The sequence below is a fragment of the Pseudoalteromonas sp. BSi20429 genome, from assembly GCF_000238895.1.
GTDB classification, from domain to species: domain Bacteria; phylum Pseudomonadota; class Gammaproteobacteria; order Enterobacterales; family Alteromonadaceae; genus Pseudoalteromonas; species Pseudoalteromonas arctica.
This window is the reverse complement of record NZ_BADV01000024.1, coordinates 57,672-98,941: the sequence shown is the minus strand read 5'-3', so window position 1 is coordinate 98,941 and position 41,270 is coordinate 57,672. Positions and strand designations below refer to the sequence as shown.

At 36.8% G+C, this 41,270-nt stretch carries 36 protein-coding genes and 2 pseudogenes (1 of these 38 only partly in view); 21 read left to right on the top strand and 17 right to left on the bottom strand.

The features are described 5' to 3' along the window. Together P20429_RS20100 and P20429_RS13640 are read left to right on the top strand one after the other, a co-directional pair. Positions 1-1,552, top strand: a 1,552-nt coding sequence (locus P20429_RS20100) for a sigma 54-interacting transcriptional regulator (RefSeq protein WP_139047176.1), incomplete at its 5' end; no start/stop codon positions are given. Between the two features lie 458 nt (positions 1,553-2,010). Then, entirely contained in the window at positions 2,011-2,505 is a 495-nt protein-coding gene (locus P20429_RS13640) for a HEPN domain-containing protein (protein ID WP_007581854.1), read from the top strand. A 160-nt stretch (positions 2,506-2,665) separates the two neighbouring features. Here P20429_RS13640 and P20429_RS19300 read toward each other — a convergent pair. Continuing rightward, positions 2,666-3,799, bottom strand: a pseudogene (locus tag P20429_RS19300) (IS3 family transposase). A gap of 53 nt (positions 3,800-3,852) precedes the next feature. Here P20429_RS19300 and P20429_RS21040 point away from each other — a divergent pair. Further along, positions 3,853-4,107 carry a DUF1524 domain-containing protein gene (locus P20429_RS21040; protein WP_370494014.1) on the top strand — a complete coding sequence of 85 codons (255 nt, stop codon included), beginning with the start codon at positions 3,853-3,855 and terminating at the stop codon, positions 4,105-4,107. Positions 4,108-4,891: 784 nt separating this feature from the next. On the opposite strand, the gene P20429_RS13650 is transcribed toward P20429_RS21040, so the two are convergent. Continuing rightward, complete coding sequence (locus tag P20429_RS13650) at positions 4,892-5,611, bottom strand: hypothetical protein (RefSeq protein ID WP_007581851.1); 720 nt, start codon at positions 5,609-5,611, stop codon at positions 4,892-4,894. A 622-nt stretch (positions 5,612-6,233) separates the two neighbouring features. On the opposite strand from P20429_RS13650, the gene P20429_RS19295 reads away from it, so the two are divergent. Together P20429_RS19295 and P20429_RS13655 are read left to right on the top strand one after the other, a co-directional pair. Further along, the gene (locus P20429_RS19295; RefSeq protein WP_033026471.1) at positions 6,234-6,725 is read left to right on the top strand and encodes a hypothetical protein; all 492 of its coding nucleotides are present in this window, start codon (positions 6,234-6,236) and stop codon (positions 6,723-6,725) included. A gap of 120 nt (positions 6,726-6,845) precedes the next feature. After that, positions 6,846-7,235 (top strand): hypothetical protein, encoded by a 390-nt coding sequence (locus P20429_RS13655; RefSeq protein ID WP_007581849.1) that lies wholly within the window; start codon positions 6,846-6,848, stop codon positions 7,233-7,235. A gap of 494 nt (positions 7,236-7,729) precedes the next feature. Here P20429_RS13655 and P20429_RS13660 read toward each other — a convergent pair whose 3' ends face one another. After that, positions 7,730-8,053: a hypothetical protein gene (locus P20429_RS13660; RefSeq protein ID WP_007581848.1), complete on the bottom strand. Its 324-nt coding sequence runs from the start codon at positions 8,051-8,053 to the stop codon at positions 7,730-7,732. 715 nt (positions 8,054-8,768) lie between these two features. On the opposite strand from P20429_RS13660, the gene P20429_RS13665 reads away from it, so the two are divergent. From P20429_RS13665 to P20429_RS13680, 4 genes are read left to right on the top strand one after another with little or no spacing between them, the layout of a single operon-like run. Next, on the top strand, positions 8,769-9,380 hold the full coding sequence (locus P20429_RS13665; protein WP_007581847.1) for a TnsA endonuclease N-terminal domain-containing protein: 612 nt from the start codon (positions 8,769-8,771) through the stop codon (positions 9,378-9,380). After that, positions 9,377-11,401, top strand: coding sequence for a DDE-type integrase/transposase/recombinase (locus P20429_RS13670; protein ID WP_081473428.1), 2,025 nt, complete (start codon positions 9,377-9,379; stop codon positions 11,399-11,401). Before P20429_RS13665 ends, P20429_RS13670 begins: the two co-directional genes overlap by 4 nt. Then, the gene (locus P20429_RS13675; RefSeq protein ID WP_007581845.1) at positions 11,395-12,366 is read left to right on the top strand and encodes a TniB family NTP-binding protein; all 972 of its coding nucleotides are present in this window, start codon (positions 11,395-11,397) and stop codon (positions 12,364-12,366) included. The genes P20429_RS13670 and P20429_RS13675 overlap by 7 nt, the downstream gene beginning before the upstream one ends. Then, a complete protein-coding gene (locus P20429_RS13680; protein ID WP_007581844.1) occupies positions 12,366-13,697 on the top strand; it encodes a hypothetical protein in 1,332 nt (443 codons plus the stop codon). The genes P20429_RS13675 and P20429_RS13680 overlap by 1 nt, the downstream gene beginning before the upstream one ends. 912 nt (positions 13,698-14,609) lie before the next feature. Here P20429_RS13680 and P20429_RS13685 read toward each other — a convergent pair. The 4 genes from P20429_RS13685 to P20429_RS13700 all read right to left on the bottom strand — a co-directional run bounded on the left by P20429_RS13685 (position 14,610) and on the right by P20429_RS13700 (position 17,422). Then, the gene (locus tag P20429_RS13685; protein WP_007581843.1) at positions 14,610-15,053 is read right to left on the bottom strand and encodes a hypothetical protein; all 444 of its coding nucleotides are present in this window, start codon (positions 15,051-15,053) and stop codon (positions 14,610-14,612) included. Further along, positions 15,050-15,901 (bottom strand): hypothetical protein, encoded by an 852-nt coding sequence (locus P20429_RS13690; protein WP_007581842.1) that lies wholly within the window; start codon positions 15,899-15,901, stop codon positions 15,050-15,052. Before P20429_RS13690 ends, P20429_RS13685 begins: the two co-directional genes overlap by 4 nt. Positions 15,902-16,273: 372 nt before the next feature. Further along, a complete protein-coding gene (locus P20429_RS13695; RefSeq protein WP_139047174.1) occupies positions 16,274-16,867 on the bottom strand; it encodes a hypothetical protein in 594 nt (197 codons plus the stop codon). A 63-nt stretch (positions 16,868-16,930) separates the two neighbouring features. After that, positions 16,931-17,422: a hypothetical protein gene (locus P20429_RS13700; protein ID WP_007581840.1), complete on the bottom strand. Its 492-nt coding sequence runs from the start codon at positions 17,420-17,422 to the stop codon at positions 16,931-16,933. A gap of 778 nt (positions 17,423-18,200) precedes the next feature. Between P20429_RS13700 and P20429_RS13705 the strand changes: the two genes are divergently transcribed. Further along, positions 18,201-18,758, top strand: a complete 558-nt coding sequence (locus tag P20429_RS13705; RefSeq protein ID WP_007581839.1) for a TMEM165/GDT1 family protein — start codon at positions 18,201-18,203, stop codon at positions 18,756-18,758. A gap of 60 nt (positions 18,759-18,818) precedes the next feature. Here P20429_RS13705 and P20429_RS13710 read toward each other — a convergent pair whose 3' ends face one another. The 3 genes from P20429_RS13710 to P20429_RS13720 all read right to left on the bottom strand — a co-directional run bounded on the left by P20429_RS13710 (position 18,819) and on the right by P20429_RS13720 (position 21,493). After that, on the bottom strand, positions 18,819-19,343 hold the full coding sequence (locus tag P20429_RS13710) for a DUF6436 domain-containing protein (RefSeq protein WP_007581838.1): 525 nt from the start codon (positions 19,341-19,343) through the stop codon (positions 18,819-18,821). Beyond that, the gene (locus tag P20429_RS13715; RefSeq protein WP_007581837.1) at positions 19,327-20,793 is read right to left on the bottom strand and encodes a methyl-accepting chemotaxis protein; all 1,467 of its coding nucleotides are present in this window, start codon (positions 20,791-20,793) and stop codon (positions 19,327-19,329) included. The genes P20429_RS13710 and P20429_RS13715 overlap by 17 nt, the downstream gene beginning before the upstream one ends. A 148-nt stretch (positions 20,794-20,941) precedes the next feature. Beyond that, a complete protein-coding gene (locus P20429_RS13720) occupies positions 20,942-21,493 on the bottom strand; it encodes an isochorismatase family protein (RefSeq protein ID WP_007581836.1) in 552 nt (183 codons plus the stop codon). A 166-nt stretch (positions 21,494-21,659) separates the two neighbouring features. Here P20429_RS13720 and P20429_RS13725 point away from each other — a divergent pair, with 166 nt between their 5' ends. Further along, positions 21,660-26,159, top strand: a complete 4,500-nt coding sequence (locus P20429_RS13725) for an EAL domain-containing protein (RefSeq protein ID WP_007581835.1) — start codon at positions 21,660-21,662, stop codon at positions 26,157-26,159. A gap of 64 nt (positions 26,160-26,223) precedes the next feature. On the opposite strand, the gene P20429_RS13730 is transcribed toward P20429_RS13725, so the two are convergent. Further along, positions 26,224-27,117 carry a cation diffusion facilitator family transporter gene (locus P20429_RS13730; protein WP_007581834.1) on the bottom strand — a complete coding sequence of 298 codons (894 nt, stop codon included), beginning with the start codon at positions 27,115-27,117 and terminating at the stop codon, positions 26,224-26,226. A gap of 383 nt (positions 27,118-27,500) precedes the next feature. Here P20429_RS13730 and P20429_RS13735 point away from each other — a divergent pair, with 383 nt between their 5' ends. The 3 genes from P20429_RS13735 to P20429_RS13745 all read left to right on the top strand — a co-directional run bounded on the left by P20429_RS13735 (position 27,501) and on the right by P20429_RS13745 (position 30,500). Further along, the gene (locus tag P20429_RS13735; RefSeq protein ID WP_007581833.1) at positions 27,501-28,952 is read left to right on the top strand and encodes a diguanylate cyclase domain-containing protein; all 1,452 of its coding nucleotides are present in this window, start codon (positions 27,501-27,503) and stop codon (positions 28,950-28,952) included. A gap of 117 nt (positions 28,953-29,069) precedes the next feature. Then, positions 29,070-30,023: a slipin family protein gene (locus P20429_RS13740; protein WP_007581832.1), complete on the top strand. Its 954-nt coding sequence runs from the start codon at positions 29,070-29,072 to the stop codon at positions 30,021-30,023. Between the two features lie 21 nt (positions 30,024-30,044). After that, positions 30,045-30,500: an NfeD family protein gene (locus P20429_RS13745; RefSeq protein ID WP_007581831.1), complete on the top strand. Its 456-nt coding sequence runs from the start codon at positions 30,045-30,047 to the stop codon at positions 30,498-30,500. A 34-nt stretch (positions 30,501-30,534) separates the two neighbouring features. On the opposite strand, the gene P20429_RS13750 is transcribed toward P20429_RS13745, so the two are convergent. After that, positions 30,535-31,407 (bottom strand): SMP-30/gluconolactonase/LRE family protein, encoded by an 873-nt coding sequence (locus tag P20429_RS13750; protein ID WP_007581830.1) that lies wholly within the window; start codon positions 31,405-31,407, stop codon positions 30,535-30,537. Positions 31,408-31,508: 101 nt separating this feature from the next. Between P20429_RS13750 and P20429_RS20840 the strand changes: the two are divergent. After that, positions 31,509-31,643: pseudogene (locus P20429_RS20840) on the top strand (DUF6363 domain-containing protein); the annotation flags it as partial. A gap of 9 nt (positions 31,644-31,652) precedes the next feature. On the opposite strand, the gene P20429_RS13755 reads toward P20429_RS20840, so the two are convergent. The 3 genes from P20429_RS13755 to P20429_RS19290 are packed head-to-tail and all read right to left on the bottom strand — an operon-like array spanning position 31,653 to position 33,774. Continuing rightward, on the bottom strand, positions 31,653-31,898 hold the full coding sequence (locus tag P20429_RS13755; protein ID WP_007581829.1) for a hypothetical protein: 246 nt from the start codon (positions 31,896-31,898) through the stop codon (positions 31,653-31,655). Beyond that, positions 31,895-33,490, bottom strand: a complete 1,596-nt coding sequence (locus tag P20429_RS13760; protein ID WP_007581828.1) for a PepSY domain-containing protein — start codon at positions 33,488-33,490, stop codon at positions 31,895-31,897. Before P20429_RS13760 ends, P20429_RS13755 begins: the two co-directional genes overlap by 4 nt. Continuing rightward, complete coding sequence (locus tag P20429_RS19290; RefSeq protein ID WP_033026460.1) at positions 33,487-33,774, bottom strand: hypothetical protein; 288 nt, start codon at positions 33,772-33,774, stop codon at positions 33,487-33,489. The genes P20429_RS13760 and P20429_RS19290 overlap by 4 nt, the downstream gene beginning before the upstream one ends. Before the next feature lie 236 nt (positions 33,775-34,010). Between P20429_RS19290 and P20429_RS13765 the strand changes: the two genes are divergently transcribed. The 4 genes from P20429_RS13765 to P20429_RS19285 all read left to right on the top strand — a co-directional run bounded on the left by P20429_RS13765 (position 34,011) and on the right by P20429_RS19285 (position 37,945). Beyond that, the gene (locus P20429_RS13765; protein ID WP_007581826.1) at positions 34,011-34,784 is read left to right on the top strand and encodes an undecaprenyl-diphosphate phosphatase; all 774 of its coding nucleotides are present in this window, start codon (positions 34,011-34,013) and stop codon (positions 34,782-34,784) included. 206 nt (positions 34,785-34,990) lie between these two features. Beyond that, positions 34,991-35,212: a hypothetical protein gene (locus tag P20429_RS13770; RefSeq protein ID WP_007581825.1), complete on the top strand. Its 222-nt coding sequence runs from the start codon at positions 34,991-34,993 to the stop codon at positions 35,210-35,212. Positions 35,213-35,622: 410 nt separating this feature from the next. After that, positions 35,623-37,644 carry a GAF domain-containing hybrid sensor histidine kinase/response regulator gene (locus P20429_RS13775; protein ID WP_007581824.1) on the top strand — a complete coding sequence of 674 codons (2,022 nt, stop codon included), beginning with the start codon at positions 35,623-35,625 and terminating at the stop codon, positions 37,642-37,644. A gap of 40 nt (positions 37,645-37,684) precedes the next feature. Further along, the gene (locus tag P20429_RS19285) at positions 37,685-37,945 is read left to right on the top strand and encodes a hypothetical protein (protein ID WP_033026456.1); all 261 of its coding nucleotides are present in this window, start codon (positions 37,685-37,687) and stop codon (positions 37,943-37,945) included. Between the two features lie 117 nt (positions 37,946-38,062). On the opposite strand, the gene ahpF is transcribed toward P20429_RS19285, so the two are convergent. Then, a complete protein-coding gene (gene ahpF / locus P20429_RS13780) occupies positions 38,063-39,637 on the bottom strand; it encodes an alkyl hydroperoxide reductase subunit F (RefSeq protein WP_007581823.1) in 1,575 nt (524 codons plus the stop codon). Between the two features lie 156 nt (positions 39,638-39,793). Next, positions 39,794-40,363, bottom strand: coding sequence for an alkyl hydroperoxide reductase subunit C (gene ahpC, locus P20429_RS13785; RefSeq protein ID WP_007581822.1), 570 nt, complete (start codon positions 40,361-40,363; stop codon positions 39,794-39,796). A 282-nt stretch (positions 40,364-40,645) separates the two neighbouring features. On the opposite strand from ahpC, the gene P20429_RS13790 reads away from it, so the two are divergent. Then, entirely contained in the window at positions 40,646-41,065 is a 420-nt protein-coding gene (locus P20429_RS13790; protein ID WP_007581820.1) for a DUF3429 domain-containing protein, read from the top strand. Between the two features lie 67 nt (positions 41,066-41,132). After that, positions 41,133-41,270 carry the start of a hypothetical protein gene (locus tag P20429_RS13795; RefSeq protein WP_002960599.1) on the top strand. 264 nt of this gene lie beyond the right edge of the window, so the window shows 138 of its 402 coding nt (coding positions 1-138); the start codon lies at positions 41,133-41,135; the stop codon falls past the right edge of the window.

The window sequence follows — 41,270 nt, the reverse complement described above, 5'->3', positions numbered from 1 at the left end:
AGATAGATGCATAAATTGGAACTCTATTGAAATAGAAAGAAATCCTATAAAAGCATTAGTGGAAGCAGCAGATAAAATTCTATGGAGTATTGCCGTAAGTAAAGTTTTTGCTAGGGAGGAGACTGATTACCTGGAACTTGATGGTAATGAAATTTATGCCGCAGCTATACAGGAAATTGCTCCCAGTGAGTTTCTAAATATAACTATCTCAAAGTCTATGGGAAACCGAGATACTCGTCTTTTAAACGATCTCATAAACGAAGCAAAAAAAATCTGCAATCTTAAAGTGGCATTCGTATTTCCAAGCAGTTGGTCTATTAGAGCAAAACCAAAAGTTAAAACATTCATAGATAAGCTTTCGAAAGACATCAATGAGCTACTTAATCATTTGCAACCGGACGGAAAACTGAAATGGGTATTTCTTTCTTTACCTGTAGAAGATGAAAGTACCAGCCCACTCTTTTCACTTATTGGGCAATTGCATAAAAATATGATATCAACATACGGTAAAAATAAAGGTAGCTGGAAAACCAAAAGTGGTACGATATTATTATCGGGTCCGACTGGATCTGGGAAATCATATGCCGCACGCTTGTTATCCTCTCATCAAATTAATCAACCGTTTGTAGAAATTAATCTTTCATCGATAAGTGAATCTTTGCTGGAGGCACGGATGAAAGGCTATGTTAAAGGTGCTTTCACCGATGCGAACAAAGAAGGACGTGCAGGCTGGTTTGAGGACGCAAACAATGGTGTATTATTCTTAGACGAATTCCAATCAGCACCCGTAACATTTCAGGCTCAATTACTTGATTTATTAAGCGCTGTTTCAGACAACATTCAGGTTGCTCGTATTGGCGATGATAGCAACCGAAAGTCCTTCAAGGTGAAAGTTGTGTTAGCTATTAACGAAAATATAAGCGCATTACTTCAACAAAACCGTCTACGCAAAGATATCCTTTACCGAATTCGTCATATAGAGTCATTTCCTTCTCTGAGTGAAAAACTTAAAGTAGATCATGAAAATAGATATTTAAGAAATCTTTTATCCACTTACCTATGGAAAAGTTTAGAAGCTGTTACCTTTGAAGATATTCTAGAAGGAAAAATAGAAAAAATACTATCTTATTTTCCAACTCTTGAGAAAGATGCATTACTGGAACTACGTAAACATGAATGGGAAGGTAACTTTCGAGAGCTTGAAAGAGTTGCTTTTGACTTATTTGATGAACATAAAGAAAACCCTATGTCCATAATAACCTCAGAGAAGGTGAAAAATGTAATTAAATACTGGGAATCCCAAATTACAACTTCATCTTTAAACCCAAGTTTAATTAATAAAAATGATTCAGAAAAAGCAAAACTTAATGATATACAAAACGCATTAAGGTACTCGGATTTCATAATAAAAACAGCTTTAAATGGTGATTATCAATCATACTATCGCTCAAGACCACCACTTAAAAAATACTTAAATAAAAATAAGGACTTACTTGATCATGATATTTTGAACGATTCTCGAATGATTAAATTTATGAAAAACAATGTTTAATATTAATTATCTACCTGTTAATGGGAGACTAAACTTTTCAGTAAAATTAAGTTTGACAGGGTAACTCAACATTCGCTCAAGTGGATTGCAGCGTTATGGCTAGTAAGTATTACGAAAAGTTAAAAACGGATAATGATGCGCTGAGCAAAGTATTTAATTTTATGCTCTAAGGCACTAGAAATTTACGAATATCAAGTACAGAATATTAGTTGGCTTAGATGAAAATTATCGCTAAATTAAGATTAACTGAAAACATACACACAGTAATGCAGATGTAACCTTGGAAAAAACATCTTTACGCAAAGAGGACCAACTCTGACATATGAAGAACTGATGTTCGAATGTAATAAACGATTATGCATAACAAGCTTACCCCACAAAATACTAACGGGTTAAGTTACAAACTTGTAACTAAAACATATCATTATGGTAAGATATTAGAATTTATTAGGAATATAATGCAAAAACATATTGGTAGGTTTAGTTATAATGCTAACGCTTCCTTATCGTATAAGCAATTGGCTGAATCAGATGAGAAGGTTGCAATACTGTTGTTTGAAGTTGGGTCTTATAGAGAATCTTGTTACCACATACTACAAGCAATGGAAAAGTTAATTAGAGCAAAAATATTTACTTTAGTTGATGCGAATAATAAGTTTTTTAGGGACAAAAATAGAAGCCATTCAGTGGAGGATGCTGTTAGCTTTTTAATTGAAGTGGTTAGCTCGAATGAGACTATAAAATCTCAAGTTAATCAACAATTAAAGAAACATGTTTTAGGTATAACACGGTATAATCATCTGCATAATAATTTAAGATACCCAGTATTTTTTGAAAAACAAAATTCTTACTCTTTACTAGAAATAACAAAAGAAGATACAAGAGATTTACTTAACCGCCTCAATTTGCTTAAAGCCTTCATTCAAGACATTGATAGTATAGCTAACGTTTAGATACTAAATTATGCTTGAGTTTTTAGTAGAATATAAGATAAGTTATGAATGACTTAACTCTTCACAATCAACACGCTTTTCTTTTATGACTAGTATTATTTTAGTGTGCAGAGGCATTAATAAAGCGAATGTGGACTTCCCTGCTTTCGCTAGGCAGTTCTTAATTCAGAGTAGTAGCTTCCTCAAACTTAGCAGGTGAAACACCGCCTGTATGCGAGTGACGTTTTTTCGGATTGTAAAGCATTTCTATAAAATTAAATATCTCTGCTTTCGCATCATTACGTGTTGAGTAAATCTTCCTTTTAATTATCCGCTTTTTAATCGTTGCAAAAAAGCTTTCAGCAACTGCATTATCGTGACAATTCCCAGCTCGACTCATTGAGGTTTAAGGTTATGTTCTTTCATAAAGGCTAAGTAATCAGCGCTACCATACTGGCTTCCCTGATCACTATGTACCATTACGTCAGCTTTGGGTTGGCGCTGATAAACTGCCATGAGCAATGCTTTAATTACTAAGTGCTTGTCCATGTTTTTATCCATCGACCAGCCTACAATGCGCCTAGAGAATAAATCCATGACAGTTGCTACATATAAGAAGCCTTCATAGGTTCTCACATAAGTAATATCACTTACCCAAGTTTGATTCGGCGCAGGAGGATTAAACTGACGAGCTAGCAAGTTATCTGCAATGCGTGATGTTTTACCGCCTTTAATATGGCGACGTTTATAACCTATTTGCGCTTTGAGTTTATGTTGGCGCATGATCTTAGCTACGCGATTAACACTACATTGCTCACCAGCTTCACGTAAATCTGCGTGTATCCAAGGACTACCGTAAGTGCCACCACTGGCAACGTAAAACTCTTTAATAAGCTTAAGCAAACGATTATCTTCGATTGCTCTATCACTCAATGGCTTCTTTAACCACGCATAAAAGCCACTGCGGTGTAGCTTAAATAGTTTACACATCGCAACAATAGAAAACTCATTTTGATGCTCACGAATAAAAGCGTACTTTACTCGGGTTGCTGGCAAAGTACCTTGCGGCCTTTTTTAGAATGTCGCGTTCCTCCGTGACACGTTTTAGCTCGGCCTCAAGCTTGGCGATCCTTAGCAGTTCATCTGATGATTTGGTTTGTTTGGGTTTCTCTGATAACTGGCTTCGCCAGTGATATAACGTTTTGGTACAAATATCTAATCGTTCTGATACTTCAGCAACTGAATAACCACGTTCAGTTATTTGTTTAACTGCTTCTATTTTAAATTCTTGGGTATACCGTTTGCCTTTGCTCATAAAACACCTCTAATTAGAAGTTACAATGTAACTGATTGGGTGTCTAGCAAACTCTGGGAAGTCCATATTGGAGCCGAGAACAAAAAAGGACATTTGCAAATGATTTTGAAAATCTCATTGCTGTAGAAGATAATGCAAATCAGTCTAAAGTCGCGAAACCACCACAAGAATGGATGCCATCAAGTAAATTATTTCATTGCGAATACTTAAAAAGATGGGGCTATATCAAAACAAAATATGCTTTAAATGAAAGTAAAGTTGAAAAAGCTTTTATTCATAATGTAATCGAAATGAACAATTGCCATTAATTAATACCTATCAAACTTTGGAAAGTATCGCTAACGGATGACCAAAACCACTGCACTACTTCAAAACTGCTCATTTTGAAGAGATGAATGAATCTGAGATCAGATACAAAGATTCTAAAACTGTGGCCAAAATTAGTTGACCACTACAATCCAGATGATTATTCATTGCAGCAATACGTATATGAAGAACGAGTAGAGGCTAGATAATTTAGAAACTCAGACCTTTGACAGTTGGTGAGGTTTACATACTTTTTCCGCAAATCTGACTAGGTGCATGATAGCACCTCTAATTAGGTGGCCAAATTAGAGGTGCCACTACAATACCGGCTTATAATCTTAAAGTACAAACGGAAGTAAACTTCCGGTTTCTAGGCCAATATTGCTATATTTCGGAAGCAAACTTCCGTTTATAGGGTTTCAGAGGTAGTTATAGGAAATATACTTATGTTTTTTGATAGCTTTAATCTAGATAGCTATATGAGCAACCTTTCGAGGTTTTATTTTGGCTCTCTCCAGCCACTCGACAACATAAAATATTGATAATAATTGGTAAGGTATCCTACCGTGTCGGATGGCGCTTCGCTTATCTGACCTACGCAGGCATAAAAGAGTCACTAATATTGCTTTAGATTTTTGATTTTATTGGTAGCCCCTGCAACCACCAGATTTACACCTTAAGAAATTGATTTATAATAATTATTAGATCAACCAAAAAATACGGTGTAACAAAAAACCATTGTCAGCCTATTGTGCTCTTTTCACAAATTTAAGTACCCTAGACTGTTTATTTCCCCTTAGAGATAGCAAAACCAAAAATTAGTAATGTAATTATAGTGATGAAAAGACCAGTAGCCTTAATCGCATAATTATTATCAATTTGGTTATCACTTAAACTTACCATAGGTAGTTCCTTATCACTTATTAAATCAATAGTACCTTCAGTCTCATTATATTCTGATTGATAGTAAGGATTCTCAGTATGGTTATACTCATCCAAATCGTAAGTGCCATCATATACATCGCCCATATACTGGTCGCTTTCATCATTCTGATTAGCAGATGTATTAGAACTATTCTTAGTCGGCTTACTATTCAAGGCACCTTCCGCCAGTACCTCATCACCTATTGAATTAACAACATTTTCAACTTCATCAAGCTCAGATTGGTAGTAAGGATGATCCATATGGTTATTCATGCCTGAATGATAGGTATCATCATATACATCGCCATTATAGCTATTACTCTCACCTGAGTAGGATGTACTTCCTAAATCCCATTCATATTGCCTAGCCCTTGTACCGTCAGTACCTGTATGTGGGTTTACATTCCCTCTAGTTGTCCAATTATTGTTAATTGAACTATCTGGTGATGATCTGTAATGAGGTTTTACATACGTTCCATTTTTTTTATAGTAACCTTTAACTCTTACATCTTTTGCCAAAACAACAAAAGAAAAGGCAAACGAAAAAACTACTAGCAACTTAAATAATAATTTTATACTCAACTACATTCTCAACTTATTTAAATAGTGCTCAAATCAGACATAATATCTCGCGACTCAACTACAACAAGCTCTCACATGACGGGGACTTGATATTCAAAGGATCCATTGGCATCTGTGAGTGGTAAATCCAATTGTCTCTATTTTTAATTAATCTAGTATCGCAGCTATTAAAGTAGTTATATGTCGTAAATGCTTAAACTGGTTACATTCATACCACGCTTATTTAATTCGGTTATCTTTGTTATTTTCTATTACTATTAAATCCTGTGAGCCTAATGCTATACAAAAGTTTTGTGACTCGACATCATCGTCCTTACAATTTAACGTATTATTCTCAATACCATACTGTAGGAACATCCCTATCATACGCTGAACTTCGGCAAAGAGCGAAAACTAGTCATTCAGGATTAATTGGCATTAGCTAAGCGATACTAAGAGAACACTTTCCCTTTTTACAGAGTACAACAACCTCTGCTGAGCATAATATTTATGGCTGGCAATAAGTTACACTATTTGCTATTAATATAAGCCCATAAAATAAGGACGTTTCGCGCTAAAATAGGGAAAGTGTCCTCAGCTCAGATAAATCTGTTAGCTATTTCAATCAACTGTAAGGATACACATGAAGCACTTAAAAGTTTTACCTCTGATCGCTAGTGTAATTATTACCACTGGCTGTAGCACTTCAGAACATGTAGGTAACTATTTTCTTCAAACCCAATTATACGGACTATGGCATTGCAGTTTATCTTTTGAAGAAGAAGGGGGGAAAGTGGATCTTGATTATGAGGTCAATTATGTGCGTAACGGTAAATCAAATAGTTACGGCACTTTAATTTACAAAGCACATGAGTTACCGGAAATAGAATATTCAATAGCTACCAGTGCAAACTGGGAATACCAAAATGGGTATTTAATCGAAACGTCTACAGAAATAAAGTTAGTAAACTTAAGTCACCCTAAATTTGATGAGTTATTGAACTTGGAAAGTCTAATGCCACAAAATATTAGTGAATCATCAGAAGTATTAGTACTAAGTAATACTCTGCTAACGCTTAAATCAGAAAGCGATGGTATCGTTTATAGCTGTGATAGAGTTGTACACAAGAGCTAACAAGTAATTAATAGGAATAAAGACAGTGGGCTATCTCACTTCGCTTATATTTTAGCCTCTTTATTGAGGTTATAGTTTTTATCTAAACTATAGAATTATAAAACGATCTAAGGAATTTAAATGAAATATGGATTAATTATATTAGTATTATTATCGAGCAGTGCATTTGCTAACAATGAGCTATCCGTTTGTGAATCACATCAATCAAAGTATGAAAAAGAAAGTTGTTTAAATCAGCTCATCGAAGAAAAAAAACGAGACTTAAGGATTATTACGGCTGAAGTAAATGCTATTGTTGTTAGTCAAGAAGAGACTGGTATTTCTCGAGGTCTAGGTAAAGAATTCTCTCTGAATACCGAAAATTTTAAAACCTATTTAAATTCCCATTGTTCGCTTTATTTAGGTGCTATCGGTGCTAATATGGGAACCGGTTCAGTGGTTGCAAATATGGAATGTGAATATGTTATGTTAGAACAAAGAATTAAAGCTCTTAGCTTCATCAAACGATAAACTAACAAGGTTAATGTTGCAGCGTACACTATTGACACAAACAGAAGTTTGAACAAATAGCCCAATTACCTATTCATGAAACTTAATCTTCTTTGCTTATTGAGTGATTTTTCATTGTTTAGGTAATTGTTCTCTTCTATTACAAAAGTTTAGCTTTTTCAGAAAGCTATAACTATATTAATGAGGCTATAAATTTTGTAAACGGGGTAATATTTTTCTCTACACTTGCCACTTCTAATGCCGCTAAGTACTCACTTCTTTGCTTTTACTGTATTCATTCATTAGCTTTTACTGTATTCATTCATTAGCTTTTACTGTATTCATTCATTAGCTTTTACTGTATTCATTCATTAGCTTTTAGTGTAGAACTAGCAATATTTCCATCATAAAATTTCTCACCTTTGCTTACCAAAGCCCCTCAGTATCTAACGTTGTATAGAGCCTATGACCTTCAAAAGTAAAATAAATAGACAGATCAGAAGGCGCTAATCGCCTTATTTATCTTCCATAATATCTTTAAGTGCAATGCGTTTTAGCTTAGTGCCATCGCGATACCCTTTTACTAACAATTCATCTAATACGGCGCCAGTGTAGAAGGTATAGCCATTTTCTTCATCAACGGGAAGCTCATATACAGAGCCTGATATTTGGGGCCAAATCCAGTAATTCCCACAGGGTGATAAGTGAGGTAGAACCATTGAACCTGAGCTTACTCTCCATTCATCATCATTTCTCCACGAACAAAACAACACATAGCAGGGTTTGCTATCAATAGTTTGAAACGTTAAAACAACCCAGCCTTCTGGCCTATGTTTCATATGAAGCTCCATCTCTTTAACATTAAAAATAAGTTCAAAATCTCCATTAACCTTAACTTAATAAACGAGAATAACCCCCTTTATCTTAAAAAAGATACATAAGAGCAACAAGCACACATTAATACTGCGTTCACAAAAACAACAAACACAACCAATAAGCTGCATTTTCGGCGATTTTACCGTGAAAATCAAAGCAAGCTTGAAGAAGTTAGTGGAGAGGTCAGACCAGTTTATTCTTCTTTATTTTTGCATTATCTGCAATCATAGCGACTGCCTTTTAAAAAGAGTCGCCTTTGATGGATTAAGCAATGCAAATTTCAGCGGTTAAAAATCAAGCGTTCCATTGAGTATTAGTTAGCACTGGGAATTTATTTGAAAGCGCGATACTTCAAGCAAAAAATTGAAGCTTTTAGTCGCGATTAGCAAGGCAGAATAAATTAAGAAACCTTTATATTATTTCAAAGATAAAAGTTTCTTAAAAATAAGTAATTTGCTCATAGAAAAAATATTGGACTTAACTTTTTAATTTTGAAGTGAGATAAACCCTTGAAAAAAATACAAAATATTCATCGGCTCCAAGGATTGATAAGCCTAATTATGACGAAAGGAATATTATAAAAATGCTTACAAACACCAACCTAAGCACAATAAAACCTTTTAATTTAACGGTTATTATCTATAGTGTAAAGACATTTATTTTTTGGGAGGCGAAATTATGACGGTTACAAAGACGAATGCTAACGTTCACAGAGGTCGGTTTGTTATACGATTTTACTCCCAAAAAAATCAGTGCGTACTTAATCCCGAGTCATTTCAGGAGCTGATCCAGGCATTTAGATTGGAATGTGACCCTAATGTGAAGATGTTTGCCACCCAACCTGAACAAATTGAAGTCACTATAGACAAAAAAGTTCGTCGATATACACCCGACTTTTTAGTCCTATACCGTTCCGGTTTCGCTGAATATATTGAAATTCATCATGAATCACAGGTGGATGACAACTATCGCTCCAAAATTCACCTTTTTAACGAATACACTCGAAAAACGGCACAAATAGGTATACGGCTCATCATCGTCGATAAACTTAATACCATTTTTATGGCGAACCTGAATCTGATCACAATGTATTACTCAGAGCCATCATTTCCATTAACAATACTTCCTACTGGAGAACTAACCTTCGGAGAACTCATCGAAAGTTTAGAAGGTATTGCTAGTTGCCCGATATCGGAGGCGTACGGGCTCATTGCTTCAAATGTATACAACTTCGATATGCAAAAGCCATTAACCGTCTCTACCATTTTGACGCGAGTTTACTTCGGATGATGGGATATAGTGCGGGCACCGACATTACTAATAGATACGGTAACGTTGAGTCTATTAAGTTTGCTGACAGTACAGGAATAGTACTTTCAGGTGATGGCAAAGAGACAAAACAACGTCTATTACCTCGAAAAGAGTTTGAAAAGTCCCTCGATGCTCAAGTCTTTTTATTAAGAAGCTCAAAGCACCCACATATTGAATTAACTGAATATCAAAAATCAACCGTTGCTTCACGGTTGATTTACATGTCTATGCTGAAAACGCTGGTTAGTGAGGGATACCCTGCTACAACCCAGGAAACATATAATGAACTCATAAAACGAGTCGAAAGTGAACATCCTGCAACTATTGCCACAGTCCACCTTAAATGGAAAACAGTTTGTCGTCATTGGCGCTCATGGGTTCAATCTGATTTTAATGATGAGGCGCTTGCTGAGCAAAAACGCACTAGTGATGTAAGGCTAAATGCGGCCACTGAAGCCTTCCTTCAGCACTATGTCTCTACCGTTTATTCGTGTAATAACTCCACTTTTAAAGGCGCATATTACAGAAATTATAAATTAGAAGCTAAAAAGGCGAGCTTAAAAAATAATGATATTAAAATTGCATCCCAACGCACCTTTTACCGGCGGTTAGGAGAACTCACTGATGCTGAAAACGTTGACAATTATAAAGGGCTTTCACCAGCAGAAATGAACAAGCGACTGACAACACTACGCAAACGAATTAAAACCTATTACGCAATGCAGCGCGTTGAATGCGACCGTGTAGTGCTGAATATGTGTTTAATTGATGACAAAACAGGTCAACCTACACCACCTATTTCTTTGTATGTAGCAATAGACGTATACACACGAATACCTATCTCAGTTGTGCTCAGTTTTGAAGCTGAAAATGCTGCAGGTGGGCTTAACCTTTTACGTCAAATTTTTATGGCGGATAGTAATCTTACAATGAGTGGCCGTAAACCGACTGCATTAATTATGGATAATGGCCCTGGGTTTAATAATCGATTGGTAAAAAAGGCTGCGGAGCGACTTGAGTTGAATATTCATTATACGCCATCAAATCAGCCAGCTAAGAAACCATTCATTGAGTCATTTTTTAACGTATTAAGAAATCACTTTTTTTCAGGTATGAAGATTGAGACGCAAAACGGAGAGTCGAGTATTGGATTTCAAAGTTATTCTGGCAAACGTACTAACCCGAAAACACTCGACACAATTCCATTAGCTAAACGCGCGGATATAAAAGTATCTGACTTTAAAAAGCTTCTGAATATATTTATAACAGAATACATACACATAGAGCATGAAAATGCTCGGCATATTCCTATCGAAAAATGGAAGCAGTCAATTATCGATACGCCTATGCCTACATTTACATATGGTCAGCTACAACACTGCTTCCACGTGTCCCAAGACAAGGCAGCATATAAATTACAGCAACGTGGAACTGTCAGGTGTTTGGGCCAAGATTATTCCAGTTATGAGCTGAAAAAACTCTATGCTGCTACTAAAACAGACATGGAACTAGGTGAAAACCCCTCTGTTTCTGTGTTTCATGACAAGCTAGATGCGAGAAAGGTAACAGTTCAAGCAACACTGCCTGGCGAAGACAAACCAGTGGAAATAATCGCTGATAATATTGACCTTTATGATGCAGCATTACCTGTCAGTTTTTCTGAGTTAAATGGCTCTGATACCCTGAGCCAATGCGGAATTTATCAAGAGCATTTCTCTCATACTCCTATAGGCCACTATGTTGGTCAAATAACTGAATTTGTCAAGAAAAAGCCCACACGTAAACAGCGTAGAGGCCCAAAAGTAGCATCTTTTAATGAAAATACGAAAAAGAGCTTTTCCATTGAGGAGCGAATAAAAGAATCTCATAAGGTTAATGCCCTTAAATCCCAAATTTCGCACTCAGGTGAACAAGATACTTACGCTGATACGATGGTGAGCCAGACTAAAGAAATGGCTCCAACTCGCTCTAATGATGAAGGAAATGAAAAACAATGGTAGCTATGCCTAGTACAATTTTCGCATGTGACGTACAAAAAAAGATATGGCAGAGGATTGCGGAAACCCACAATATGTATTACGTCCCATCAGAGGATAAACGAGCTCAACTTATTTATGGTGCATCCGGTGCTGGCAAGACGTATATATTAAAGCAGTATCACGCTCAATTTATACCTGTTACCACGCCAGAGAAAACTACAGTGCCAGTCTTTTATGTGGCTTTTAAGGAGTTTAAAAAAAGTACTGCTGAGATAACTCGTTTTTTAATCTCAGAGCTAGACGGAACAACACAAAATGCTCGTGCCTCTGCAGCTGAATTGGACTCTCAACTTGTCACACTGCTCAAAGAGCTAGAAGTAGAGCTAATCATTTTGGACGAAATTCAGAATATTGCCTCGAGTTATGATGGGATAGAGTTTCAACGAATTATTAAATATTTTTGCTACCTTATCGATAGCAACAAAATCCGTTGTTCAATTGTTTTTGCAGGCACAAGTAGTGCTAAGCGCCTTATTACATTTGGTAGGACTGCCGGTAAATTTGACGATGACGAGCAGATGTCTCGCCGACAAATGCGCCCCATTGAAATTAACCCAATCCTTCCTAGAACGAAAAACTGGGTTGCTTGTTGTAATTGGTTCATTCAACACATTGGATTGCCAGTCTTAACAAAAGATAAGCACAGCGAGCTATTTGACCGTATTTATCTTGCTTACAGCGAGCACACTATGAGTACGATGCGCGATTTGTTTTTACGTAATAACACTCGAAAAGCAATGAACTATGAACAGCTTCTAGAAGCTTTATTTGAAAACTTTGAGAAATATGCAATTGGAGCTATCAACCCATTTGATTATGAACTCTTAACTAAAGAACAATTAGATGCATATATAAATGAGCAAGAAAAAAATCTTAGAAGTCAGCTCCATGTACGTAAACCATATGAGTCAGTGAGGTTATCCTAATGCGCTTCCCAATAACACCCTCGTACTACGAAGCAGAGTCAGCTATTGGTTATGTACTTCGCTTACTTAAAAGAAACGGTGTAAAATCAGAGTCTCGCGTACTAAATAAAGCTATGCTAACCAGTATTATCAAAGGTAGGTCAACAAAGCACGAACTCCTTGATCACCTTATTCCTACTACTCGCACTTTATCATCATTAAGGATAAAGTGCTGGACACATGCGAGATTGCTAACGCCACAGGTTTGTACAGATTGTGTTAACCAATATGGGTATTTTAGGACCCAATGGCAAAATCCGTTTTTACGCCACTGTATTATTCATGAGTGTGCCTTGTTATCCGAATGCCCTCATTGCAACGCACCACTGCAATTTACTATTAATCTTCTAAATGGCTGCTGTACATCACCTTTGTGCGGCTTACGTTTAACACACATGCCATTGAATGAGCTATTAAAATCACAAGAACAAGTCCACGATGCATACCTTATAGCGAAGGTGATAGTAGACAATAGCAATACACGAACGAGCTTCCCGCCAAAGGAGATTACCTCTACATTATTGAATAAAGCGGCTGATATTCTTAATAGTCCAGATAGTGCTAGATTGTTCTTAAATGAAAGGGCCAAACGAGTACCAACAGATGTGCCGTTGAATATTGAATTTCACAAAATTGAAATTATTGTCCAGAATTTGCTATGTGAATGGGGGTCATTATCCACACTATATGGCATGTATAATAGCGAGTATATTCGTTCAAATGATCCTATGACTCAACTTTGGTTTGAAGCTCAAACAGCCTCCACTATCATCGGCATAACATTTAAACAAGTCGTTACTTTACATGAACTTGGATTAATACGATCTGATTCTAAAAAGGCCTTGAGAACGGATACTCGCGTTGAAATATCAGGCATTTATACCTTTTTATCCGAATTCAGTCACGATAAAGATTACGCTCCCCTTACTGAGCAATATCGTTTAATGGCTCTCCACAATATCTGTATAACAGATGTACTTATAGCCGCTAAAAATAAAGATTTATCAATAGTGTATAAACCTTCCTCAGACTTGATGCATTCCATATACGTCTTGCCTGAAGCATTCGACACCTTTTGTAAGTTACATACTCAGCTTATAAGAGATAAAACGATGTCAGTTGCAAACGTAGCTGAAGTCACCGGTATACCAAAGGTTGAACTAATGAGATTGATTAATACCGGTAAGCTCAGACCCGTTTACATTCATGGCAGTGACTCAAAACGTATATATAAGAATGACACTTTGAAGTTGGCGAAAACACAAAACAAACAGCTATCACTCGGCATTTAGCATTTTATGACCACAACTTTAATTTTTTAGATCGAGACTTGTTCTCTGTCTATGTTCTATTAATAACAATACTGACAGTTGACCAAGACTAACCGACTAAATACCAATAAGTTTATTTTCCCCTCTTTTAATTAAGGTTTAGTAAATTCATCTAAAGCTAAACCTTAATCACACCACATTTAAACTAACTCAACATTGTAAATGGAGCTTTGCATACCTGCATTTTAGTTTTCACTTAAAGGGCATCATTTTTCTTTATCCTAAAAACCCATTTTCTACACGATTTACTACACTTTTACTAAGTAAATATTAGCCTATAGTGTTCGCCACTAATTCACCGAATACTGAATCTACTTAATTAAGTGTCCATTAAAATAAAGTTTGAGTTCTACAGCGGCAGAATGAGAATTTTCGAGGCGGGATGAGAACTTTTTGGCTGGATGAGAATTCGTCTTGGAGCAATTTTTAGCTGTAAATAATTCTCAATTTAAGAGGCGCAGTACCCATAAAAATACAAGCTAAGTTATTGTTTTAAAATTTTATTGCTTGGCTGAGATTCTCAAGTTAAATGGCACTGATCATTTTTGGCCAGCGCCACTTAAATTGAGAATTCGCGGCAGCTTGAGAATAGTTTGAACTTCAAGCAAGGTCTGGCGTTTAGATTGAGATTTATTAACTAGAGTCCATCTTAAATCTAAGTAAGATTAGGTTTAGGTAAATATTTGAATGATTGAAAATTAATTACATTAAGTCTGAAGAAACCTTAATGTATAAATATAGAATTAATGCGTGCGCTATTTCTGGTTTGTGCCATGAGCGGACGTTCGTAACGCCGCCTTAATCTGTGAGTGAACGTGTGCTTGTTTGAGCGGAGAGTTCGGCACGCGTTTGGAATCAGACTTAAAGGCTTTGTTAACCGTCAAAATCGATGATTATAAGAACACTCTTTGCTGTGTCGTAAAGAACCATAAGTGAATATACAAAAACACCAATAATGGCAACATTTAGAAGTAGTTCAGCATTTTCCATAGCAATAATATGTTCTGAACCTTTAATACTAAGTATGCTGATCGATATGACGACCAGTGCTATTTGTTCTTTTATTGATAGTAACATTTGGTCACGAGTACGTTTGAAACAACCAGCACTACCTTTAGAATCAACCATTTCACGAACTTTAGTCAAAACAATACCCATCGTAGTAGCGTTAATAGCTAGCAAAGCAATGAGTATCGTAAATAGGTTTTGTGCTAAAAACGTATGTAAAAACTCAGACCCAAGCCATGAGTTTGTCAGCTCAGCAATGAAGCCAACCCCTAAGGCAATGAATGTGGTTTTTACAACGTGTCCTATCATTTGAGCAACTCTTTTAATACTTGGGCAATTTGTTCCGCATTACCCGTTAATTCCATTTCACCCAACGATATTTCTTTGACTGTGCGGGAAGTCTGATGATGTTTCTTAATGCCATCAATCTTAAGTGAAATATTACCTCCCCCCTCACTACTATAGTCAACCAAACCTTTCAACGCAGAGTTATCCTCTTCAAGATGCAGTGCTGAATCAGGCTCAGATTCAATTTTCAAATTGTTTCTTGTCGAGTTTGTACACTTTGCAAACAACTTAAGATCATCAGGTAATGTCCCTGAGATATTTGCCATATTTGGAGTTATTATTTCAAAATCAACTGATTTTACTTTGCCACGATATTTTCGTAATAAAGTCCAAAATTGTTTTTTTTCAAATAATGGTTCGTATATAGCTCGAAGTTGAAAATGAGTTAACTGCGGCTTTATTTTTTCTAGTATGAGTTTTGCTACGGTTTCACACTTTGCAAATGCAGTTGTTCTTTTTTGAACAGCTATGTACTGCTTATCGGGATGGTTCCAGATCGCAACGAGAATGGACGGCCAACTATCGATTGTTTCATCTTTGAAATCACGCGTTTCTCTATGAAGAGTCTTATTGTGGGCAATTCGATACAAGTAAAAATCACCGTGATGAAGTAATTGCTTGACCACAGTCTTATGCCGTTTATTTGAAAAGTCTGATTGACCCAGCAAAGCTTGAGCAAAAAACTTGTTTTTATGCTTGATCAATTCTTCAACATTATGAACTCCGTTAAAGAAGTCACCTTGAAAGTATCGGTCTACAGGAAGAATCTGATACCTAAACAACTCAAATGTGTTCGTTTTACTACTCATAATACTCCGAGATTGTCCCTTGACGGTTAACAGCTTTATCAGAGGACACTTTCCCTATTTTAGCGTGAAAACATCCTTATTTTATTAGCTCCTATTAATAACAAAAAGCATAAGTTATTGCTAGCTATATATATTATGCTTAGGATGGGTTATTTCATCATGTAGAAGGGGGAAAGTATCCTTTAGCCTTACTTAGCGGGCGGCAAATTTCCAGAATGACAGCTGATCGCTCCAAGCCGAACTTCGGCAAAGTGCCATGAGCGGTCATTGATAGCGCTTACCTAACAGGCGCAAAATAGCTGGCTAAACTTAGCAATGAAGGAGCGCAGCCTTCTGTTTTGCGTCCCTTGGTTTAGGCACTTGTTATAAACCTTAGTGCTCTACACCTACCCGCAGTTTTGCAATTTCGAAAGAAAGTACAAAACCAAATGTGGCAAGAAGACCTAAACACTTTCCTCTGTCATCTTCACAGTCTTTAAACTTGTCATGCATGTCAGGTCGTCGTTTTTTTACGTACAATTCAGTTTGTATTAGTTCTCGATACTCAAATCTGGGTTTAGTGACATCGTGAGCCAATGAATTTCTTAACTTCTTTATCTCATTCAAAGGCTGGATTAACTTCCGATAATCTTCAAGATCCTCACCCTCTTCAGGTCTGTAGACTTTTAAAAAATCCTTAAAAACATCTATTTTAGAACCCAACATCTTATTTTCGATATCGTCATCAATGACTCTGAGGAGATTGACCAACTTATGCTCAATTAGCAGCACAATAGTAAAAAACATACCAACCAGTTCATAATCTTCTTTTTTTCGCTCTCTCGCCCATTTATTCCCTTCAACCATGAGCTCTTTTAATTTTTCACCAATATCAATTGGTTCGTCTGATTGAATATAACGAATTGGTTTGTATTCTTTTTTCTTTTTACGTTTGTAATAACCAAACATGTTTAAAAGCTTTTCCACGATTCCTCCAAAGGCAACGCAGTTGTAACAGCCAACAGTTTTTTGTCCGCGTTTACGACTTTATTATGCATTTTTTAAGCTAGAAATTGCCATCTTGATCGGTTCTAATCTTATTTGATGCATCTCAGCTATAACTTTTCTTTTATCTGTTTTAACGATAACGAAACCCTCTTTAGAATCATCAGCATATAGTTGAAAGAAATAAGGCAACTCTTTTATGAGTAAGTATGCCTTTATTACTGCTGATACCTGGTCGTCATTTAGCAAACCGACCTGATTTAATAAAGTATCATAAACATCAGTAAAAAGAGTTTTTGGAATATGAGCATTAGAATTTATCGGCTGGCTCAATTGTTCAATTCGTGTCTCAAATGATGATTGGTTTATTTCCAATTCAGAGAGAATAGCAATCCTTACGCTGTCTATTTTCGAATTAAGCTCACGTTTATGCTGTTGCCTTGAAAAAAAACCATTTGCCAAGATTGTCACAACAACCCCTGAAAAACCTAAGAATCCAGCAATTAAAATTTGATATTTTTGTAATAAATCACACATGCAAACTCGACTTTAATCCATAACATTTTAGTATTTATGCGACACGCAGTTTGTGTTGCATAATCGCTTGTTGGACTGAGGCGCTACCTGCTCGGTGTGTCAGAGTTGGTGTTATTTATGCTATGGGAATTTGCTTTTTATGACCTTAGCGATATCAAGCCAGCTTTACTGGCGTGTCTATCGTATCTAAGCTATCCCTGCGTTACTCAGCGTTTATTATCCACCTATTAAACCTAATGTTTCGCCGTTAAGCAATGATCTTTTTCTCACGCACAATCGCGACTAGCCTGAGTAGTTAAGCAGGTTAACTCATTGATTTAATGCAGCAAGCAAGGCTGCTAACTCGTTCGCGCTATTTTATTTGTCGCCACATCTAAATTCATCACACCAATAAACCGCGAGATGCCATTTAACAGTGAGGGCTATGGATAAATCAAAGATGATGTAATGCTTAATCGCTTTTGACTGGCCGGTTATCGCTCTTTCCTGACTATCAACTCATTGCTAAAAGCTAACTTTATTACTCCCGAATAAATTAACTATATTTGTAGTGGTCAATAATATTTACCGCACAAAAGTTTTGTGGAATAATGCCCGCCTCTTAGGGGAGTAGCCCGCTCAGTAATGAGTAAACTTATCAACATAATTGCACCTCATGTGCATGGTAAGTTTGTAATGTTGTAGCAAGCGTTATCGGCGAGACCTAGGTAGACACTATCCTCATGGCGGGAGATAGTTGTTTGCCTTGGTTTAGTATTCCCGCCTGTAAGAATCAATAATGGAAGTTTTTTTAACCTCAACCGTCACTGTCACACTTGCCGAAATAGGCGATAAAACCCAGCTATTATCGCTCCTGTTAGCCGCCCGTTTTCGTAATAAAGGCGCGCTTATTCTTGGTATTTTAGCCGCAACCTTACTCAATCATGGCCTATCAGCGTGGTTTGGGCAGTGGTTAAGTAATAGTTTTTCTTCTGAATATTTACCTTGGCTTGTAAACATCAGCTTTATTGTTGTTGGCCTTTGGCTATTAGTTCCAGACAAAGACGAAGCTGTAAGTAGTAAATACGATAGCTACGGGGCTTTTTTAGTCGCTTTTGTATTATTTTTTATTGCAGAAATTGGTGATAAAACACAAGTAGCGACGGTGTTGTTAGGCGCACAATATCAGTCTGTGTTTTGGGTAACAGTAGGAACTACGTTAGGTATGCTAATTGCTAACGTGCCTATTATATACGCTGGTAATGCATTACTAAAAAGAATATCTCTAAACACCGTACGTGCTATTGCTGCTTTTGTGTTTGTGTCATTAGGTATTTATGGCTTAGTTACAATTTAATCAATATTAAAGCTCGCAACTATTGATTTAAGTGCGAGCTTTAGTTTATCGATACGTTATTTATGCATTATTTACACAGTAACATCCCTTGGTTTGTGTAATTAAAAGGTTGGAATTAAAACCTGCTGCTAAATTAGTGACCGCAGTTTCAACAAAACCACTTCCTTGGGCACAAGCTAATCCTTCAGAGAGCGGCCCCGCATAAACAAACTCACCGTTTTTATTAATAATAACGGCGGCAGGCGTTGCCGGAATAACGTGTTTAAGCTTTGGTGTTAATTCAACTTGTACAACCTTCATAGCTTTATTGGCAGCAAAAGAGGTTAACGATGAAATATGCGGCTTAGCTTGTATAGTACACCCGCATTTTTTTTCTGTTATAAGCACTAAAGACGGCTCACCAGTATCAACCCAATCCAATTGCTTTTTAAAGTTATTAAACCAGTGTTTTTGCAATAAAACTTTTGAGCTGTCAAACGGTTTAAGCTGCTCTAATTGAAAATAAACTAACCCTGCAACAACACAAATAAGCCATGTAGCTATAAGCGAAAATACGAAAGTGTTAGATTTATTTAAACTTGGCAATGCTTTGCTCTAACACATCAATACTTACATCGATTAACTGCACCTTAGCGGTTAACTGCTGCACTATTTGCGTATCTTGGTACTGATTTTGGCGCATAGTATCAGTACTGCTTGCTATTAACTCAGTATTACCTGCCTGCTCAGCTACAACTTGTGCAACTGAATCAGAGCTTGAAGATACTGCGGCTATTTGCTCGCTCATTGCTGAAATATTCTCTTTCATTGCAGCACTAATACTTGTTAAATCGACTACAAAATTCACACACTGACTCATTGATTGTGTTGACGTTTTACTATTATTAACAAGATCTTTTAATGTTAGACTAATTTTATCTGTTGTTGCTTTACTATGGTTAGCCAAAGATCTTACCTCATCAGCAACAACAGCAAAACCTCGACCATGTTCGCCTGCACGGGCAGCTTCAATAGCGGCATTTAAAGCAAGTAAGTTTGTTTGCTCAGCAATACCTGATATTTCATTAAGCAGACCTGAAATAACATCGCCCGCTGCCACTAAGTGGTTTATTTTTTCTTCAGTATGGTTAAGTAGTGTTAACAGCTCTCTACTTTTAGCATCTGTTTGAAGTACTTCTTTTAATGCGTCGCTCGCAGCTTGTGTAATATGGTCTACTTGACGCTTAAGCACCTCACTTTCTTCTTCTACAAGTTTAAAACCATTAGCAACTTGAGCGCCAGAATTAGCAATATCATCAGTTTGTTGTGTACGCTGCACTGCACCACCGGCCAGCTGATCATGAACATGTATAAGCTCTTGTGAGTTTTTTTGCAGTGATTCTGATTGAGTTTGTACCTGCTTAATAACATCAGATAAGTAATCTAGTAACGTGTTAAACCCTGCTACAGCCTCACTTTTAGTGTCATCAGCACGAAGAGAGAGTTTAATATTTTCAGGGTCTTGCATGATTTGCTCTGTCGCATAACTTAAAGATAGGCCCGCACGACGTTCGCGTTGCAACATTACGGCAATGTAGCCTGCAACTAACACTTCAACTATTGCGTATCCAGCATGAATAAGCACCGTAGTAAAAGCAAGCCTATCAGGGTCAAATACATAAAATCCTGTATTTTGAGTTTGTAAATAATAAAAAGATAAATGATGAACAGCTACAAATACAATTGTAGTAATAAACACTCGCCACTGTACAAAAACAATTAACATGGGCATTAAAATAAATATTTCAAAATGGACTTCAATCAACCCAAAAGTTTGTTGAATGTGCAAAAAAGAAAACATCATTATGGCGGCAGCTACCACATGCGGGGTAACAGGACTATCCCCTTGTGTGTTTAAAAGCCATATAGGTAATAAACACAATGGCAAACCTATCATAAAGGCCTGCGCTAATGTGTCGAAATACAAGCCAATAGCGATAGATTCGACAAACAAAAGACTAAAAATAATTGTAAATAACCGGCCAATACTAGACATAAGAACCTTAAAATTGTTGTTTGCATTGTTGTTTTATAAAGCAGTCTGCAATATACGTATCAAAACGAGTTTCAGTTTACTGAACACAATAATAAACTACCGACACACCAAAAAATAATACATTTAATTTACATTATATACATGCCGTCTACTTAATTATAGGCAGTATTTTTTTAAACGTAGGCGTTGCTGCTTTTTTTGTCCATTGAAAAATAACTATTTCAGCGCATGAAATTACCGAACCAGCTTGGCGTAGCTGTTCAATCGCCAAATTTTTATGTTGCGGATTTCTCGAGCCAACTCCGTCGTGTACGATAATAACTTCAAAACCATTTTCTATTAAATCTAAGCATGTTTGTAAAACACACACATGCGCTTCAGTGCCAACAACAACAACTTGCTTTTTACCATAGCTTTTTAACTTATCAACAAAGCCAGGCTCTGCACACGCACTAAAGTACGTTTTATGAAAATACGTAGCATTAGGTAACGTATTTTTAATTTGCTGATTAGTCTCGCCCAACCCCTTGACATATTGCTCGGTTATTAAGACTGGGACACCGTGAATAATACCCGCCTGCGCTAACTGCAATGTACTTTTTAAAATATTCGGAAAGTCTTTAATTGCAGAAGCGAGCAACTTTTGTAAGTCTATTATTAATAACACGCTATTTTTTGCATCAATATTAGATAAAACCACTATACTCTCCTTATGAACATTAACTGTTATCTATATAGATTAGCTCACTATTTGAAAATAGAGCTTTTAACTTTACGTATATTATTTGTAATTAAAAAATAAAAACTTATGCTATATTTACTATCTAGCTAAGTATCATCCTATCCTCCACTGAGAGTGTTTATAAGTGCGTTTGAGCAAACTTTTTTTTCATATCACCATTGTTTTTTTACTATGCATCCAAAGCACTTTTGCATCACAAAACTATGCTCAACAATTACAACGAATTTCTACTGACGAAGGCCTATCGCAAAGTTACGTTTTGCAGACTCAAGAGGATGATATTGGTTATATTTGGATAGCAACCCAACAGGGTTTAAACCGTTTTGATGGTTATAATGTAAAAACTTTTAATGGTGGCTTTGGCTTAGATAAACACTATATTTATGCATTATTTAAAGCCGAAGACGGAAAAATCATTGTCTCAACTGATCTTTCTGGTGCGTATATAATAGATCCCCTCACTTTAAAAACCGAAAAAATCTATTCTGGTCAAATAGATAAAGAAAAAAAGACGTTTTCTCCAATCTCCGCAATGACTCAGCAACAAGATACTTTTTACTTCGCCATAGATGGTCAAATATATACATTTGATGAGACGAGTAAACACTTTACACTTAAGCTAGCACTCCCAAATAAAAGGGACTACATTAGGTCATTAACGATATATAAAAACACTTTATATATTGGTACAAATGATGGTTTATACACTGCAAATATAGATAATTCAGAACTTGTAAAAATCCCTCTTCATCCCCCTGAAAAAAATACGATAGATAATATAAACGTCAAATTTTTAAGTGTTGATAATGAATTAGGATTACTTGTTGGTACTGTCGAAGGTATGTATCAATTAGCATTTGATAATAACAAAAATATATCTGCAGCAAATGTTACAACATTAATTCCTGATTATAATATATGGGATTATGCCAATACTGTTTACGGCGAGTTTGTAGCAACCGAAAGTGGATTATTTAGTTATCACCGCGAAACCAAAGAGTTAGAGTTCATATTAAATTATGAAAAAAGTAAGTTTAATATTAATGAAAACTCAATCAACGATCTAATGATTGATAAGTCCGGCGTGCTTTGGCTCGCATCTAGAACCCAAGGCGTGTTTACCTGGCCAATTAAAACCCGACGGTTTAAACACATTTTTTTACCCGGTAACAATACTGTTCATGCCACCTACCAAGATAAAAATAATATTATATGGCTAGGAACAGAAGATGGAATTGCGCGCTACGACAAAGCAACAAATAAAAGTGAAGTATATTTAAGCTCGACCGACTCAAAAGCAATATACGGAGCATCTGCGGTATTTGATATTTTTGCGTCTTCAATTGGAAACGATCAATTTCTTTGGCTTGTTACTTATGATGGTTTTAAACTTTTCGATAAGCAAACGGGTAAAGTTATTGAAAATAAAGACACAGACAATAATGTAATTAACCAGCTCAACTTATTTGGTTTTGCCCAAGTTGATGCAAATAAATATGCATTTATGTCTGATGATAACTTTTATGTTTTTAATGAAACAACCGGAAAGACAAGAATTATTAAAGGACTCAAAGAGCAAGTTGACCCTTTATTTTCTTATGCTTTTTATAAACCCCTCGACACACATCCTGAAGAGTTTGTACTTGGCACATCAAAAAGTTTTTTTAGGTACAAAGAAAAAACGAAAACTTTAACGACTATATTCCAGTCTTTTAATCCTAAAGAAGATATTTTTTACACTGTAGAAAACTTTTACTTAGACTCAAAACGAAATATTTTATGGTTGGCAACCACCCAGGAAGGCTTGCTTGGTGTTGACCCAGTTACTTATGAGAGAAAACACTACATAGGATTAAAAAATTCATTTAATACTGACTCTATCTATTCGTTACTTCCTGATGAAAATGGTTTTTTATGGGCAAGTACCGACAATGGTTTATATCAAATAAACCTAGATACACTCAATGTGGTGAGTTATTCAGTAAAAGACGGGTTGAATATAAACCAATTTACTCCTATAGCAGCAACAACATTAAACGATGGCAGGCTTATATTTGGTAGTAATGCGGGCGCCCTACTTTTTGACCCCTTAGACTTTGATGAAAAAGAATTATTTAAAAAAAATAATGTAGCGATTACCGATATAAACCTTTTTACCAAAGAGCTCGATTATTACCCTCATAAATACCTTAGCCAACCACTTGATCTCAGTTATGAAGACATGGGCCTTACAGTTAGTTTTTCTAACTTTTCTTACCCCAATATAGACAAAGCGTATTATAAGGTAATTCTTTCAGGGCCAACGTCCCTTACATATGAAGACTTACAATCTAACCAAGTGTTTTTCACAAAACTTCAACCCGGTAGTTATTCGCTAAAAATATCAGCACATAATCGCGATGGTATTGTTACAAGCGAACCTGCAACACTTAATATCAACGTGGCCTACGCACCATGGAAGTCGCCCTTTGCTATTGTCGCCTATGTAGTTTTAATAATTGCCGTGTTGTTTTTCATTTTTTGGCAATACCGCAGCCGCCAAGTTGCAATTGAACAAGCCCATAGAGCGACTATTCATTCGCAAAAGCAAACAGAACTCGCGCTTAAAAATAACAAAAGTGGCGTGTGGGATTATAATTTTAAAGATGCTTCCGTAAGTACGCTCAGAGGAAGTGAATTAGGCTATACAGGCTTGCCTGTACGCGTGCATATAGATCAATTTTTAGCACTAATACACCCAGATGACCGACGTCGTTTTGAAAACCAATGGGAAAACTACTTCAAGTACAAAAAACAACAAAACTGGCAAGCAACTTATCGTCTACAGCATAAAAATGGGCATTGGTTATGGTATCAAGATACAGGACAAGTTATATACGATCCTCAAACAAATGAGCCGCTATATGTTTCTGGCATATATACCAATATCACTGAGCAACGGGCTAATGAGCAACAAGCAAAAATTCTAGGTGAAGCGTTTAGCCAAATAAACGACTGGTTACTTATACTCGATAAGCATTTAATGCCATTTTCTGCGAACAACAGTTTTATTGAAACGTTTTCAAATGAACAAGCGGCCACTAAAATTAGCCCAAAATTATTTATTAGGGCCATTGGTAAAGATAAGTGTAGAGAGTTTGCAAATATTTTAAAAAAATTAAAAGCTACAGAAAACTGGCAAAGTGATGCTTATATAAAAACAGCAAAGAGTAACGAACATCCAGTACATATAAGCGCCACAGCCGTAACAAAAGATACTGCAAGCTACTACGTGGTTGTTATTACAGATTTAACTGAGCAAAAACGTGCAGAAAACGAACTGCGCTATTTGGCTAATTTTGATCCTCTAACACATCTCCCAAATCGTAGTTTAATGTATCAAAACATTGAAAAAGCGATTAAACATGCCAATGAAAGTAATACACAATGCGCGTTATTATTTATTGATTTAGATAAGTTTAAACCTGTTAATGACTCTTTTGGCCACGCAGTTGGCGATAAGCTCTTATGTAATATTACACAAAGAGTGAACGGTATGCTTGGCGTAAACGCAAAACTTGGCCGCCAAAGTGGTGATGAATTTTTAGTGCTGATTCAAAATATAAAATCGCTTCAGTCTCTTCGAGATACAGTAAGAAAAATTAGTAATGAGTTAGCTAATAAAGTAATTATTGAAGACTTCTCTATTAATATTTCAGCCAGTATTGGCGTCGCTTTATACCCATTCGATGCTGTAACCACCGATATACTTATCCGTAATGCCGATGTTGCGATGATGCACGCTAAACAAGGCGGGAGAAACGACTTTAAGTTTTTTAGCGATGAAATGAATGAGCTGATAAAACAAAAGTTACTGCTCGAAAATGATTTAAAAGATGCAGTAAAAGACAACCGATTTTTTAATCACTATCAGCCCATTATCGACATACAAGAAAAAACAATAAATGGCGTGGAGTTACTCATGCGCTGGAAAAATCAAGGACAGTTGGTATCGCCAGCACTTTTTATACCGGTAGCAGAAGAAACCGGTTTAATAGAACTCCTTACTGAGCAAGCATTGCAACGAGCTCTTATTGAAATTGCACCTATACTCAGCGCAAACCCATTGTTTTATATATCTTTAAACTTATCTCCTAAACACATTTTAAAAACAAACATAACCCAACGGTTAATGTCCATATTAGCGGACTCTCAAGTTCATCCAAGACAATTAAGACTTGAAATAACAGAGAGTATTTTACTAGAAGATAAACTCAAAGCAGCCAAGCAGCTACAAAACTTAAAAGCTGCTGGGTTTAAATTACTACTTGATGATTTTGGTACTGGTTACTCGTCACTCACCTACTTGAGCCAATTTCCTATTAATGTTATTAAAATAGATCAAAGCTTTGTAAACAGTATTGGTATAGATAAAGGGGATGAGTCAATTATTAAGACCATTCTTTCATTGGCCGAAAACCTAGATCTTTACTGTATTGCAGAAGGAGTAGAAACGCGCGAACAGATGATCTTTTTAGCCGAGGTTGGGTGTACTGTACTGCAAGGTTATTACTTTGCAAGGCCAATGGATGCTAAAGACTTACGTAAAAGCGATTGTTTTAGCAATATCATTGATTTGATTTGATTTGATTTAAAACATTAAAAGCGTGCTAATCATTATTACACGCTTTTATATTAATTAAATGCTACTAATGGATGTGATGGCATTCGTGGCTTTCTATTTGTAATACACTATTGCGTACATTAAATTTTTCAGCTAACAGTTGTTCTACCTTCATACGACATGCTTCATCGTGTTTTTCAATAGTACAATGCTCTTTAAGTACAACGTGCGCCCCGACTACTACACCCTTATATTTACGCGTTACAGTGACGTTATGGACATTGTGAACATGCTCCATATCTGTAATCTCACTTTCAATATCTGCAACTTTAGGAAGTTTGGCCTTATTTAAGCGTAAACCTTTTATACAACTAATAATGACCTTAACACCGGTAAACAACACGAAAGAGGCGATTAACATGCTCGATAAAATATCGATAACAACCCAGCCCGTAAAATATATAAGAATACCAGCCACAAATGTCGATACGGTAGAAATCAAATCAAAGAATGAATGTAAAAATACCGCGTAAACATTAATACTCGCTTTGCGGCCTTTATATAAAACCCATGCAGCAGCACCATGAAACAAAAAACCAATAGCAGCAATAACCGACATTAAATAACTATTAATAGCCAGCTCATTTCCTTCATGCTGGTGTATATAGCGCTCACCACCTTCATACAAAATAATTAAACTGATTGCTAGGTATAAAAATCCGTTCACCAGACCACCCAAAAGCTCGGCTCTTTGATGACCATCGTTATAGGTTTTAGCAAAATGAATAGCGAGACTTGATGCAATCAGTGCGATGAATAACGAGCTATTGTGAACAAACAAATGCCCCGCATCGGCAAGTACAGCAAGCGAATTAGAATAATAAGCACCTATAACCTGAATTACCATAAACGAACACGTAATTGCTAGCGCAATAAGTAACCGACGACGAGAAGCTTGGTGTGTAGTGATTTCTGTCATGAAATGCTTGAATAACCTATACTTAAAGTGCAAATAAACCAAAGATGGCTTAGAGTAGAAAAGGGTAATGATATACAGTATCAATTATAATACGTACTGCCCTCAAACGCACTAAAAACTTAGTAAATCAAAAAAAATGTGCTAATAATTAGTAGGGCTTGTTGAACTTCGGTGGTTGAATTTACACCAGTATTTTTGTTTTTTAGGCAAGGCAGAGCCTATGTAGTGTGGCTATTCCCCATAAATAGGCGATAACGCAGCATAAATACCAAACATGCGCTGCCTTTTGAGCTCGATCTAAGGACGATTAACACGCCCAAGTAAAAACAATAAAAATACAATAGATAACAATTTAATTGTGGCTTAAACACATGGAGAGTTGAGTGAGTAATAACCTATCAAATGAAATATGGCGAAACTTGGAGTTACTGCCGTTTTGTGTATTACTTTATGATGCCAATGAAAATATATTTAAAGTTAACAGCCAAGCACAGGACTTGTTTGGCTTAAGAAATAAATCACATTTTAATAAAATTGATTTTTCACACATCACTTTAACCAATCATCACAGTAAAAAAGAACTATTAGTCGAGGAGCTATTCTTTAATTATTTCACTGCAAATAACCAATGCCAGTTTGTTTTATCAAAACAGGTATCTAAATTGCTACTCAATGTAAAATTTGCAAAATTACCTAACTCAAGCTCCATTATTATAATCGATGTATTGAATAATAATGTAGATGAACAATATGATTTTGATAATATTATTTCGAACATATCAACTGACTTAATTGATATTCAAAACGACGACGTTGATAAGCATATCAACTACGCATTAAAAGCTATTGGTACCGTTTGCCACGCAGATAGAAGTTATCTTTTTAAGTTTGCCGAGGATGGTAAAACCATAAATAACACCCACGAATGGGTCAATAATGATATACAAGCATTTAAAGAGGACTTACAAAACCTTCCGAAAAGCGATCTCCCCTACTTTTTTAGTTTGATGGCACGTACTCACTTATTTAGAGTTAACGATGTAACGTCGTTACCCATTCAAGCAATGAGCGAAAAAACAATTTTCCAGCGACAAAAAATAAAATCAGTACTTTGCATTGGTCTACGTTATGACAAAGAGCTCGTTGGCTTTATAGGCTGTGATTGCGTTGTTCAAAAGCGAAACTGGACTGATTTAGACCTTATTCGCTTAAGGTTAGTAGGTGAAATGCTTGCTAATGCTTTCAAAAATTTAAATTACAAGCAAGAGCTACAACAAGCTCAGCAGCAACTCATTAATGCCAATCATAAACTTAACAAACAAGTTAATACTGATGGCCTTACAAACATTGCTAACCGACGCTGTTTTGATCAAACTTTAAAATGCGAAATTAAGCGCGGCGCACGTAATAAAGAACCCACTAGTTTAATAATGTGTGATATTGATTTTTTTAAGCGTTATAACGATAACTATGGGCATCAGCTAGGTGACGAAGTGTTAAAACAAGTTGCCAAAGCGCTGCATGATCTTTGTAAACGTGAAGGTGATTTAGCCGCTCGTTTCGGTGGTGAAGAATTTGCGATAATTTTACCTGCAGTCGACACAGATCATTGTCAAAGGTTTGCTGTTCTTATTCAGGAAAAAATCGCAGAACTCGCAATTGAACATAATTTTTCAAGTGCTAGTAATTACCTCACTTTGAGTATCGGATTTTATAGCCTTATACCCAATCAAAAAACAACACCTAAAGAAGTTATAACTAACGCCGACATAGCCCTTTATAACGCAAAAGAAGCAGGCAGAAATAAAATAGCCAGTTTTAAAAAAACCGACTAAGTCGGCGCGTTACAGTGAGTTTTAGTGGTTAAAAGTTCGCTGTAGTGATAATCTATACACGCTGAAATTATAAACAATACAACCACTCAGCGTTTAATTATTATAAGGAATGTTTAAATGGATCCAGTCACACAAATTCTCGATATGGTTTTTACTGTTGAGGCTTTTTTACTTGTTTTTGTTATCGTGCTTTTAAAAAGTAGCGTTAAATTTGTACCACAAAACCGCGCCTGGTTAATCGAACGTTTTGGTAAATACCAATCAACTAAAGAAGCCGGCCTTAACTTTATTATTCCATTTATTGATAGAATCTCGGCTGATCGTAGCTTAAAAGAACAAGCTCAAGATGTACCATCGCAGTCAGCTATCACTAAAGATAACATCTCACTTATAGTTGATGGCGTACTGTACTTTAGAGTACTAGACCCGTACAAAGCAACGTATGGCGTTGACGACTATACGTTTGCAGTTGTACAACTTTCACAAACAACAATGCGTTCAGAATTAGGTAAAATGGAGCTTGATAAAACATTTGAAGAGCGTGATTTACTTAATACCAACATTGTTGCAGCTATAAACCAGGCATCTGAGCCTTGGGGTATTCAAGTACTTCGCTACGAAATTAAAGATATTGTGCCGCCTAACTCTATTATGGAAGCAATGGAAGCACAAATGAAAGCTGAGCGTGTTAAACGAGCTCAAATTTTAGAGTCAGAAGGTGATCGCCAAGCAAATATCAACGTTGCTGAAGGTAAAAAACAAGCACAAGTACTTGCTGCTGAAGCCGACAAAGCCGAGCAAATTTTACGCGCTGAAGGTGAAGCAACAGCTATTACTACGGTTGCAGAAGCACAAGCAAATGCACTTATTAAAATAGGTGAAGCTGCAGATACAGAGCAAGGTCAAAAAGCAATTCAGTTAGATTTAGCAACTAAAGCAATCGCGGCTAAAGAAGCGATTGCTCGTGAATCATCAATTGTATTACTGCCAGACAACGCGACAGATGCAAGCTCAATGGTTGCCCAAGGTATGGCAATCATTAATAGCTTAAATAAAAAGCATTTGGGTTAATAACTAAATAAAGAGGTTTGTATGGATTTTATTACGCAAAATTTACCGCAAACACTTATGGTACTTGGTATTGTTGCTTTAATAATAGAAGTAGCAGTACTTGGCCTTTCTACATTTATTTTGTTGTTTTTTGGATTATCGTTATTCCTTACAGGATTATTAATGAGTTTTGGTATTTTACCTGACTCATTAGCAACAGCCCTTTGGAGTAATGCAGTTGTAACAGCAGGTTTGGCCGTTGTACTTTGGAAACCATTAAAACAAATGCAAAATCGCGTAGATAAAAAGCAAGTGAATAGTGATTTTGCTGAACTTACTTTTGTACTTACTAGCGATGTAACAGAACAAGGGTTAACTACACATCAATATTCAGGTATTAGCTGGAAACTCAAAAGTGAGCAACCAATTAGCGCCGGTACTGAGGTTTTAGTAACCAAAAAAGAAGTGGGTGTTATGTGGGTTAAGCCTAAAAGCTAACCATCACTTTAAAACAAGCACTGTGTATAATAAATTACAGTAAAACGGGCGGCTCAAACTGCCCGTTTTTTATGCCTGAGATTTCAAATACAGCGCCTTGTTCACTAACAGTATTATTAATCGATTCATCAAATGCCGATGTCACCAGTAACAATTCAGCATTTTCACCACCAAATGCAGTGCACGTCGGTTTTATTGCACAAAGCTTTATTGTTTTAATTAGCTCACCGCCTGGGGATAAACACATAACACACCCCATTCCCCACACAGCTAGCCACAAATTACCTAATTGGTCGGTTACGCAGCCATCGGGGTCAACATCAGTATTATTAAATTGATAAAAAACACGTGGCTCAGAGCAAGGTTCGCCAGTTTGCTCATCCAAATCTAATACATAAATACAACTCGTTAAAGAGTCGCAGTAATAACCGCGTAAACGTGGCTTATCAAAGCACAATCCATTTGGGATACTCAAGTTACTTACAACGACTTTAAGCTGGTGTTTATAATAACGGTATATTTTACCGTCACCCTTTTTAGCATTTACGTCCATTGTACTTAACCAAAAACCACCCCATGGATCAGCGCGGCCGTCGTTTGAACGCCTATTTAGTTGCGTATTTTCAATATTAAGAATAAGGTGGCGAGTGCACGAATTAATATGGTATTTGTATAAACCAGTACTTGTACCTAGCAACAAGTGCTGCTCATCAATCCACGCTATTGCACTGAGTGTATCGGGCATATTAACTGTTTTTAGTTGGCTTTCGCTGTGTATTTTTTTGCTTAAAAGTAATTTTTTATTTATGTCGACCCAAAAAAAAGTATTCAGCATAGGGTGCCAAAGAGGACTTTCTGCAAGCTGATTCTGTGTGCTTTCAAAAATGGTTACGCTAGGATCAAACATAAGTAATTATTCTTTATTATTAACAAAGCCTTGTAATACTAAACCTTACCAGAAAACAGTGAATTTCGCGATGCGTACCCGGCTTTAATTTATCAACACGCCCTAGTGACTGCAAAATCAATATCATTGCACCACCGGCTAATTTTAAAGTTGGGCGTACCACTAAAAAGTTTGAAATACTTAATAGTGGTTACAACATGGGAGTTGATACTGCTAAGGCCTTTTTAGCTAAATAACTGCATTATTTAACCTAATAATTGCGGTGCTTTACCCGCAATAACTGCGGTTAGTAAACCAGCTAACATAGCTCCCACAACGGTGCATATTGCACCGCCTAAAATACCGTAAACACTCATAAAACATATCAGCGCTAAACCAAATAGCAGTGCACTTAAAAATGTTTTAGTCGCTAATGTAAGTGTGTTTTTTCGTAGGTTGAGCATCATGAGTAGTAAACTCACCATCGCAATTGTAATTAGTAGCTCGTTCATGCGGGTTGTACCTCAATTTTTAATTTTTGTGTGTTTTTTATTTTTAAGGCAACAAACATACACACGATACCCACCACCATAAAGCTTATATCTACTACCGCGACAAGCGAGCTATTAAGGTTAATAACATTGCTAACGCCAAGTAAAATATTAAGTGGCAGCACCAAAGCAAGCGAAGCGCCGCATAGTAAAAGAGTCAGCTTAAAGTAGTTTTTATAACCTATGGGCAATACACTTAATAGTAACCATGCCAACCACGTATAAAAGAACACGGGTCCAAAAAAGCTATTTTGCGCCACACCAACAACGCTATAATTAAGTAAAACTTGCACAGGAAATAGCACAAAGCTTGCTAATACCAAACCGCCACAACTGCCAATAATAAAACGATTCCAGCGTGCATATGCCTGCATACTCAGTGAAGGGCTACTGCCACGTGTGCGCTTTGTTAGCCACATCATCATGCCCGAAATAGGTAAAAGCGCAGTACTTAAGCCAAGCAATACCCAAAGTAATTTTACAAACACTCCTGCAAAGTTCCCAAAGTGCAGCGGAAACATCAACTCAATTACTTTTATCGAAACACCTGAAATATCACCAAAACTACTCATCGACTGCACAAACTCACCATTGCCCTGATAATGCAGTAACTGAGAAGCAACAGCCTCGCCACCTAACAAACGCAAATATACCTGCGCATTCGCATCGTTATGCGCCATTATTGTGACATCCCTAATTATTGCTTCAGGGTAACGACTATGAGCATGCTCTAAAATAGTGTCTATTTTTGTAGGTTGCTTAATGTGGCTAACTACAGGCTCAGGAATAGCGGTAAACGTTTCTATTAACTTATCTTGATCGCCACCAAAGCTCACAAACGCAGCTGCTGGTAGTAAAATAATGGTCGCGAGCCCTAAAAATGATCCTGTAAAACCAATCACAATATTAAATACGCTGCCCCAAATACCTATAACCTTATGAGCATCGCTTACTGCAATATCTAACTCTTTATCTCGCCTAAACGTAAAGAGCTCTTTTATCAATTTGCGATGAATAAACAAGCCTGTCACTGCACTTACTAAAAGCGTTAAACCTAAAAAACCAGTGAGTATTAACCCAATTGGTCGCCCTAAATGCAAATCTGCATGAAACTCACCTATATAAGTTGGCGCATCCGTTTTTTTATTAGCGTAAAACTCTTTACTAGGCCCATAGTAAGTATTTTCCAGCGCTAACGTATCGGGATGAAACTGAAATACTCTGGCTACCTCTTGGTCGTAATTTTCATCCCCATGGTGAGATTCAAATACCAACGTTAATAAATGAAAGTTATGCCCACTTGGTAAAAACACATGAATGTTTTCGCCAAATTCACTAGGTACTTTTTTATGGTATTCGTTTACTAGTCGGCTAATTTGCGCGCTGGCAACGTGTTGGCTAGATTGTAGTTCTGGATTAGCCCATATTTTTAACTCTGGGCGAGACAGCACCGCTAATGCGCCGCTAAATGCAACAATAAATAGCAGTACCGCAGTAATAATTCCTACCCAACTATGTAATAAAAATAGCTTTTTTAAAGTAATCGACTTCATCCCTGCCCCTGCGTTAACGCCCAAAAACTCAATAAACCATGTAATACACACAATGCAATCATTACTACAAAAGGTTGCCATGCTTTTTGCGCCAAATACGCATAAATAAACAACGCAGTCCAAATAATAGGAAAGAGTAAAATAGGCAGTAATATTTGTTCATTCATTTGAAACGGTAAATAGGTTGTCATACCCGGAATCATTATTACCGCAGTAACTAGCGCTAATACACACGCAATTAAGTGCCTTCGCCGTGTAGCTGTAAACGTTTTTTTATTATTCATTATTCGCTCAATAAATTTGCCCAAACATATACAAAACAGCACATGCAAATGATAACAATTGCTATTATATTGTGCATTTAATACTTAATGCAATTTATTAAACAAATTAAGTCTAAAAACACTGTTGGTTTACCTTAAGAGCTTTTATGCTACGCCTCGCAATTTAGGTACGCAGTAATGCGTCATTTCAGTTAAGCCGAGTTCGGGCTTTTTAATTTTTCAGGAAGCAATAAACCGTGGATATAATTAACGCGATTATTTTAGGTATTATTGAAGGTATAACAGAATTTTTACCCATATCATCAACTGGGCACTTAATTGTAGCGTCAAAGTGGTTAGGCATTGAATCAACAGATGCTAACCTCGCCTTCGAAGTAATTATCCAGCTTGCCGCCATTTTAGCGGTACTAGCCAACTATAAAGACAAGTTTAGCCCTAAACATTTCAATTTATGGGTGAAAGTTGCCATTGCATTTATTCCTTTGGGTATTATTGGTTTTATATTTAGTGATGTAATAAAAACACTGTTTAGCGTACCAGTAGTAGGTGTTATGTTTATTGTAGGCGGTGTGATTTTTTTACTATTAGAGCGCAGTTATAAAGAGACTCACTGCACAACTACCGATGTAACCCAAGTTACTTATAAACAAGCTCTTTGGATTGGCGTAGCACAAGTATTTGCGTTAATTCCAGGGACTAGTCGTGCTGGAAGTTCTATTGTTGGTGCCATGTTGTGTGGTTTAAACCGAAAAGCCAGCGCTGAATTTTCATTTTTACTTGGTTTACCTGTACTTGCAGCAGCCTCAGGGTACGACTTACTTAAACATTACCAACAGTTTAGCTTAGATGACCTAACTGCCCTTGCAGTTGGCTTTTTAACATCTTTTATAGTCGCTTATTTTACTATTAAACTATTCATACGCTTTCTAGAAAATTTCACTTTTGTTAGTTTTGGTCTTTACCGAATCGTATTTGGTGTTATTTTACTAACTAACCTGAATTCTGGTTAAGAGATTTAAAAACACTATAAATAATAACGATATTTAAGTCTGTTTCTCTCTAGCTAGAAATTTTTGGTGAAAACAAGGCGAATTTACGCGTCAATAGCTGGTCTATTGCAAGGAAATTCAACGCAGTTAGCGCTAAAAATAGCTGCTTGAGATAGATTTATTATCCAGAACTCAGGTTAACTATAGCCTACACATAAGAGAATATTATGAGCGAAAAAATAAACGAAGAAGCACTCCACGCCCTAAAAATAGCTTTTACTTACATGCCTAAAGCGATTGAGGTGACAAAGTATGAATATGGCGAGCGCTACCAAAGCGTACTTGATCACATTGAAGCTGTACGTGAAACACTGCTTATTAACGATGTTGACCCAGAGGAAGTAGGCGGCGATATCAACCCGCAATATACCCCAAATTCAACGTATTAAAAGTATACCGCTGAGTATTATATGCTCGGCGGCATGCTGCGCTATATACAAGGGCCTGTTTATCTTTCGAGGTTAAATTTGCAGCAGACTGCTTGGTATTTAGGCAAGGCAGAGCCTATGTAGTGTAGTTATTCCCCATAAATAGGCGATAACGCAGCATAAATGCCAAACATGCGCTGCCCTTTGGGTTCTGCCTAGGGACAATTTTTAATCCTGAAAGGTCAACAGGCCCTACTACTATTAATAAACCACTAACTTAGTTCATAAAAACATAAGGTTATAAAATTTAATACGTATCAATTTTAGTTATTAGTAATTAAAACTGCTAAACTGGATTTTAAACTAATACCAATGCCCTAATTGGCCTATGTATTATATAAATTGAACAAAAGCTTACGGGGTGTTTTCTTTTGAATTTTTTACGATGTTTTCACGATATAGTTTCTAATCAATCTCTTGATTTTGAAAATAAAATTAATAAGCTCTTAGTGTTTGGGTTAGAAGTATTTGACCTTGAGCTAGGTATTATTAGTAAAGTAGATGAAAACAGCTACACCGTTTTATATGCCAAAACCCCTGACAACTCACTTTTACCCGGTACCGTGTTTGAATTACAAGGCACCTATTGCGTACATACGCTCGCTGCAGGCTCTGCACTTGCCTTTCATAAAGCATCTCAAAGCGCAATTGCAAACCACCCCTGTTATATAAACTTTCAGTTAGAGTCTTATATTGGCGCGCCAATAAAAATTGGTGAAAAAATATTTGGTACCGTTAACTTTTCATCCATAAACAGCTCTCCAGCTTTTAATGATGCAGCCTATGATTATATTGAGTTATTTGCACAATGGCTTGGTTCGGAATTTGCTCGCACCCAAGCTAAAGAACAACTCATAAAAAATAGTAATACTTTATTAAAGTTAGAACACGTTGCAAATATAGGTACGTGGGAGGTTGATCTAATCTCCGATAAAATTACCTGGAGCGAACAAACATACCTCATACATGAGGTGGATGAACAATTTCAACCGCAAATGAATTCTGCAGTCGAGTTTTATAAAGAAGGTCCAAGTCGTGAAGGCATTACTCGCGCGGTAGAATTAGCCATAGAAAAAGGCAAAAAATGGAATCTAGAACTAGAAATAGTAACCGCTAAAAATAAACATTTATGGGTGGCTACCTTTGGTGAGGCCGAATTTGATGAAGGCCGATGTGTCCGATTATTTGGCACCTGCCAAGATGTAACCGAGTCAGTAATGCTCCGAGAAGAGCTTAAACAAAAGCAAGCTCAAGCAGAGCGCCTACTTGAAGACAGAAGCATGCTATTTGCTAAAATCAGCCACGAATTAAGAACCCCACTGAATGGCATTACAGGTATGCTAACCACATTAGTTGATGAACACAGTGAAGAAGTTCGCGCTGAAAAAATTAAAATAGGACTTAGAAGCGCCGATATTTTACTTAGTATTATTAACGAAGTGCTCGATTTTTCTAAAATTAATCATGGTGAGCTAAAGCTTGAACCTACTGACTTTTTACTAAAAACAATTTTTACCGATTTAACTTCTTTGTATACACCTCTATTTAAAAACACGCATGTAACGCTACAAGTAAATAATACAATTGATGACAACTGCTGGGCGTTTAGCGACAACACACGCCTTAGCCAGATTGCTTCTAATTTACTGAGTAATGCACTTAAATTTACTGAAAATGGTTCAGTTACATTAAACACCAGCCTTTCTAAAATAAAAAATAAGCTAAGTTTAAATATTGAAGTGTCTGATACAGGCCGAGGAATGAGTAAAAACTTTTTAGAATCACTGTTTTCTCCTTTTTCTCAAGAAGTAGATGCTAAGAATTCAAAAGGTGGAACAGGCCTTGGCCTTGCAATAGTAAAAGAGCTTGTTGAATATATGGGCGGAAAAATAAAGGTAAAAAGTACACCTAATAAAGGCACTACGTTTTTAGTAAATATTCCTATTGAGAAAGGGACAGAACAAAAACAAGAAAGCCTTAAATCAACGTTAGATATCAACGGCAGTGAACTATCAGTGCTTGTAGTCGATGATAACGACATCAATCGGTTAGTACTTCATGCCTCTTTAGGCAAGCTTAATATTAAAGCAGACTCAGCAGTTGATGGCCAAGATGCTGTATTAAAATGTCGCCAAAAGCATTATGACCTTATTTTTATGGACTGCATAATGCCCATACTCGATGGATTTGAGGCAACAAAGCAGCTTAGATCAGAAAACATCTGCTCGCATGAAGAAACCTACATAGTGGCTATAACTGCTAATACTTCATCACAAGACAAACTTGCCTGCAAACAAGCCGGTATGGATATGTTTATATCAAAACCGTTTAAACTACCCATACTTGAAAAAGCGGTTATTAATGCGCTTGAGCATACCGTAAAAATCAGCTAATTTTTACTGCACTGCCACTGGTAAAAAATAAGAACATAAAATGAAAAACATAATTAGAACTATATTACTAACAGTACTTATTGTTGCAGTATTTAAAGGCGTTTCCACTGGGCAATGGAGCTCATCAATAACAATAGTTATCGTATCAGGCGTATTGCTGTTAGTTACATTTATCAGTGCTAAGCCATCACGTGGATCATCCGCTTATACTGGCAGTGACTCATCAGTTTCCTCTAGCAGTAACTCATCGCATTCTCATACAAATTGTAGCGGCGGTGATTCTGGTGGTGGGTGCGATTAAATCGTGTGCTAATTCTTAAGCATTAAAAAAGCCGCCTTTGGAGAAGGGCGGCTTGGGTTAACAAACAGCTATGGGTGTAGCCTTGCTGTTATATCAAGAGAGTTTTTACTAATTACATTAAGCAGCGCTTTGATCAGCTTCTTCAGAGTGACGAATTAAATAATCAAATGCACCTAAACTTGCTGTTGCACCGCTGCCCATTGCAATAATAATTTGTTTAAACGGAGTATTGGTTGCATCCCCCGCGCCGTAAATTCCTGGTAGTGAAGTTGCGCCTTTAGCATCAATCAGTATTTCACCAAATTTGCTTAATTCAAGGTCGCTGTCTTTTAACCATTCGGTATTTGGTATTAAGCCTATTTGTACAAATATACCGGCAAGTTCAAGCTCTTTACTCTCTCCCGACACTCTATCTGTGTACATTAAGCCAGTTACTTTTTTACCATCACCAAGTACTTCGGTAGTTTGTGCACTTTTGATAATGGTAATATTAGCCATGCTTTTAGCTTTACGAATAAGCACTTCATCAGCACGTAGTGTGTCTGCAAACTCAAGTACCGTAACACTTTGCACAATATTAGCTAAATCGATTGCTGCTTCTATACCTGAATTACCACCGCCAATTACGGCAACAGGTTTTCCTTTAAATAAAGGGCCATCACAATGTGGGCAATATGCCACACCATGGCCGCGATATTCTTGCTCCCCTGGTACGTTCATTTCGCGCCAACGTGCACCAGTGGCAAGTACGAGCGACTTAGCTTTGAGTACTGCGCCATTTTCTAGTGTAATTTCGTAGCCATTGTTATAACCAAGTGCCGCTGCACGCTGATTATGCATTACATCTACATCGTATTCTTTAACGTGCTCTTCAAGCTGGGCAACCAATTTTGGCCCTTCAGTCGCCTTAATCGAAATAAAGTTTTCTATTGCTAATGTATCTGCAACTTGTCCACCAAATCTGTCGGCAACAATACCTGTATTTAACCCTTTTCGTGCTGAGTAAATCGCAGCCGATGCGCCCGCAGGCCCGCCACCAATTACAAGTACATCAAATTTATCTTTTTTACTTAGCGATTGAGCTTGGCGCTGTGCCCCTTTGCTATCTACTTTATTGAGTATGTCGGTAAGGCTTAGTGCACCTTGGCTAAATGGTTCGCCATTTAAATATACAGCCGGTACAGCTAAAATATTTCGCTCTTCTACTTCGTCTTGAAATAATGCGCCATCAATCATGGTCGCTTTAATATTGCTGTTTGTCGCCGCCATAGTATTAAGTGCTTGCACTACTTGCGGGCACGTTTGGCAACTTAAACTTATATATACTTCAAAGTTAAGTTCTTGAGTAAGCGATTGTATTTGTTCAATGTCTTCGCTTTTAGCTTTACTTGCGTGTCCGCCAGTATGTAAAAGAGCTAACACTAAACTTGTGAATTCGTGGCCCATAGGTACGCCTGCAAACGTAATATGAGTGTTTTTAATAGGTGAATGTACAACCATTGACGGGCGACGCGCGCTTGTATCTGGGTTGTTCATTACCGTAAATTTATCGCTCAGTGAGGCTAAATCGTTCGCTAAGCTTTCTACTTCTGCTGATTTTTTGCTGTCATCCAAGGCAATAAGCAGCTCAACAGGTTGAGTAAGCGATTCAAAATGGCTTTTTAATTGATTTTTTATGTTGTTATCTAACATGGCTTAACCCTTTTAGGAAAATTTAAACAGCAAGCCTCCCATGCCAAATAATGCATGTGCTTAAACAAGTATATTGATATATAGGAGGCACCAACAAACGGATGTTCGTTGATTTAAGGGCAGTTACCTGCCCTTATAGTAGGAATAAATCTATACTTAGATTTTACCAACTAGGTCTAGTGAAGGTGCAAGTGTGTCTTCACCTGGCTGCCAAGATGCAGGACAAACTTCACCGTCGTGAGTTGCAATGTATTGTGCAGCTTGTACTTTACGAACAAGTTCTTTAGCGCTACGGCCAATACCTAAATCGTGAGTTTCGATAATTTTAATTTCGCCTTCTGGGTTCATTACAAATGTACCGCGAAGTGCTAAGCCTTCTTCTTCAATCATTACGCCAAAGCTACGAGTAATACGCCCTGTTGGGTCGCCAATCATTGGGTAAGTAATTTTACCAATTGTGTCTGACGTATCGTGCCATGCTTTGTGAGTGAAGTGAGTGTCAGTAGATACTGAGTAAACTTCTACGCCCATTTCTTGAAGTTGTGCGTAATAATCTGCAACATCACCAAGTTCAGTAGGACATACAAATGTAAAGTCTGCTGGGTAAAAGAAGAAGATTGACCATTTACCTAGAACATCTTTTTCAGACAATTCTACAAAGTCACCGTTGTGGTAAGCGGTTGCATTGAATGGTTGTAATTTAGTATTGATTAATGAAGTGCTCATGGTATTTCCTCATCTATATTTAATGTATTTAAAAAGTAATCAACGCTCTCGTTTAAAACGACCTTCTGCGTTGGCTTGGTTAATACAATAAGGCTAATGGATAATTAAATAAAATTGATTGTTTAGATTAAAACAATCGGTTTTTTGGATTGAACTATATAATCCCTGTTATCGTAAGCATTATTTGGATTGTAAACGCTGGCGAATTATTAAGATCGCTAATCGCAATACTGCTACAATAGCTGCGCTTCAAATAAGTCATTAAATATAAGGCACGCCGTAATGGAAAAATTTTTTAACCACATACAACTAGGTTACTTAGGCTTAATCCCGTTTTTAGGGTGTGTGGGTTGGCCACTTATGTTTGGCAGTAATAGCCTTAACTTAGAGTTTTTTACCTTTTACAGTATCGCCATTTTAGCATTTATGGCAGGTAGCTTGTGGCGTGCCGGAGAGCAAAGCCATAGCAATGCAATTAAAGCGATATTACCTGTTATCCCAGTTCCATTTTTATCATTTTTACCTGTAGAGTGGGCACTGGCTTGGCTAGGTGCTAGTTTTTGGTTAGTACTTATATTTGAAAAAGCCACGCCGCAATGGCAAACCTATCATAAAGATTATCAAAAAATGCGTGTAGTACTTACCTCTGTTGTGTTTGTGTGTCATATCCTTACTATTGGTATGAGTATTTACCCTAAATAGCAGCTGTAAACTTAAATATTGCGTGGTAATAAGGTAATATCCGCGCACTGCTATTTGAGGACACACCATGATTGACCAACTACGCCAACAACTCGACGAACTTGGCGAAAACTACGTAGAAAAAAACGCTGCATTTAAAATCAAAGTGATCCCATTTTTTTGTGCTATTCGCATTAAAAAAGATCATAAAAGCGAAGGTCGTTTA

Bases quoted from the DNA above. Each gene is read 5' to 3' on its own strand.
- P20429_RS13640 (WP_007581854.1), top strand. From the start codon at position 2,011: ATGCAAAAACATATTGGTAGGTTTAGTTATAATGCTAACGCTTCCTTA.
- P20429_RS19295 (WP_033026471.1), top strand. From the start codon at position 6,234: ATGAAGCACTTAAAAGTTTTACCTCTGATCGCTAGTGTAATTATTACC.
- P20429_RS13655 (WP_007581849.1), top strand. From the start codon at position 6,846: ATGAAATATGGATTAATTATATTAGTATTATTATCGAGCAGTGCATTT.
- P20429_RS13660 (WP_007581848.1), bottom strand. From the start codon at position 8,053: ATGAAACATAGGCCAGAAGGCTGGGTTGTTTTAACGTTTCAAACTATT.
- P20429_RS13665 (WP_007581847.1), top strand. From the start codon at position 8,769: ATGACGGTTACAAAGACGAATGCTAACGTTCACAGAGGTCGGTTTGTT.
- P20429_RS13670 (WP_081473428.1), top strand. From the start codon at position 9,377: ATGATGGGATATAGTGCGGGCACCGACATTACTAATAGATACGGTAAC.
- P20429_RS13675 (WP_007581845.1), top strand. From the start codon at position 11,395: ATGGTAGCTATGCCTAGTACAATTTTCGCATGTGACGTACAAAAAAAG.
- P20429_RS13680 (WP_007581844.1), top strand. From the start codon at position 12,366: ATGCGCTTCCCAATAACACCCTCGTACTACGAAGCAGAGTCAGCTATT.
- P20429_RS13685 (WP_007581843.1), bottom strand. From the start codon at position 15,053: ATGATAGGACACGTTGTAAAAACCACATTCATTGCCTTAGGGGTTGGC.
- P20429_RS13690 (WP_007581842.1), bottom strand. From the start codon at position 15,901: ATGAGTAGTAAAACGAACACATTTGAGTTGTTTAGGTATCAGATTCTT.
- P20429_RS13700 (WP_007581840.1), bottom strand. From the start codon at position 17,422: ATGTGTGATTTATTACAAAAATATCAAATTTTAATTGCTGGATTCTTA.
- P20429_RS13705 (WP_007581839.1), top strand. From the start codon at position 18,201: ATGGAAGTTTTTTTAACCTCAACCGTCACTGTCACACTTGCCGAAATA.
- P20429_RS13715 (WP_007581837.1), bottom strand. From the start codon at position 20,793: ATGTCTAGTATTGGCCGGTTATTTACAATTATTTTTAGTCTTTTGTTT.
- P20429_RS13730 (WP_007581834.1), bottom strand. From the start codon at position 27,117: ATGACAGAAATCACTACACACCAAGCTTCTCGTCGTCGGTTACTTATT.
- P20429_RS13740 (WP_007581832.1), top strand. From the start codon at position 29,070: ATGGATCCAGTCACACAAATTCTCGATATGGTTTTTACTGTTGAGGCT.
- P20429_RS13745 (WP_007581831.1), top strand. From the start codon at position 30,045: ATGGATTTTATTACGCAAAATTTACCGCAAACACTTATGGTACTTGGT.
- P20429_RS13750 (WP_007581830.1), bottom strand. From the start codon at position 31,407: ATGTTTGATCCTAGCGTAACCATTTTTGAAAGCACACAGAATCAGCTT.
- P20429_RS13755 (WP_007581829.1), bottom strand. From the start codon at position 31,898: ATGAACGAGCTACTAATTACAATTGCGATGGTGAGTTTACTACTCATG.
- P20429_RS13760 (WP_007581828.1), bottom strand. From the start codon at position 33,490: ATGAAGTCGATTACTTTAAAAAAGCTATTTTTATTACATAGTTGGGTA.
- P20429_RS19290 (WP_033026460.1), bottom strand. From the start codon at position 33,774: ATGAATAATAAAAAAACGTTTACAGCTACACGGCGAAGGCACTTAATT.
- P20429_RS13770 (WP_007581825.1), top strand. From the start codon at position 34,991: ATGAGCGAAAAAATAAACGAAGAAGCACTCCACGCCCTAAAAATAGCT.
- P20429_RS19285 (WP_033026456.1), top strand. From the start codon at position 37,685: ATGAAAAACATAATTAGAACTATATTACTAACAGTACTTATTGTTGCA.
- ahpF (WP_007581823.1), bottom strand. From the start codon at position 39,637: ATGTTAGATAACAACATAAAAAATCAATTAAAAAGCCATTTTGAATCG.
- ahpC (WP_007581822.1), bottom strand. From the start codon at position 40,363: ATGAGCACTTCATTAATCAATACTAAATTACAACCATTCAATGCAACC.
- P20429_RS13790 (WP_007581820.1), top strand. From the start codon at position 40,646: ATGGAAAAATTTTTTAACCACATACAACTAGGTTACTTAGGCTTAATC.